This is a genomic window from Plantactinospora sp. KLBMP9567, from assembly GCF_033446045.1.
Lineage (GTDB): Bacteria > Actinomycetota > Actinomycetes > Mycobacteriales > Micromonosporaceae > Plantactinospora.
The window spans coordinates 1-57,671 of the sequence record NZ_JAWQRR010000002.1 but is presented as its reverse complement, the minus strand read 5'-3'; the positions used below and the strand labels follow the sequence as shown (position 1 = coordinate 57,671).

The 57,671-nt window shown below is 73.3% G+C and carries 46 protein-coding genes (1 of these 46 running past the window's edge); 13 read left to right on the top strand and 33 right to left on the bottom strand.

What is annotated here, in order from left to right; genetic code table 11:
• The 8 genes in view from R6Y94_RS00255 to R6Y94_RS00220 are tightly spaced (at most 23 nt apart) and all read right to left on the bottom strand, a layout consistent with a single transcriptional unit that may run on beyond the window.
• On the bottom strand, nt 1-12 hold the start of the coding sequence (locus tag R6Y94_RS00255; protein WP_318393665.1) for a condensation domain-containing protein. It extends 3,288 nt beyond the left edge of the window; only the first 12 of its 3,300 coding nucleotides appear in the window; the start codon lies at nt 10-12; its stop codon lies off the left edge, out of view.
• Between the two features lie 16 nt (nt 13-28).
• A complete protein-coding gene (locus R6Y94_RS00250) occupies nt 29-667 on the bottom strand; it encodes a class I SAM-dependent methyltransferase (RefSeq protein ID WP_318393664.1) in 639 nt (212 codons plus the stop codon).
• Nucleotides 664-1,986, bottom strand: a complete 1,323-nt coding sequence (locus R6Y94_RS00245) for an MFS transporter (RefSeq protein ID WP_318393663.1) — start codon at nt 1,984-1,986, stop codon at nt 664-666. The genes R6Y94_RS00250 and R6Y94_RS00245 overlap by 4 nt, the downstream gene beginning before the upstream one ends.
• Nucleotides 1,987-2,009: 23 nt before the next feature.
• On the bottom strand, nt 2,010-3,038 hold the full coding sequence (locus tag R6Y94_RS00240) for a hypothetical protein (protein WP_318393662.1): 1,029 nt from the start codon (nt 3,036-3,038) through the stop codon (nt 2,010-2,012).
• Nucleotides 3,035-4,345, bottom strand: coding sequence for a DegT/DnrJ/EryC1/StrS family aminotransferase (locus R6Y94_RS00235; RefSeq protein WP_318393661.1), 1,311 nt, complete (start codon nt 4,343-4,345; stop codon nt 3,035-3,037). The genes R6Y94_RS00240 and R6Y94_RS00235 overlap by 4 nt, the downstream gene beginning before the upstream one ends.
• A gap of 9 nt (nt 4,346-4,354) precedes the next feature.
• Nucleotides 4,355-5,125, bottom strand: a complete 771-nt coding sequence (locus R6Y94_RS00230) for a thioesterase II family protein (RefSeq protein ID WP_318393660.1) — start codon at nt 5,123-5,125, stop codon at nt 4,355-4,357.
• Nucleotides 5,122-5,985 carry an acyl-CoA dehydrogenase family protein gene (locus R6Y94_RS00225; protein WP_318393659.1) on the bottom strand — a complete coding sequence of 288 codons (864 nt, stop codon included), beginning with the start codon at nt 5,983-5,985 and terminating at the stop codon, nt 5,122-5,124. The genes R6Y94_RS00230 and R6Y94_RS00225 overlap by 4 nt, the downstream gene beginning before the upstream one ends.
• Entirely contained in the window at nt 5,982-7,109 is a 1,128-nt protein-coding gene (locus R6Y94_RS00220; RefSeq protein ID WP_318393658.1) for an acyl-CoA dehydrogenase family protein, read from the bottom strand. The genes R6Y94_RS00225 and R6Y94_RS00220 overlap by 4 nt, the downstream gene beginning before the upstream one ends.
• An 87-nt stretch (nt 7,110-7,196) precedes the next feature.
• Here R6Y94_RS00220 and R6Y94_RS00215 point away from each other — a divergent pair, with 87 nt between their 5' ends.
• Nucleotides 7,197-9,161 carry a non-ribosomal peptide synthetase gene (locus R6Y94_RS00215; RefSeq protein WP_318393657.1) on the top strand — a complete coding sequence of 655 codons (1,965 nt, stop codon included), beginning with the start codon at nt 7,197-7,199 and terminating at the stop codon, nt 9,159-9,161.
• 64 nt (nt 9,162-9,225) lie between these two features.
• Here R6Y94_RS00215 and R6Y94_RS00210 read toward each other — a convergent pair whose 3' ends face one another.
• From R6Y94_RS00210 to R6Y94_RS00150, 13 genes are all read right to left on the bottom strand, one after another.
• Complete coding sequence (locus R6Y94_RS00210) at nt 9,226-10,269, bottom strand: M20/M25/M40 family metallo-hydrolase (protein ID WP_318393656.1); 1,044 nt, start codon at nt 10,267-10,269, stop codon at nt 9,226-9,228.
• Complete coding sequence (locus R6Y94_RS00205) at nt 10,266-11,075, bottom strand: [LysW]-aminoadipate kinase (protein ID WP_318393655.1); 810 nt, start codon at nt 11,073-11,075, stop codon at nt 10,266-10,268. Before R6Y94_RS00205 ends, R6Y94_RS00210 begins: the two co-directional genes overlap by 4 nt.
• A gap of 9 nt (nt 11,076-11,084) precedes the next feature.
• Nucleotides 11,085-12,113 (bottom strand): N-acetyl-gamma-glutamyl-phosphate reductase, encoded by a 1,029-nt coding sequence (gene argC, locus R6Y94_RS00200; RefSeq protein WP_318393654.1) that lies wholly within the window; start codon nt 12,111-12,113, stop codon nt 11,085-11,087.
• Nucleotides 12,110-12,973, bottom strand: a complete 864-nt coding sequence (locus R6Y94_RS00195) for a RimK family alpha-L-glutamate ligase (RefSeq protein ID WP_318393653.1) — start codon at nt 12,971-12,973, stop codon at nt 12,110-12,112. The genes argC and R6Y94_RS00195 overlap by 4 nt, the downstream gene beginning before the upstream one ends.
• Nucleotides 12,970-13,137 carry a lysine biosynthesis protein LysW gene (locus R6Y94_RS00190; RefSeq protein WP_203855675.1) on the bottom strand — a complete coding sequence of 56 codons (168 nt, stop codon included), beginning with the start codon at nt 13,135-13,137 and terminating at the stop codon, nt 12,970-12,972. Before R6Y94_RS00190 ends, R6Y94_RS00195 begins: the two co-directional genes overlap by 4 nt.
• An 83-nt stretch (nt 13,138-13,220) precedes the next feature.
• Entirely contained in the window at nt 13,221-14,198 is a 978-nt protein-coding gene (locus R6Y94_RS00185) for a transketolase family protein (RefSeq protein WP_318393652.1), read from the bottom strand.
• On the bottom strand, nt 14,195-15,067 hold the full coding sequence (locus R6Y94_RS00180; protein WP_318393651.1) for a transketolase: 873 nt from the start codon (nt 15,065-15,067) through the stop codon (nt 14,195-14,197). Before R6Y94_RS00180 ends, R6Y94_RS00185 begins: the two co-directional genes overlap by 4 nt.
• Nucleotides 15,064-16,407, bottom strand: coding sequence for a DegT/DnrJ/EryC1/StrS family aminotransferase (locus tag R6Y94_RS00175; RefSeq protein ID WP_318393650.1), 1,344 nt, complete (start codon nt 16,405-16,407; stop codon nt 15,064-15,066). Before R6Y94_RS00175 ends, R6Y94_RS00180 begins: the two co-directional genes overlap by 4 nt.
• A complete protein-coding gene (locus R6Y94_RS00170; protein WP_318393649.1) occupies nt 16,404-17,411 on the bottom strand; it encodes a BtrH N-terminal domain-containing protein in 1,008 nt (335 codons plus the stop codon). Before R6Y94_RS00170 ends, R6Y94_RS00175 begins: the two co-directional genes overlap by 4 nt.
• A complete protein-coding gene (locus tag R6Y94_RS00165) occupies nt 17,408-17,980 on the bottom strand; it encodes a hypothetical protein (protein WP_318393648.1) in 573 nt (190 codons plus the stop codon). The genes R6Y94_RS00170 and R6Y94_RS00165 overlap by 4 nt, the downstream gene beginning before the upstream one ends.
• A 38-nt stretch (nt 17,981-18,018) precedes the next feature.
• Entirely contained in the window at nt 18,019-19,572 is a 1,554-nt protein-coding gene (locus R6Y94_RS00160; protein ID WP_318393647.1) for a GMC family oxidoreductase, read from the bottom strand.
• The gene (locus tag R6Y94_RS00155; protein WP_318393646.1) at nt 19,569-20,882 is read right to left on the bottom strand and encodes an aspartate aminotransferase family protein; all 1,314 of its coding nucleotides are present in this window, start codon (nt 20,880-20,882) and stop codon (nt 19,569-19,571) included. The genes R6Y94_RS00160 and R6Y94_RS00155 overlap by 4 nt, the downstream gene beginning before the upstream one ends.
• The gene (locus R6Y94_RS00150) at nt 20,872-21,615 is read right to left on the bottom strand and encodes a hypothetical protein (RefSeq protein ID WP_318393645.1); all 744 of its coding nucleotides are present in this window, start codon (nt 21,613-21,615) and stop codon (nt 20,872-20,874) included. The genes R6Y94_RS00155 and R6Y94_RS00150 overlap by 11 nt, the downstream gene beginning before the upstream one ends.
• 162 nt (nt 21,616-21,777) lie before the next feature.
• On the opposite strand from R6Y94_RS00150, the gene R6Y94_RS00145 reads away from it, so the two are divergent.
• Nucleotides 21,778-23,058 carry a helix-turn-helix transcriptional regulator gene (locus tag R6Y94_RS00145; RefSeq protein WP_318393644.1) on the top strand — a complete coding sequence of 427 codons (1,281 nt, stop codon included), beginning with the start codon at nt 21,778-21,780 and terminating at the stop codon, nt 23,056-23,058.
• A gap of 51 nt (nt 23,059-23,109) precedes the next feature.
• Here R6Y94_RS00145 and R6Y94_RS00140 read toward each other — a convergent pair whose 3' ends face one another.
• Nucleotides 23,110-24,549, bottom strand: coding sequence for a condensation domain-containing protein (locus R6Y94_RS00140; RefSeq protein WP_318393643.1), 1,440 nt, complete (start codon nt 24,547-24,549; stop codon nt 23,110-23,112).
• A gap of 398 nt (nt 24,550-24,947) precedes the next feature.
• Between R6Y94_RS00140 and R6Y94_RS00135 the strand changes: the two genes are divergently transcribed.
• The 4 genes from R6Y94_RS00135 to R6Y94_RS00120 are packed head-to-tail and all read left to right on the top strand — an operon-like array spanning nt 24,948 to nt 31,483.
• Nucleotides 24,948-25,766, top strand: a complete 819-nt coding sequence (locus R6Y94_RS00135; protein WP_318393642.1) for a hypothetical protein — start codon at nt 24,948-24,950, stop codon at nt 25,764-25,766.
• A complete protein-coding gene (locus tag R6Y94_RS00130; RefSeq protein WP_318393641.1) occupies nt 25,763-28,987 on the top strand; it encodes an amino acid adenylation domain-containing protein in 3,225 nt (1,074 codons plus the stop codon). Before R6Y94_RS00135 ends, R6Y94_RS00130 begins: the two co-directional genes overlap by 4 nt.
• Nucleotides 28,984-30,978 (top strand): AMP-binding protein, encoded by a 1,995-nt coding sequence (locus tag R6Y94_RS00125; RefSeq protein WP_318393640.1) that lies wholly within the window; start codon nt 28,984-28,986, stop codon nt 30,976-30,978. Before R6Y94_RS00130 ends, R6Y94_RS00125 begins: the two co-directional genes overlap by 4 nt.
• A complete protein-coding gene (locus R6Y94_RS00120) occupies nt 30,959-31,483 on the top strand; it encodes a phosphopantetheine-binding protein (RefSeq protein WP_318393639.1) in 525 nt (174 codons plus the stop codon). The genes R6Y94_RS00125 and R6Y94_RS00120 overlap by 20 nt, the downstream gene beginning before the upstream one ends.
• A gap of 71 nt (nt 31,484-31,554) precedes the next feature.
• Here the strand turns inward: R6Y94_RS00120 and R6Y94_RS00115 are convergent, their stop codons facing one another.
• From R6Y94_RS00115 to R6Y94_RS00105, 3 genes are read right to left on the bottom strand one after another with little or no spacing between them, the layout of a single operon-like run.
• Nucleotides 31,555-35,031, bottom strand: coding sequence for an amino acid adenylation domain-containing protein (locus R6Y94_RS00115; RefSeq protein WP_318393638.1), 3,477 nt, complete (start codon nt 35,029-35,031; stop codon nt 31,555-31,557).
• Nucleotides 35,028-35,264, bottom strand: a complete 237-nt coding sequence (locus tag R6Y94_RS00110) for a phosphopantetheine-binding protein (protein ID WP_318393637.1) — start codon at nt 35,262-35,264, stop codon at nt 35,028-35,030. The genes R6Y94_RS00115 and R6Y94_RS00110 overlap by 4 nt, the downstream gene beginning before the upstream one ends.
• Nucleotides 35,257-41,112, bottom strand: a complete 5,856-nt coding sequence (locus R6Y94_RS00105; protein ID WP_318393636.1) for a non-ribosomal peptide synthetase — start codon at nt 41,110-41,112, stop codon at nt 35,257-35,259. The genes R6Y94_RS00110 and R6Y94_RS00105 overlap by 8 nt, the downstream gene beginning before the upstream one ends.
• A 313-nt stretch (nt 41,113-41,425) precedes the next feature.
• On the opposite strand from R6Y94_RS00105, the gene R6Y94_RS00100 reads away from it, so the two are divergent.
• From R6Y94_RS00100 to R6Y94_RS00090, 3 genes are all read left to right on the top strand, one after another.
• Complete coding sequence (locus R6Y94_RS00100; protein WP_318393635.1) at nt 41,426-42,850, top strand: AMP-binding protein; 1,425 nt, start codon at nt 41,426-41,428, stop codon at nt 42,848-42,850.
• Nucleotides 42,851-43,116: 266 nt separating this feature from the next.
• Entirely contained in the window at nt 43,117-44,292 is a 1,176-nt protein-coding gene (locus R6Y94_RS00095) for an iron-containing alcohol dehydrogenase (protein WP_318393634.1), read from the top strand.
• Nucleotides 44,289-45,359: a glycosyltransferase family 2 protein gene (locus R6Y94_RS00090; RefSeq protein ID WP_318393633.1), complete on the top strand. Its 1,071-nt coding sequence runs from the start codon at nt 44,289-44,291 to the stop codon at nt 45,357-45,359. Before R6Y94_RS00095 ends, R6Y94_RS00090 begins: the two co-directional genes overlap by 4 nt.
• Before the next feature lie 165 nt (nt 45,360-45,524).
• On the opposite strand, the gene R6Y94_RS00085 is transcribed toward R6Y94_RS00090, so the two are convergent.
• Entirely contained in the window at nt 45,525-46,745 is a 1,221-nt protein-coding gene (locus R6Y94_RS00085) for an RNA polymerase sigma factor (protein WP_318393632.1), read from the bottom strand.
• Nucleotides 46,742-47,074 (bottom strand): YciI family protein, encoded by a 333-nt coding sequence (locus tag R6Y94_RS00080; RefSeq protein ID WP_318393631.1) that lies wholly within the window; start codon nt 47,072-47,074, stop codon nt 46,742-46,744. The genes R6Y94_RS00085 and R6Y94_RS00080 overlap by 4 nt, the downstream gene beginning before the upstream one ends.
• 362 nt (nt 47,075-47,436) lie before the next feature.
• On the opposite strand from R6Y94_RS00080, the gene R6Y94_RS00075 reads away from it, so the two are divergent.
• Nucleotides 47,437-47,877, top strand: coding sequence for a hypothetical protein (locus tag R6Y94_RS00075; protein WP_318393630.1), 441 nt, complete (start codon nt 47,437-47,439; stop codon nt 47,875-47,877).
• 60 nt (nt 47,878-47,937) lie between these two features.
• Here R6Y94_RS00075 and R6Y94_RS00070 read toward each other — a convergent pair whose 3' ends face one another.
• Complete coding sequence (locus R6Y94_RS00070; RefSeq protein ID WP_318393629.1) at nt 47,938-48,417, bottom strand: MarR family winged helix-turn-helix transcriptional regulator; 480 nt, start codon at nt 48,415-48,417, stop codon at nt 47,938-47,940.
• A 112-nt stretch (nt 48,418-48,529) separates the two neighbouring features.
• Between R6Y94_RS00070 and R6Y94_RS00065 the strand changes: the two genes are divergently transcribed.
• Complete coding sequence (locus R6Y94_RS00065) at nt 48,530-49,636, top strand: epoxide hydrolase (protein WP_318393628.1); 1,107 nt, start codon at nt 48,530-48,532, stop codon at nt 49,634-49,636.
• Nucleotides 49,637-49,898: 262 nt separating this feature from the next.
• On the opposite strand, the gene R6Y94_RS00060 is transcribed toward R6Y94_RS00065, so the two are convergent.
• A complete protein-coding gene (locus R6Y94_RS00060) occupies nt 49,899-50,744 on the bottom strand; it encodes an SAM-dependent methyltransferase (protein WP_412102662.1) in 846 nt (281 codons plus the stop codon).
• A gap of 250 nt (nt 50,745-50,994) precedes the next feature.
• Complete coding sequence (locus tag R6Y94_RS00055) at nt 50,995-52,458, bottom strand: fibronectin type III domain-containing protein (RefSeq protein ID WP_318393626.1); 1,464 nt, start codon at nt 52,456-52,458, stop codon at nt 50,995-50,997.
• A gap of 177 nt (nt 52,459-52,635) precedes the next feature.
• Between R6Y94_RS00055 and R6Y94_RS00050 the strand changes: the two genes are divergently transcribed.
• Nucleotides 52,636-52,833: a DUF3500 domain-containing protein gene (locus tag R6Y94_RS00050; RefSeq protein WP_318393625.1), complete on the top strand. Its 198-nt coding sequence runs from the start codon at nt 52,636-52,638 to the stop codon at nt 52,831-52,833.
• Between the two features lie 115 nt (nt 52,834-52,948).
• Here the strand turns inward: R6Y94_RS00050 and R6Y94_RS00045 are convergent, their stop codons facing one another.
• Nucleotides 52,949-53,569, bottom strand: coding sequence for a TetR/AcrR family transcriptional regulator (locus tag R6Y94_RS00045; RefSeq protein ID WP_318393624.1), 621 nt, complete (start codon nt 53,567-53,569; stop codon nt 52,949-52,951).
• A gap of 106 nt (nt 53,570-53,675) precedes the next feature.
• Between R6Y94_RS00045 and R6Y94_RS00040 the strand changes: the two genes are divergently transcribed.
• Entirely contained in the window at nt 53,676-55,889 is a 2,214-nt protein-coding gene (locus R6Y94_RS00040) for an MMPL family transporter (RefSeq protein WP_318393623.1), read from the top strand.
• 87 nt (nt 55,890-55,976) lie between these two features.
• Here the strand turns inward: R6Y94_RS00040 and R6Y94_RS00035 are convergent, their stop codons facing one another.
• Nucleotides 55,977-56,348, bottom strand: a complete 372-nt coding sequence (locus R6Y94_RS00035; RefSeq protein ID WP_318393622.1) for a hypothetical protein — start codon at nt 56,346-56,348, stop codon at nt 55,977-55,979.
• Nucleotides 56,349-56,426: 78 nt separating this feature from the next.
• Nucleotides 56,427-57,503 (bottom strand): WxL protein peptidoglycan domain-containing protein, encoded by a 1,077-nt coding sequence (locus R6Y94_RS00030; RefSeq protein ID WP_318393621.1) that lies wholly within the window; start codon nt 57,501-57,503, stop codon nt 56,427-56,429.
• Nucleotides 57,504-57,671: the final 168 nt, after the last annotated feature.

Below are 57,671 nucleotides of genomic sequence, written 5' to 3'. Positions count from 1 at the left end.
GGAGTCGAGCATCACGTCCTCCTCGTCCTCAGCGCGGCCGGGCGGCCAGGATCTTGGTGACCGAGTGCGTGTGCGGCTCCGGCACGTCCGCGTGCGACGAGATGATCGTGATGTCCTCGACCCGCAACAGTTCCCAGCCGGTGTACATGCGCAGGTACTCCTGGTGCGCGGGCAGCAGCCGGGGCGGATTGACGTGCCGGTCCAACTGCTGCGCCCGGTCGTTGAACGAGCAGAGCACGTGCACCCCGCCCGGCCGGGTCGCCGCCTGGAGGTTCCGGACGGTTCGCCGGGCCTGGTCCAGGCTGGAGTTCCAGTGCAGCACGCTGTCGCAGACCACGACGTCGTAGCCGCCGCCCGGGACGGCCAGCGAGACGTCCGCCATCCCCCAGGTGATCCGCGGCTCGTCCGGCCAGAGCTGGCGGGCGTGCTCCAGGGCCAGCTCGGAGATGTCGACCGCGTCCACGCTCGCGCCGGCACGGGCCAGGAAGGCGGTGTTGCGGCCCTCTCCGCAGCCGGCGTCCAGCGCGCGGGCGCCGTCCAGCGTGACGTGACGGTCCAACGCTTCGACGTACGGCTCGGGCTCGACGCCCCACAGGCACGGCGTCAGGGCGTACCCGTGGTCGCAGCCTCCGGCGTTGGCGGCCGGGTCGCTGATCGCGGCGGTCATCGGTTCTCCTTCGGAGTGATCTCGTCCAGGGTGCGGACCTTGGGCACGGGCGAGAAGATCAGCCACAGCAGCGCCAGCGGCGTGCCGACGGCCGACACGTACAGGGCGTTGTGCAGACCGATCCAGTCGCCGAGCAGGCCGGCGCCGACCGCGCCGATCGGGATGACGCCGATGGTGACGAACCGGAAGCTGGCATTGACCCGGCCGCGCATTCGACTCGGCGTGATGGTTTGGCGCATCGTGATGCTGGTGATCGCGGAGATCACGATGCCGAGTCCGACGATCAGGTAGACCGCGCCGAAGAGCACGGCCTGCACCGGCTTCGGCCCGCTGATGAACGGCAGGGCGACCATCGGGGCGACGGTCAGCGCGGTCGACCAGACCAGCGCCGGGCCGACCCCGATCCGGTCCACCAGCTTGCCGGTGATCAGGGCGCCGAGGGTCCCGCCGACGCTGCCGACGGCGAAGACCACCCCGATGACACCGGCGCTGAGGCCGACGTCGCGGCTGGCGTACACCAGGAACAGCACCATGACGATCTGGGAGAAGAGGTTGAACGTCGCGGCCTCGGCGGCCAGGGCGCGCAGGTGCGGGTTCCCGAACGTGGCGGCCAGGCCCTCCTTGATGTCCCGGAAGACGCCGCGGACCCCGCCGGTCTCGCCGCGGATCAGGTCGTCCTCGGACTCGCGGTGCCGCATCGCGCTGAGGCTCAGCGCGGACAGCAGGAAGCTGAGCGCGTCCACAGCGATCGCGAACGGGGCGCGCAGCGCCTGCACCAGAATGCCGCCGAGACCGGGACCGACGACGCCGGCGATCTGCTGGGTGCCCTCCAGCTTGCTGTTCGCGTTGATCAGCCGGTCGTTCTCCAGCAGGGACCCCACGAACGCCGGGTACGCCAGGTTGAACACGACCGTCAGGCAGCCAACCACGAAGGCGGCGACGTAGAGGATCGGCATCGAGAGGATGCCGCCGAGCGCCAGTAGCGGGATGATGCCGAGTGCGAGGAAACGGCCCAGGTCGGCCGCGATCATCAGGCGGCGGCGGCGCATCCGGTCGACCAGGACGCCGGCGAACAGGGTCAGCACCAGCCCGGCCAGGTCCTTCAGGCCGCTGAGGATGCCGATCTCGGTGGCCGACGCCCCCAGGAAGACCAGGGCGGTGAACGGCAGCGCGATCTCGGTGATCTCACTGCCGATCGTGGACACGCCCTGCCCGAACCAGAGCAGCCGGAAGTCACGCTTGGAGTGGTCGCGCGGCGGGGCCGGCTCGGGGGCCGGCTCGGGAGGCGGGGTGGTCGCGGGTGCGAGTTCGGTGATCATCGGTGAACCTCCTGGCGAACTGATCAGGCCGCTGCCGGGGTGGCAACGGCAGGCACGCCGGCACAGCGGCGCAGCTTGTCGAGGGCACGGCCGGGGTCGTCGGCGACGACGGTGAGCCGTGAGGTGGCGAAGACGCCGCCCGCCGGGTCGCAGAACGGGTCGCCCCGGTACGGCACCTCGGCGGCATGGCCGGTGGCGACGACGTCACCGCTGACCGTGTGGTCGTCGTACAGCGCGAAGATCGGCAGCCCGGTGGCCATCGCGGCCAGCCGCATGGTGCCGGAGACGCGCGGGTTGATCTCCAGGACCCGGGCCACGCCGTCGGCGGTGACCAGGTACTCGATCTCGATCAGGCCGACCGCGTCGGCGGAGACGGCGAGCGCCCGCGCGCCGTCACGCAGCCGGCGTTCCAGGGCCGGGTCGATCGACTCGTACGGGCACAGCCGCAACCGGCGCCAGGGCGGCACCAGCTCGGTCGAGGTCGGCCCCTTCCAGATCGGCGGCAGGGTCACCACCCGCTCGCCGTCCCGGAAGACGACCATCGAGTACTCGACGCCGTCGGCGTACAGCTCGGCGATCTCGTCCGGGGCCGGAGCGCGGTCGCTCAGCCGGGCCAGCACGGTCCCGCGGCTCTGCGTGCCGTGCCGGTCCTTGATGACGACGAGCGGGTCCCCGGCGACCCCGGGCAGCCGGTTGCCGGTCGTCCAGGGCAGGCCCGGGCAGCCGCAGGCGTCGAAGAACTCCTTCATCAACCGCTTGTCCAGCCCGATCCGGGTGGCCCGGCCGGACTGCGCGATCGGCCGGAACCCGGATCCGGCGAGTGCCTGCGCCAGGGTCCGGTCCCGGTAGAGGGTGTCGTGGCTCGAGTGCAGCACCACCCGGCGGGAGCCGATCCGGGACAGGGCGTCGCGGACCACGCCGACGTCGACGGCGGGCGCCTCGCCGAGTACCAGGGTGCGGTCCGGGCCGCCGGAGCCGAGGAAATGCGGAAACCAGACGCCGACGCTCGCCGGCATGACCAGGTGCGCGGCCGGTTCGGTGGAACGGATCATCGGACTCCTCCCGCGGCCGCACGAGATCCCGGTACCACCGCCGTGGCAGCGGCCGGGACCGGCGGGCGGGCCGACCCCAGCCGGTCGAGGGCGGCCCGGAACGCGGCCCGGTACGGCTCGACCAGCGCTCCGGCGGTGTCGTTGAAGTACGGCCCGGGCAGGCTGACCCAGCCGTCGTGCAGCGCCTCGGCGACCGGCAGATCGCCACGACGGTGCCGGAAGTGCCGGGCCAGCACGGCCGGCGGGTACGGGCGCCGGTGCCCGGGCTCGGCGCCGGTGAAGATGCTGGTCAGGTGCAGCGGCCGGGTGGCCGGCACGTCGGCCTTGACACCCTGCTGGCGCAGCACCGCCACGAGGTCGTCCCGGCTGAATCCGGCCCGCTCGGGGTCGACGGTGACGACGACGTCGTACCAGCCGCCCATCGTCACGTGCGGGGCGATCACCGGACCGGTCAGCCCGGGGTGCGCGACCAGCGGCTCCAGCAGCCGGTACACGTTGGCGCGTTTCGCGGCCACCAGCTCCTCGATCCGGTCCAGGTGGCTCTGCGCCAGCACCGCCGCGGGCGGGCTGATCCGCAGGTTGCCGCCGAGCCCGACGTCGGCCAGCCGGCGCAGCCGCGGATCGTGCACGGTGCGTTCGCTGCGCTGCTTGAAGGCGGTCAGCAGGCAGGCCAGGTCGTAGTGCCGGGAGTCGCGGGCGAGCAGCACCCCACCCATCCCGCCGGAGACGAGTTTGAGCCCGCCGATACTGAAGACGGCGAGGTCGCCGAAGGTGCCGACGGGCCGGCCCCGGTACGTGGACCCGTGCGCGTGCGAGCAGTCCTCGACGAGGGCGAGCCCGCGCCGCCGGCACATGGCGGTGATCTCGTCCATCGGCGCCGGGTGCCCGAACAGGTGGGTCACCGCCACCGCCCGGGTCCGCGGCGTGACCGCCCGCTCGATGCTCGCCGCGCTCACCGTGCCGTCCGGGCCATCGCTGTCCACGAGTACCGGCACGGCGCCGAGCAGGAACAGCGGTGAGGCGGTGGCGAGGAAGGTGAACGTCGGCACGATCACCTCGTCGCCGGGCCCGAGCCCGAGCGCGAAGTACGCGGCCAGCAGGGCGCTGGTCCCGGAGTTCAGGGTGAGTGCGTGCCGCCCGTCGTGCCGTCGGGAGAACGCCGCCTCCAGGCCGGCGATCTCCGGCCCGTGGTCGTAGTCGAAGGAGCGGCCGCGCCGGATCAGCTCGGCGGCCCGGTCGGCCGCCGCGCGGTCGTAGACCGGCCAGCGCGGCGGGTGCGGGATGACGACGGGATCGTCGGTGCCCATGACGGCCTCCTAGGCGGCGACGGCTGCCGGCGCGGCCACCGGGCGGGCCGGGACCGGGACGAGATCGGCCCGGACCCGCGCGAGCAGCCCGGCCGGGTCGGCGTGGACGAAGAAGTGACCGGCGTCGAAGGTGTCGAGGACGAAGCCGCCGCACGTCTCCACAGCCCAGGCGGCCATCCGGTCCGGTGACGCCTCCGGGTCGGTGCGCCCGGCGAAGGCGTGCACCGGGCAGGACAGCGGCGGGCCCGCCGGGCGGGCCGCGGTCTCCACCACGGCCAGGTCGGCACGGACCGCGGGCAGCACCAGCCGGCGCAGTTCGGCGCTGTCCAGCACCTCGTCCGGGGTACCGCCGAGCCGGCGCAGGTGGGCGACCAGATCGGGTTCGCTCAGGTGGTGCGCGGCCGGGCCGGGTGGCGCGGCCGGGCCGGGCGAGGCGGCGACGAACAGCCGTTCCGGCGGCCGGCCCGCTGCGGTGAGGACGTGCGCGGCGTGGTGGGCCACCCGCGCGCCCATGCTGTAGCCGAACAGCGCGTACGGCTGGGCCGGCTCGGCCCGCATCGCTCGGGTGAGCCGTTCGACCAGGGTGGACATGGCGGCCACCGGCGGCTCGCCGATCCGGTTCTCCCGTCCCGGCAACTGCACCGCGACAACCTCGGCAACGCCGGTCAGACCGGCGCCCCAGCCACGGTAGAGGGAGGCGCTGCCACCGGCGTACGGCAGGCAGTACAGCCGCATCGGTGCCTCGGGGTCTCGCTGGTGGATCCGGAACCAGGGGTTCATCGCTCGCCCTTCCCCGCGGCGGCTAGGACCGCGGTCGTGTGTTCGGTGTCGGGGCCCGCCGTCAGGCGCCGGTGTCCGGCTGCCCGCCACAGCGCGGCCGGCCGGCCCAGGCTGGTCGCCTCCGTCCCGGCCAGCCGGTAGTAGTGCTGGATCGCGGCGTCGCCGGTGAGCCCGTACGTGCCGTGCAGGTGCAGCGCCCGCCGGGTGACGCCGGTGGCCGCCTCGGCGGCGACGGCGAGGGCCTGGATCGCGGCCAGCTCCGGTTCGCCGTCGGCCGGCGGCCAGCCGCGCGGCTCGTCGGCCGCGGAGTCCGGGATGCCGGCGGTGTCCCGGTCGGCCAGCCAGGCGGCGTACGCGGTGAGCAACCGGGCCTCCTCGATGTGGACCAGGTCGGCGGCGAGGGTGAAGCCGGTGGCCTGGAAGGCGGCGATCGGTCGGCCGAACTGGCGTCGCTCACCGCTGCGCCGGACCGCCAGTTCGTGCGCGCCGGCGGCCAGACCGACGAGGTAGCCGGCCTGACGGATCCGCGCGCGGACCAGTGCGCCGCCGGCCGGGGGCGGCGCCACGGCCGGTGGACGCGCGCCCGCGGCGACCTCGGCTGCGGCGGACGGGCCGGTCTCCGCGGCCAGGCATCCGGACCGGTACGTGTCGCACGCCGCAACCCGTCCGAGCTCCTCGGCCACCACGACGCCGTAGCTCAGCCCGAGTCCGAGCCCACCGGCGGCCGGCGCGATCTCGAGGCCGTGCAGACCGAGCCGGCCGAGCAGGTCGTGCACGTCGCCGCGCGGCGGTACGTCGTGCAGCGCCCGGCGCAGCGCCGCGCGCAGCTCGTCGTGCAGGGCGTCGGGCAGTGGCCTCATCGCGCGCTCCCGGACAGGGATCCGGCGATCAGTTCGAGCATCACCTCGGAGACGCCGGCCGAGATGGTCAGGCCGGGCGCCTCCCGCCAGGCCGATTCGAGGCAGCGGGCGCGGCCGGTGGCCGGGGCGGCGGCCGCGCCGTGCAGTGCGGCGCCCCACTCGGCCACCGCGGCGGCGGACTCGCTGGTGTGCAGCTTGGCCATCGCCGCGAACACCGGGTCGAAGCGGTCCTCCTCCAGCCGGGCCAGCGCGGCCCAGGCGAGCAGCCGGGCGGCGTCGACGCGGGCGCCGTGCCGGCCCAGGTCGGCCAGGCTGTCGGCGGCGTCGCCGGGAGTCAGTGCGGCGCGGGCGGTGTCGTACCAACGGGCCGCCTTGAGCGCGTAGTCGAGCCCGGTGCGTTCCATGGCCAGCGCCGTGGTGAGCGCGGCCCAGCCGGCGCCGGGTTCACCGAGCACATCGGACTCCGGAACGAACACCGCATCCAGGTCGACCCGGTGGAAATGCTCATCGGCGAGGCTGGGTATCCGCGCCACGCGGACGCCGGGCGCGTGCAGGTCGATCAGGACGAGGGTGATGCCGTCGTAGCGGGATCCGGAGTCGCCGGTGCGCACCGCGGCGAGCGCCACGTCGCAGAGGGCGGCCTTGAGGCTGTAGATCTTCGTGCCGCTCACCAGGTACCCGCCCGGCGCCGGCTCGGCCCGGGTGGTCAGCGCGGCCAGGTCGGACCCGGCCTCCGGCTCGGTGTAGAGCACGCAGGCGAACCGCTCCCCGGCCGCGAACCGGGGCAGCCACCGTTGTTGCTGGTCCGCCGTGCCGATTGCGCGCAGCACCGACCCGACGATCTGGACGGTGTTGATGTGCAGGGTGTCCGGTACGCCGGCCCGGGACAGCTCCTCGGCGACCACCGCAAGGCTCATCGGCCCGCCGCCGAGGCCGCCGAACTCGGCCGGCCAGTCGGGAGCGAGGACGCCGGCGGCGCCGATCGCCCGGTAGAGCGGGCGTTCGTCGGGTTCGCCGGTGCCCGCCGCGAGGTCGTCGATCGCGCGGCGGACACCGGGCGTCGCCAGTACGGCGCGAACCCGGGCGCGCAGCCGGCTCTGGTGCGAGTCGAATCCGAAGTCCACGGCGCCTCCTTTCTCTAGTGAATCGGAGATTACTCCAGTAAAGTTCGCCCTGTCACTCCCGTAAACACGATTTCCTGAGGAGGAGCGGTGACTGTTGACAGCGAGCTGCTGCGCCGGCTCAGCCGCATCCCGGCCGACCGGCGGACGAGCTTCCTCACCGGACTGCGGGCGGCCACCGCGCCGCCGGCGCCGCCACCGGACGACATCGAGACCCTGATGCGCGAGTGGGCGCCCGACGAGATCCCGCGCACCCCCCGCACCCTCACCGAGGTGTTCGCCGAGACGGCCGCCCGGCATCCCGGCCGGGTCGCGGTCGTCGACGGCGCCGGACGCCGGACGTACGCCGAGCTGGCCACCGAGGTCGAGCAGCTGGCCGCCGCCCTGCGCGCCCGCGGCGTGGACGCGGAGCGCCCGGTCGCGGTCCTCACCGGACGCGGCGACGCACGGGCGGTCATCGGGATCCTGGCCGTGCTGCGGGCCGGCGGGTACTGGGTACCGATCGACCCGGGCAATCCGGCCGAGCGCATCGCCGCGGTGCTGCGCGACGCCGATCCGGTCCTGGTCCTGACCGACGCCGGCACCGAGCCGGTGCTGCCACCGGACGGTCCGCCCGTGTTCCGGCTGGACCGGCCGTGGCCCGCCGCGCCCCCGCTCGCCGCCTCTCCCGGGCACCCGCACCGGCTGGCATACGCCATCTACACCTCCGGCAGCACCGGTGTGCCCAAGGCGGTGCAGCTCGAACACGCCGGCGCGGTGCACTTCGTCGAGACCGTCCAGCGGATGTTCGGGCTCACGCCCGAGGACCGGATCATCCAGTACGCGTCGCTGGGCTTCGACGTGTCGGTGTTCGAGATCTTCGCCGCCCTGCTGACCGGCGCCGCGCTGTACCTGCCCGGCGACGACGAGCGGCTGTCGGTGACCGCCCTGTCCGCCGCGCTGCGCCGGGAACGGATCACCGTCGTGGACCTGCCACCGGCCATCCTGGACCTGCTCGACCCGGCCGGGTTCCCGGACCTGCGGGTGGCCTTCGTCGGCGGCGAGGCGTTCACCGGCGAGCTGACCACCCGGTGGGCGCGGCACTGCCGGTTCCTCAACGGGTACGGCCCGACCGAGTGCACGGTGACCGTGGTGGCCAAGGAGTGCACCGGCGAGTGGACCACGTCGCCGCCGATCGGGCGGGCGATGGACAACCACGTCGCGTACGCCCTCGACGAACGGCTGCGCCCGGTGCCGGTGGGTGAACCGGGCGAACTCTGCATCGGCGGTCCCGGCCTGGCCCGCGGGTACGCCGGCCGGCCCGGCCTTACTGCCGACCGGTTCGTCCCGGACCCCTGGGCCCGCCACCCGGGCGACCGGCTGTACCGCACCGGTGACCTGTGCCGGTGGACCGCCGACGGCGACCTGGTCTTCCTCGGCCGCAACGACCGGCAGGTACAGGTCCACGGGCACCGGGTGGAGCTGGGCGACGTCGAGTCGGCCCTGGTCCGCACCGACGGGGTACGGCAGGCCGTGGCCACCACCGAGGACGGCGGCCAGCTCGTCGCCTACATCGTGCCGGTCAGCGCGCCGGCCGACCTGGCCGCGATCCGCGCCCGGGCGGCCGAGCTGGTCCCCCGGCACATGGTTCCGGTCCTGCTCGTCGAGGTGGACGCGATCCCGCTGACGGTGAACGGCAAGACCGACCTGGCCGCGCTGCGCCGGATCCGGCCGGCCGGTGGCGACGACGGTGCGGCCGAGCTGACCCCGGCCCAGCGGCGGTTGCGCGACACCTGCCTGCTGCCGGTGCTCGGGCCCGTCGCCGCCGGCCCGGACGACGACTTCTTCGAGCTGGGCGGGGACAGCATCCAGGCGATCCGGCTGCTGTCCCGGGTACGCGAGGAGTTCGGCGCCGAGATCCCGCTGAGCGACTTCCTCCGCGCGCCGACGCTGGCCTGGCTCGCCGGCACGGTCGAAACGGCCGCGACCGCCGGACCGGGCAGCGACCTGGACGCCATCCTCGCCGGGCTGGCGGACCTCTCTGACGACGAGGTCGAGGCGATGCTCGCCGAGTGAGCGCCGGACGGTGACGGGCGGCGGATCCCGGATCGGGGTCCGCCGCCCGTCGTGCCGGGACGTCTCAGAGCGAGAGCGAGGTGAGGGCGCGCTCGACGACGGCGACGCCGCGCAGGAAGTCGTCGATACGGATGTGCTCGCCGTCGGAGTGGTCGAGCCGGCTGTCCCCCGGGCCGTACGTGGCCATCGGCACCGACCAGACCTCGCTCAGGGTGTTCATGTCCGAGGTGGCGGTCTTCACCTTGGCGCCCGGCTCCCCGCCCTCGGCCCGGATGGCACCGCTGAGCGCGCGCACCACCGGGTCGCTGCGCCGCACCCGGCAGGCGCCTACCGCGTTGAGCACCGTCACGGTGGCCCCCGGGACCCGGGCGCGCACGGCGGCGACGCAGGCGCCCACGTCGAATCCCGGCGGGGTCCGGACGCTCATCTCGGCCTCGGCGTGCTCCGGGTCGCCGCGCAGCAGGGTCAGCGTCGCCGCCGGGTCGGCGAAGTTCCGGTGCGCCGACGCCGGGTCGGCCGGGTCGGCGCCGATCTCCTCCAGCAACACCGCCCAGGCCCGGGCGGCCAGTTCCACCGCCCGCGGGTACGGGGCGCTCGGGTGTGCCCCCGGGCAGTCGGCGCGGACCCGCAGGTCGAGCTTGCCCTTGTATCCCAGCACCACATCGGACCACCCGCTCGGCTCGCCGACGATCACGGCGTCCGGGCGGGGCAGGTTGTCCCGGACCGCCATCGCGCCACGGGAGCCCGGCGTCTCCTCCTCCACCGCACCGACCACGATCAGCCGCCCCCGGAAGCCGGTGGCCCGCGCCGCCCCGCAGGTGAGCGCCGCCATCGGCCCCTTGGCGTCCACCGCGCCCCGGCCGTGCACCGCGTCGGCGGTGACCCGCAGCGGCGGCCCGCCGGGCACCGTGTCGATGTGCCCGAGCAGCAGCACGGACGGCCCGGGACCCCGGTCCAGGACGCCGACCGCGTTACCGGCCGCGTCCAGGTGCGCGGCGAACCCCAGCCGGTGCATGTGGCCGACCAGGCAGGCGGCGACCTCGTGCTCGGCGTACGACGGCGAGGGAATCGCGACCAGGTCGGTCAGCAGGTCTACGGGCGAGGTCACCGGGCACCGACCAGGGTGCCGCCGCCGGCCAGCGCCGCGCGTACCGGCTCGGAACCGGATCCGGCGGCGACCACCACCCGCGGCACTCCGCCGGCCAGCGCCTCGCGTGCGGCGACCAGCTTCAGGGCCATGCCGCCGGCCGCGTACGCCGGCAGGGTGCCTCCGACGGTCACCGCCGGGAGCACCGAGCCCGGGTCGTCCGGGTCGGTCTGCACGCCGGGCGCGCCGGTGAGCAGCACCAGCGCGCGGGCCCGGAGAGCCGCCGCGATCGCCGCCGCCGCCCGGTCGGCGTCCACATTGACCGGCGTGCCATCCTCGTCCGCAGCCGGCGGGGACACCACCGGCACCACACCGGCACCCAGCATCGCGAGCAGGACGGCCGGATCGGCGCGGTCGAGACGACCGGCGTGCTGGTCGTGGACCACCACCCGGCGCCCGCCCGACACCGCCCGGACCGCACGTTTGCGCCGGGCCCGCAGCAGACCGGCGTCCAGGCCGGTCAGCCCGGCCGCCGGCACCCCGTGCCGGGCCAGGCCGGCGACCAGCCGCGGCTTCACGATTCCGGCCAGGGCCAGCTGGACGACCTCCAGCGTCGCCGCGTCGGTGTAACGGGTGGTCACGCCGTCCGGCGAGACCAGTTCCCGGCGCGGCACGCCCAGCCGGCCGGCGAGCCGGTCGATATCCGCCGACCCGCCGTGCACCAGCACCACCGGGGTGCCCGCGAGGTGCAGGGCGGCGACGTCGGCGCAGACCGCGGCCGCGTCCACCGCGGCGTTGCCGCCGCACTTGACCACCACGACGTCCATACCCGCCTCCTAGACCGGGTGCAGTCCGGTGAAGCCGAGGCCGAGCTCCTCCGGCCAGCCCATCCGGATGTTCAGGCACTGCACTGCATTGCCGGCGCCGCCCTTGACCAGGTTGTCCAGGGCGCCGACGGCGGTGACCCACCCGTCGCCGCAGTCCACCACCGGGCCGACGTCGCAGAAGTTCGAACCGGCCAGGATCTTCGGGTCGGGCAGCCGGAACGTGCCTCGGCGCTGCGCCACGATCCGGACGAACGGCTCGGCCGCGTACGCCCGCCGGTACGCGTCACGCACCTCCCGTGGCCCGGCACCGTCGCGCAGCCGGGCCCGGCACAGCACCTGGACCCCGCGTACCGCCTCGACGCCGGTCGCGGTCATCCGGCACGGATGTCCGGTGGCCTGCGTGATCTCGGCCTGGTGCCGGTGCCGCAGCGGCGCGAACACGCGCATCGCGCCACTGCGCTCGGCGTGCGCGTCGCCCGGCCCGCCGCGGGCGCCGGAGCCGCTGGAGCCGGTCCGGGCATCCACCGCGACCTCGCCGTCGATCAGCCCCTCGGCGGCCAGCGGGTGCACGGCGAGGATCGCCGCGTTGGCCATGCAGCCGGGCACGCTGATCCAGTCGGCGCCGGTCAGCCGGTCGCGATGCAGCTCGGGGATCCCGGGCGTGAACGACTCCAGCAGATCCGGCGCGGTGTGCTCGACGCCGTAGTGCTCCCGGTACACCAGCGGGTCGCGCAGCCGGAAGTCGCCGGAGAGGTCGAGCAGCACTTTGCCCCGGTCCAGCAGGCGGGGCAGCAGGGCCATCGTCTCGGTGTGCGGCGCGGCCACGAAGAGTACATCCGCGCCGCCGGGCGCCTCCGGATCGGTGAACGTCAGCCGGGTACGGCCGCGCAGGTTGGGATGGGCCGTGTCGACCGGCCGCCCGGCCAGCCGCGCCGAGGTCACGGTGGTGAGGTCGATCTCCGGGTGGCCGAGCAGCAGCCGGACCAGTTCGCCGCCGATGTACCCGGAGCCGCCGATCACCGCCGCGGTCGTGGTCACGACGCACCTCCGACGATCCGGTCCACGATGGACGCGCCGATGTCGAGCCCGTCGTGCGCCCGTTGCAACCCGGCGAACTCGACCCGGTGGTTGACCTCGAGCACCAGCACCGTGCCGGCCCGGTCCTGCACCAGGTCGACCCCGGCGATGTCGGCGCCGGTGGCCTCGGCGGCCCGAACGGCCAGCTTCTCGGTGTCCGGGTCGAGCACGCACGGCTCGGTACGACCGCCACGGGAAACGTTGGTACGCCAGTCGTCGGCGTACCGGCGCATCGCCGCGACCACCTCGCCCCGGACCACCAGCGCGCGCAGGTCGTGGCCGGGCTTGTCCACGTACTCCTGCAGATAGACGACCTGGGCCTGTGGCGACGGCTGGACCGCGACGTGCTCCAGTACGGTGGCCGCCTCCTCGGCGTCGCGGGCCCGGGTGACGAGCCGTCCCCAGGACCCGACGAGCGGCTTGAGGACCACCGGGAAGCCCAGCTCCGCAGCCGCCTCGCGAGCCGCCGCCGGCGAGGCGGCCAGCACGGTACGCGGCGCCGGCAGACCCGCCCGGGCCAGCGCCAGGCTGGTCAGCCACTTGTCGCCACAGGTCTGCACGGCGGCGGCCGAGTTGACCACGGTCATCCCGGCCGCCTCCAGCATGGTGGCCGCGTAGCGGGCCCGGACCTGGCCGATCTCCCGGTTGAGCACGAGCCCGCCCGGGCCGGTCGGGCCGGACACCGCGTGGTGCAGCGTGTTGGTGTCCAGCACCTCCGCCGCGTGCCCGCCCCGCCGCAGGGCGGTCAGCAGGCACTTCTCGTCCGGCCCGACCCGGGAGGCCAGCATCAGCACCGGGTCGCGACCAGCGCGGGCGGTCACTCTCCCCAGTCCTCGGCGACCTCGGGCGCGAGGGCCACCAGCAGCGGCGCGGTGCTGACCACCTCGAGTTCGCCGCGACACTCGGCGCACTCGAGGATCTCGTGCAGCACCGGCTCGGCCGGCGCGGTCACGGTCTCGAAGCATTCGGGGCAGGTGGTCGTCACTTCGGTCCTCCTCAGCGGTCAGAACTTCGCGAACAGTGGCGGGGTGAGCGGTCAGAACTTCGCGAACAGTGGCGGGTCAGTGGTCAGAACTTCGCGAACAGTGGCGAGTCGAGCCCGGGCCGCAGCGCCGAGCGAGCGGCGCGGGCGATCCCGGCCGCCGTGATGCCGAGCGCGTCGAGCAGCTCCTCCTGGCTGCCGACCGCCGAGACGTATATGTCGCCGACGCCCATCCGGACCAGCCGAGGGCCCGGCTGGGAGGCCAGGAACCCGGCCACCGCCGAGCCGAGGCCGCCCTCGCGCCAGTGCTCCTCGACGGTCACGACCGCCGCGCATCCCCGGACGGCGCCCGCGATCGCCGCGTCGTCCAGCGGTTTCAGCGTGTGCACCTGGACCACGCGCGCGCTCACCCCGTCGGCCGCAGCCAGTGTCTCGGCTGCGGCCAGCACCCGGAGCGTCGGCAGCGGGCCGCAGGCCAGCAGGCATATCCCGGTCCCGTCGCGCCGCACCTGCGGTACGCCGATCCGGGGTGGTGGCGCCGGCGGGAGGTCCGGAGTCGGCTTGCGGCCGAGCCGCAGGTAGACCGGACCGTCGTGATCGTGCGCCTGGTCGAGCAGGGCGACGGCGTCGGCCGCGTCGCCGGGGACCAGAACCGTCATCGACGGCATCGTGCGCATGACGGCCAGGTCCTCCAGCGCGTGGTGGGTCGGTCCGAGATGCCCGGCAGCCAGGCCGCCGTGGGTCGCGGCGATCCGGACCGGGAGGCGGTTGTACGCGATGTCGATCTTCACCGCCTCGGCGGCGCGGCTCGCGGCGAACGCGGCCATCGTGTTCACGTACGGCAGCCACCCGTCGTGGGCCAGTCCGGCCGCCACCCCGAACAGGTTCTGCTCGGCGATACCCAGGTCCAGGTAACGGTCTGCGGCGGTACCGAAGTCGGCACCGGTGAACAGGCCGGTGTCGGAGTCCAGGCAGATCACCCGGGGGTCGTCCCGCATCCGGGCGATCAGCCAGTCGCGGTACGCGTGCCGGGTGGCGACCGGCGCCGCGACCGGGGCGGTCACGACGCCTTCCGGTGGCTGAGGTCCCGATGGGCGCGGGCGGCGACCCGGGCCGACAGGGCGGTGTAGTGGGCGCCGATCCGGTTCTCCGCGGCCGGTACGCCGTTGCCCTTCACCGTCCGGGCGATCACCACGCCGGGCCGGCCCGCGGTCCACGGCGCGGTGCCCAGCGCCGCGCGCAGCTCGTCGTGGTCGTGCCCGTCGACCTCCCGGACGTCCCAGCCGAAGCTGCGGAAGCGCTCGCCCAGCGGCTCCATCGGGCAGATCCGCTCGGTCGGCGATCCGAGTTGCAGGCCGTTGCGGTCGACCACCGCGACCAGGTGGTCCGCGCGGGTCGAGGCGGCCGCCATCACCGACTCCCAGCACGAGCCCTCCTGCAGCTCGCCGTCGCCGAGCAGGACGTAGGTGCGCCGCCGCGGCCCGAACCGGCGGCCCGCCTCGCGCAGCCGGGCGGACAGGGCCAGGCCCAGGCCGAGGGCGAGCCCGTGGCCCAGGGATCCGGTCGGCAGCTCCACGCCGGGGACCGCCCGGGTGGGATGGCCGAGCAGCCGGCTGCCCCGCCGGCCGTACCCGGCCAGCTCGGCGGGGTCCAGGAAACCGCGCTCGGCCAGGGTGGCGTACAGGGCGATGGCCGCGTGCCCCTTGCTCAACAGGAAGATGTCGCGCCCGGGGTCGTGCGGCTGATCCGGGTCGATCCGCAGGACGTCGAAGTACAGCACGCTCAATATGTCTACACAGGACAGCGAGCCGCCGAGATGGCCGCCGTCGCCACCGGCGCACATGTCGACCACGTGGTGCCGGATCCGGGCGGCGGCCGCCTCGGCCTCGGTCGCGGTGGTACGGCCGGTGGCTGGTACGGCGAGGACGGTCATCGTGCCCTCGCCATGCTCGCCACGGTCGGCAGGTTCGCCCAGACCTTCTCGAACGCGTCCGCGTACCGCTCCAGCGCCGGCCCGGCGTCCGGGTGCAGGTGCCGCTTCTGCAGGGTCAGCGAGTCGTCGATCACCGCGCTGGTGACCGGGGTGGGCAGTGCGGGCGCCGGCACGGCGTACGACCAGGGCACGCCACCGCCGAAGCCGACGCGGTCGGTGAAGACGGGCTGCTCGGGGAGCGGCCGGATCTGGTATCGCGACATGGGGACTCCCTCGGCGTGCAGCAGGCGGTGTACGGTCCGGCGCAGGGCACCGGGGGTGACGTCGGGCAGGCCGGCGGCGTCCGGGTGGAGCCGGAACCGCAGGATGTGCCAGGCGTGGGTACTGCCGGGCACGACGCTCGGCGGTGTCAGCCCGGGCAGCGACCGCAGCCGGTCGAGGAAGGCGGCCACGTGGCGCTGCCGGGCCGCCTCGTACGCCGGGAACCGATCGAGCTGGGACAGCGTGAACGCGGCCTGGACGGAGCTCATCTTGTGGTTCCAGCCGAGCCGGTGGGACAGGTAGTCCCGGTCGCGGCCGGGCTCGATCACCTCGCCGAACTGCCGGACGGTGCGGGCCCGCGCGCCCACCGCGGCGTCGGTGAAGGTGACCAGGCCACCCTCGCCGCAGGTGGGCAGGTTCTTTGTCGCCTGCAGGCTGAACGAGCCCGCGTCGCCCAACTGCCCGACCCGCCGGCCGCGCCAGGTGGCGGCGTGGGCCTGCGCGGCGTCCTCCACCACGGCGAGGCCGTGCCGGGCGGCCAGCGCGCCCAGCCGGTCCATGTCGGCCGGCTGGCCGTGCAGGTGCACCGGCAGGATCGCGGCGGTCCGCGGGGTGATCGCCGCCGCGACGGAGTCCGGGTCCAGCGTGAAGCTGACCGGGTCGATGTCGGCGAAGACCGGCACCGCGAGCTGGTGCAGCGGCGCGAGGGCGGACGCGACGAAGCTGAGCGCCGGCACCACCACCTCGTCGCCCGGCCCGATGCCGAGCGCGGCCAGGGCGAGGGACAGCGCGGTGGTGCCGTTCGACACGGCGACGCAGGCGGGCGTGCCGCAGAGCTCGGCCCAGCGGTTCTCCAGCCGGCTGACCGCAGTCTCGCCATCCGCGTTGGACACCAGGTGGTCGTCCAGCACGGCGGTGACGGCGGCCCGGTCGGCGTCGGTGATCACCGGCCAGGGCAGGTTGCGCAACGCCCTGGGCACGGCCGGGGCGCCCCCGAAGGCGGCGAGCACGTCCGCGGCACGCTGGCGGACCGGAACGGACAGGGCGGTCACGGTGGTCTCCTTCCCGGTCGTGGTCATCCGAGCTCGACGGCGGCCCGGCCGAGGGCGGCCTGTGCCTCCTGGTACGCCCGCTGCAGGCGGCCGAGGTGGTCCCGCAGCGGGCCGGCGCAGCCGGCCGGGTCGTCGCGGCCGTGCGCGGCCGTCACGCGGACCGCGGTCCAGCGGTGCGCCACCTGCTCGACCCGGCGGCCGGCCTCGGCCAGGGCGGGCCGGTCCCAGCGGGCGCCGAGGGTGCGCAGCAGCTCGCCGTGCAGGGACGCCTGGGCCTGCATGCCCCAGCCGAACGTGTACGCCTCGGCGAGCAGCTCCGGCGTGACCGCCGTGCCCGTCTGCGCGCAGTACCGGTGGAGCCCGTCGGCGCCGGTCCAGGCGTACTCGGACGGCGCGGCGAACGCGGCGGCGTTGGCCTCCAGGGCGAGTCCCAGGCAACCCGGGTCGAGGGCCGGGATCGTGGCCGGCAGGCGGACGTCGAGCCAGCGGCCACCGCTGGTGACCGGTCCGCTGAAGAAGACGTCCTGCTCGTCGTCCACCCCGGCGGCGGCGCAGCTACGCAGCAGCACCCCGGCGGGTAACGGGCCGGCGAAGTCCGGGGGCATGGCGTCGGACACCGCCACGGTGCCGGCCGTCTCGTCCACGTCGTACACCACCAGGAGGTGGGCGGCGTGCACGTCGTGGTACGCGGGCCGGAACGGCAGGTGGTAGTTGTCGACCGCGACCACCGGCAGCCGCCCCTCGGCGAGCGCGTCGCGCCACGCACCGAGCGGGTCGGCCGGGTCGATCGCCCGCCAGCGCGAGGTGATGTCGTGCAGCGGCAGCAGGCTCCCGGCCAGGTCGCCGGGGCGGCGGCAGGGCCAGTAGTACTCCTCCGGCCGCACATCGCCGGGGTGGTACCGGAACTCCCAGCTCAGCCCGAGCACCTCGAGCGGATCGTGGCCCGCTTCCAGCAGCAGGGTGGCCAGGGTGGACTGCAGGCAGCTGACCGGGTCGCGGTACCACTGGGTGACGCTCCGAACGCAGGTCATACCGCCTTCGCCTCCTCCCGGGACGGGCACAGGGTGACTGCGAAGACGTGCAGCGCGACGTTGTGCGGCAGGCGTAGCCGGCGCAGCTCGGCCCGACGGGTCACCGGCACGCGCTGGCACCAGATGTGCGCGGTGACCCCGGGCTGGACGTGCTGCGGGTAGTGCATGACCGACGTGACGACGGCCTCCTCCTCGCCGAACACCGCCGAGGCGGCCCAGAAGTCGGAGACGCGCACCGCCTCGAAGTCCACGCTGCCGTCGGCGAAGTGCAGGGCCACCTCGTCCTCGACCCGTCGCTCCCCCGCCGCGAGCAGGCAGCACCAGTCGTACCGGCCGGGCGGTACCGTCACGAGCTGCCCCTCGCAGCGCACGTTGTCGGGCCGGCCGGGCCCGGCGGCGGGGAACGCGAAGCGGACGCCGCCGGCGGTGACCGGGCGGCCCAGTGGCAGCTCCTCGCCGGGCAGCGAGTTACGCCAGACGTTGAATCGGCCGCGGCCGGTGTCGCTGGCCGGGGTGATGCCCGCGTTGTTGAGGTGTGCCGCCAGCTCGATCGGGACCTGCTCCCGCATCGGTGGTGCTCCTTTCCGCGTCGTGGCGTCCGGGACAGTCAGGCGACCAGACCCAGTGAGGGTTCCCGGGCGGCGGTGGCCGCGCCGGCCAGCCGGGCCGCGATCACCTCGGCCACCGCGACGACCGGCAGGTTGGTGTTGCCGCGCGGCGACACCGGGATGACCGAGGCGTCCGCGACGTGCACGTTGTCCAGGCCCCGGACCAGCCCGTCCGGGCCGGTCACCGACATCGGGTCGGTGTCGGGCAGCATCGCGGCGGTGCCGGTGGGGTGCCAGTAGCCGCGGACCGTGGCCTCGACGTGCTCGACCAGCTCGTCCCGGTCGGTCGCGTCCGCGCCGGGCAGCAGCTCGGCGGCGAGCAGCCCGGCCAGCTCCGGGGTCGCGGCCAGCTCGCGGGCCCGCTCCAGCCCGTCCAGGATCACCGCGAGGTCGTGGCCCTCCGGGTCGGTCAGGAACCGCGGGTCGATCTCGGGCGGCGTCTGCGGGTCGCGGCCGCGCAGCCGGACCCGGCCGCGCGAGCGCGGGGTCATGCAGAAGGCCTGCAGCTGGACGTGGTACCCGGCGCGGCCGGGACGTGCGGGGTCGTACTGCGGGATCGGCAGGATGAACTCGTCCCAGCCGCCCGGGTCGCAGTGCGGGCTGCGTGCCTTCCACAGCACCTGGCTGGGGAAGAAGTCGTGCTCGGCCGCGAACGCGCCGGTGGCCGCGATCAGGTCGTCGGAGGCGGCGAAGGTGAGCCCGGAACCGACGTGGTCGGCCAGGTTCGTGCCGACGCCGGGCAGGATCTGGACCGGCGGGATCCCGTGCCGGGCCAGCTCGTCGGTCGGTCCGACCCCGCTGCGCAGCAGGACCGCCGGAGTGCCGTACGCGCCCGCGGTCAGCACGACCCGGTCGGCCGGCACCGTAACCGGCACACCGTGACGGTGGCCGAGCACGCCGGTCGCCCGGGCACCGGTGAAGAGCAGCCGGTCGACCGGTAGATCGGCCTCGATGGTGAGACCGGGCAGCCCGCGCAGGCCGTCCAGATATGCGAAGGCCGTGTTCCAGCGCACCGACTCGTGGATGTTGACCGGCGGCAGCCCGACTCCGTCGATCGCGGCGGCGTCGTTGGCGTCGCCCAGCATCGCCACGCCGAGCCGGTCCGCGCCGGCCAGTGCGGCACGGGCCACCGGGGTGAGGACGTCCGCCCGCACCTGCTGCGGGGCCAGCACCGCCTCGGCGCGGGCGACGGCCGTCCCGACCTCGGCCGGGGTCCAGTCCCCGCCGCTGCCGGCCACCCATTCGGCGGTGTCGAGGGGGGTGGGGCGGACGCACCAGCAGCCGTTGTGCGCCGAACATCCGCCCAGCACCCGGGCCCGGGACGTGGTGATCTCCCCGTGCACGTCCCAGTCGTGCGAGGTGGGCAGGATTCGCGGGTCGAGCAGGTCGGCGGGCCACCGTCCGGCGCCGAGCGGGCCGTAGTCCGGCCCCGCCTCGACCAGGCACACCGAGGCGCCCGCCGTCACCATCCGGGCGGCGACGACCGCGCCGGCGCTGCCGCCGCCCACCACCGCCACGTCGAAGTGCCGGGGCGCCTTTCCCGCGCCGGTCACCAGCCCGCCTCCGCCCCGCTCAGGGCGCGGCTGAACCGCGTGCAGATCTCGTCGCACTCGGCCGCGGTGACGATCAGCGGCGGCATCAGGTCGACGACGTTGTTGCCGGTGTGGATCAGCAGCCCGTGCTCCTCGCAGGCGAAGCGGAGCGACTCGCACCGGGCAGCCGGCCACGGCACCCCGCCGGTGGCCAGTTCGACGCCGAGCATCAGGCCGCGACCACGGATGTCCACAATCGAGGGATGCCGGTCGCGCAGCGTCTCCAGCCGGTCCCGCAGGTACGCGCCGACGACCGCGACGTGGTCCAGCAGGCCGGCGTCGAAGACGTCGAGCACCGCCATCCCGGCCGCGGCGCCGAGCGGGTACCCGTCGCTGGTCGAGCCGTGCGGGAAGCCCTCCCGCGTGGGGCTGCCGAGCAGCCGGGCCGCCAGTGCGGAGCCGACCAGCATGGCCGACATCGGCAGGTAGCCGCCGGTGATGCCCTTGCCGAGCAGCAGCAGGTCGGCGTGCACCCCGTCGGCCAGTGAGCGGGACAGCGCCCCGGTGCGGCCGAAGCCGGTGGTGATCTCGTCCACGACGAGCAGCGCGCCCCGGCGACGGCAGAGCGCGGCCAGGTCGGCCAGGTAGCCGTCCGGTAGCGGCCGCAAGTTGGTGCCGAGAACCGGCTCAACGATCACCGCAGCGACGCGGTCCGGGCCGAGCCGGTCGAACTCCGCGGCGACGGCGGCGCATCCGACGCCGGTGTCGTCCGGGCCGGGCGGGTCGACGTGACTGACCCCGGCCATCAGCGGTCCGCAGGCGCCGTGCACATGCGGCTCGCCGGTGACCGCACCGGCCGCCACGCCGGCGCCGTGCCAGCTGCTCTTCAGCGCGATGATCCGGTCCCGGCCGGGCGTCCCCTCGATCCGGCTCACATACCGGCTGAGCAGCACCGCGCCCTCGACCGCCTGGGCGCCGGACTGGTACAGCTTCACCGTGGCGTAGTCACCGCCGACCCGGTCCAGCAGCCGCTCCGCGTAGTCCATGGTGATCTGCGGCGGCTGCTCGAAGCGGATGGTGACGCCGGCCGGGAGGGTCCGCAGTTGCGCGGTGACGGCGTCGATCACCGCGGGGTGACGGTAGCCGAGAGCCACGTTCCACATCCCGGCCCGGGCATCCAGGAACGTACGGCCGGCCCGGTCGGTCACCCAGACGCCGGCGCCGCTGACCTGCTGGGCGTCCTCGTCGAGCAGTTCGGCAGACACGGCGAGCGGAGTGATCCCGTGCCACAGACCGATACGGCCGGGCGGGGCTTCGATCTCAACGGACACTGCTGTTCCTCTCGATGGCGATCCGCCGGTCCCGCAGCCGCTGGTAGAACGGCCGGTGATGGGCGTCGAAGGCGGCGAGCACGGAATGGTTGGCCACGGTGTCCGGATATTCGGCCGGCACCGGCCGGAAGCCGTCGGTGGCGCCGGTGCGCACGTGCCACCGGCTGGTGCGCTGCCACTGCGGCAGCAGACCCGGCGACCAGGACAGCGTGTCCGGCCGGAAGTCCCAGCCGACGGCGGCGCAGACCGCCGCAACGGTGGCCGGCGGATCGGTGACGAGGTCGTCGGAGTCGACCACCAGGGCCACGCCGCCCGCGGCCGTGACCGCGTCGTGGATCTCGGCCAGTCGCTCGAACCCGACCTCGGGGCTGGTCAGCCGCGGGTTGAGGGCGAAGTGCGAGGCGATGGCGGCCGCCGGGTCACGGATCAGGAAGATGTGACTGACCCGGCGCAGGAAACCGCGGTCAGCCAGCAGGCCCGGGTAGTGGAAGTCGGTGGTGTCCTTGAAGAAGACAGGCCCGTCCGCCGCCAGCCGTTCGATCCGGGCGATCAGCTCGGCCTCGCCGCGCACGGTCTGCCCGGCCACGACGTACGCCCCGAAATCGGTGAGCTGCGAGAACGGCTCGTGCAACACCACGTGGTCGCCGCGCTCGGCGATCATGCGCAGGAAGGCGGTCGATCGTGACCGCGGCGCGCTCCACAGCGCCACCACGCCCCCGGCGCGTCCGGACATCCCCATCACCTCCTCAACTCCAGTAAAGCTATGATGACTGCAGTAATCCACTGCCGTCAACACCTAGATTTCGCCGAGTACAGGCGATTCGAGTACCTCAACAGAGCGGTGTAGCGATACAGTGGTAAACATCGGACTTAGTGACTGGAGTCGACAACACCGATGAAAGATCTCGTGGTGGGTCAACCGGAGTTTGGTAACCGTCTGCGCAGCCGCCGCATCGAGATGGGCCTGTCACAGAAGGCCCTGGCCGGCGACAACATGACGCCGAGCTACATCTCGCTGCTGGAGAACGGCAGCCGGGTGCCCAGCCTCGAGGTCGTGATCCGGCTGGCCCGGCTGCTCGACATCACCCCGCAGGAGCTGCTCGGTTACGAGGTGGAAGGACTCGGCGGCGGCCGTGGCCGGGAACCGTCCGAGCTCGTCGCCCAGGTCGAGATGCGCCGTCTCGCCGAGATGGGCGACCTCGCCGGGGCCCGCAAGCTGATCGAGGAGAAGCTCGCCGGCGCGCGCCTCACCGGCAACGACGAGGCAGGTCTGGCGTACGGCATCGAACTGCTCAAGGTCCTGACCGATGCCGGCGACCAGGAGGAACGACTCGCCCTGGTCGACGAGCTGCGCCGGATCCCCAGTGTGGACCGCTCCCCCGCCATCCAGGTCGTGCTGGCCGCGCACAACGCGTCGATCCTGCGCGAGATGGGCCGGTTGGCCAGCGCGCAGAAGGCCGCCCAGGAGGCGGTGGAGCTGGTCAGTAAGGGCGAGCTGAGCGGCAGCAGCGAGCACGTCCAACTGCTCGGCATCCTCGCCTCGATCGAGGTCGAGACCAACGCCTTCGACGCCGCCGAGCGCACGATCGAGGAGATGATCCGGCTGGCGAACGACGGCGGGTACGCGGGTGTCCTCGGCCGGACGCACTGGATCGCCAGCATGGCCTACTCCCGGATGGGCCGCCCGGCCCCGGCGCACGAGCACCTCCTGGCGGCACATCGGACCCTGGTCTTCGGCACCATGACCCTGCACGACTGGCTCCGGTTCTCCCGGTTCACCGCGTCGGTCCTGCTGGAGGGCGGGCACGACCTCGAAAAGGCCCGCGACTGGATCGACTCGGCCGAACTGAACGCGCGCCTGGCCGGGCTCGAGTCGGACCGGTTGGCGGCGCAGCGCGAGCGGGCGCACTACGAGCTCACCGCCGGCAACCCGGCCGAGGCGGCCAGGCTCTACACCGAGCTGCTCGAACGGCCGCAGCAGGTCAACGGCAGCGAGACGGTGATGGCGCTCGCCGGGCTGAGCGACGCGCTTCAACGGATCGGCCGCATCGACGAAGCCATCGAGTGGCAGCGCAAAGCGGCGGAGCGCTACGAGGCAGACGGCAACTACCGGCGGGCTGCCGAGTCCTGGCGCAAGATCGACGCTTTGCGCCAGCAGGCCGCTGCCCGGGGCTGAGAGGTAGATACACGGTCGCCCCACGCGCCGGGCCGGCCGGCCCGGCGCCGGTCAGGAGAGCTTCAGGTCTGAAATGCGCTGGTTCGGGTCACGCAGCAGTTCTTCCAGCACGACGCGGTATCCCCGGACCGCGTCGACGACCGCGTCCCGGTCGTAGCACGTCGGGTTGTAGTTCAGCTCCGCGCTCCGCCGGTCGTCGCTGACCGTCATACCCGGCTCGCCCCGCTTGGCCCACAGCGCCCGCCGGTCGGGCCCGATCTCGGCCCCGACCGGCAATCTCCCCCGCGACCGCTGTTCCCGGACCTCGTCCCCGGCCCCGGCCCGGCCGCCGGGCGCACCACCGGCCGGCGGTGCCGACTGGAACCACGAGTGGTACAGCAGCAGGAACGGCCAGGGCCGGGCCTCCGCGAAGCCCGGGTTCACCGCCTGGGCGATCTCCTTGAACGACGCCACCTGCCGCATCGCCGCGAAGGTGCTGGTCCGGACCTCGGCGACGGCGTCCGCCAGGGTGGTCCGCAACGGGATCGTGGTCGCCACGTAGATGTTGTGGGTGAACTGGCCGACCAGCTCGGTCGCCCCCGGCTCGTCCCGGCCGGAGGTGGCCGTCCCGAGCACCAGCCGGGGCCAGCCGGTCATCGCGCCGAGCAGCACCCGGTAGGCCGCGAGGGAGAGCACGAACGGCGTCATCCGGTGCTGCCGGGCGTACCCGTGCAGCCGGCGGGCCAGGTCGGCGGGGAGTCCGATCGTCACCTTCGCCGTGGCGGTCACGTCCAGCCCGGCGTACCGGCCCGCGTCAGCGCCCGGACAGTCCGTGCCGCCCGACCATCCCCCCACGCCCTCGCCGACCCCGGGAAACGGCAACGCCTCCGGCAACGGTGTCAGCTGCCGCTGCCAGAACTCCGTCCGGCGCCGCCGCTCCGCGGCGCTCCACCTCGGCACGGCCGTCGCGTCGGCGTACCGGAGGGGCAGCTCGGGCAGCGGGCCACCCTGACCGGTCCGGGCGGCCAACGCGGCGGCCAGGTCGCGCAGGAAGACTCCGGTCGACCAACCGTCCGCGATCAGGTGGAACATGCTCACCGTGACCGTGTAGTCGGTCCGGGACGAACGGACCAGCGTCACGCTCCACGATGGACCCTGGCGAAGGTCGAAGGCTCGACCGCTCTCGTAGCCGAGTACGCTGCCCCGCCGCGCGGAGACCCGACCGGCGGGCTCGCCGGAGAGGTCGACGAAGGTCACGATCGGCTCGACCTCGTCCTCGATCCGGATCAGCGGGTCGTCGGCGATCGTCTCGAAGACGATCCGCAGTGCATCGTGCCGTCGCGCCACGTCCCGCACCGCGGCCCGGAACACCGGCAGATCCACCGGCCCGGTCAGCGGCATGGTGCCGAAGACGTTGTAGCCGAGGCACCCCGGGTCGTCCGGCGCGAAGCAGCGGACGAACTCCCAGAGCGTTTCCTGACTGCGAGCCAGCGCGGTGACCGTCGGCGGCATGGGCTCAGAGCCTGCTATCCGGCATTCAGGTCTGTCAAGGACGGACGCTTCCGGCAGCCGGGCACCGGAGATCGCCGGTCCCGGTCTCCGGCCGGACCCCGACAGGGATTTCGGTGCCGGATCGGCCGGACGTCCGGCCCGGAGATCACTCCGGAAGTAATCCGGAAAACTTCTCGCTCGGCCGGTCCACGGTCGGCCAGGCCGGTCGACGGCACGGTGGCCCGAGAAACATGTTGAGCTGCTGGTCATCGTCCACGAGCAATGTTCGAACCGGCCGAAAAATATCCGGGACCTCGACGGACGTGGATGATCGCACTAGGGTGACGGCCAGCGGGCTGCCTCGACGGGGAAGGGGCCGGGCGGTAGGTCACCGCCGCCGGTTCCGGGAGGGGAAAGGTATGTCATCCGAAGGCTGGCGATTGCTGCGCCCCGGAGCCGGGCCCGGTCTACTCGCCGTCGACTTCACCCCGGCGCAGGCCCGCGCCGGGGCCGGGTTCACCGACCTGGCTCGGCTGCTGCCCGAGCCGTACCCGGTGTGGGGCACCGAGGAGACCGGCTGGCGAGACGTCGCGGCGGCGTCGGTCGACTGCCCAGCCGGTGGGGTGGACCTCTGGTTGGACCGGGACCTGCCGGTTTCGGGCGGGACGGCCGGCATCCTCGGATACTGCGCCGGCGGCACGCTCGCCCGTGCGCTGGCCCGACGGCTGGCGGACCGCGACGGGGTCACCCCGGCGGTCGTCCTCTTCGACCCGGCCGAGGTAACGGCGGAGACGCTGTACGACCAGTTCGGGACCGCGCTGGACGGTCTCGCCGCCGCGCTGCCCGCCGCCGAGGTACGGACCGCCCGGGAGGCCGCCCGGGAGGAGGTACGGGCCCAGCCCGACCTGAGCCGGCTGGCCGGGCGACTCTCCGACCGGTACGCGGCACTGGCCCGGCCGGCCTGCGCCGGGCAGGGCGTTCCGCTGTCCATCGCGGACCAGCTCTGCTCCAGGATCGACACCTACCTGCGGTACCTGCTGCTGTCGGCGGCGGCGCCACCCGACGGCCCGGGGCCGGCGCTGGTCGTCCTCTCCGCCGGCCACGAACCACCACCGATTCCCGGCGCCGACCGGCAGGTCCGGCTGGACGTGCCGGCGCCCGAGCTGCTCGCCGACCTTCGCGCCGCCGACCTCGCCGGGCGGGCGCTCGTCGCCGAGCCGCTGGCCGGCCGGTCATGACCCAGTCGACCCGGCAACGGCCGGGTGAGCACGACCGGGCCGACGAGGAGGCGCTGAACCGCAAGGAGGAGGCGCTCTGGCTCTTCCAGCGGCTGGCGCCCGCCGTCGCGGTGGACAACCTGCCGTTCGCGATCAGCACGTCCGCCCCGATCGATCCGGCGGTGCTGACCGCCGCGGTACACGAGCTGACCCGACGCCACCCGGTGCTGCGTACCGTCTTCCCGGCCCGGGACGGTGTCCCGTACCGGCGGGTGCTCGACCCCGACCTACCGCCGCCACCGGTGCGGAGCCTCCGCACCACCAGGGCCGGTCTCGCCGACACGCTCGCGGAGCTGGCCGGGCAGCCGTTCGAGCTGACCACCGAGCCGCCGCTGCGGGTGGCCCGGGTCACGTTCCGGGACGGTCCGGGCAGCCTGCTCTGCCTGGTCGTGCACCACATCGCCTTCGACGGCCGGTCCGCCGGAATCGTCCTGCCGGAACTCGCCACGATCTGCCTGGAGCTGGCCGGCGCCGGTCCGGCGCCGGACCCACCGGCCGGGGACGTCGGCGGGCCGGCCGCCGAGGTCGTCCCGCCGGCCCACACCGGCCACCGGGAGCCCACCCCCCGGCAGACCAGCCTGCGGTACTGGACCGAGCGGCTGGCCGGAATCGACCCGAGGACCTTTCCGCTGGGTCGGGCCCGGATCGAACCGCCGGAGCCCCGCTTCACCGGTGCCCGGCTCGAACGGGTGCTCTCCGCCGAGGGCCGGGCGGCGTTGGACTCGCTGCGCCGTCGGCTCCGGGTCACCGACAACATGGTGCTGCTCGCCACGTACCTGTTGCTGTTGGCCCGGCACGGCGCCGGGCCGGACCTGGTGGTCGCGGTGCCGGTCGACACCCGGGGCGGCGCGGCGGCCGGCCGGGTCGGGTACCACGTCAACACGCTGCCGCTACGGGTCACGGTGCGGCCGCGCGACAGCTTCCGGCGCCTCGTCGCGGAGGTCCGCGCGCAACTGGTGGCGGGTCTGGAGCACGCCGACGTGTCGTTCGAGGACCTGCTCGGCAGGCTGGGCCTGGACGCCATGAACTGGCGCGCGCCGCTGTTCCGGCACATGTTCAACTTCCTGCCCGCCTCGACCGTGGTGCCCCCGGGCCCGTTGCCGGACTCCGCCTGGGTCACCGTCGACTCTCGGATGAGCCGGTACGACCTGCAGTTCGTGGTACTCCGCTGGCCGGAACGGATTGCCCTGGAGGCGGTCTACAGCACGGAGATCCACGACGAATCCTATGTGCTGGCGCTGCTCAGCCGGTACGAGTTGCTGCTCCGGGCCGCTGCCGCCGACCCGGACCGACCGCTCGCCGACCTGGACATGTGGCATCCCGACGAGCGGACGACCCTGGAGCGGGTGAACGGGTCCCCGGCCCCGGTGAGCCGGTTGGTGCCGCACCTGGTCGCCGAGCGGATCCGGCAGAGCCGGGGGGAGTGCGCCCTGGTCGAGCCGGAGGGGCAGGCCCGCGACCGTGGTTGGCTGGCCGACCGGGCCGCCGTCATCCGGGCACACCTCGCGGCGGCCGGTGTCGGCCCCGGCGCCGTCGTCGGGCTCGCCCTCCCCCGCGGCGGCGACCTGGCCGCAGCCGTCCTCGCCACCTGGTCGCTGCGTGCCGGCTACCTGCCGGTGGACCCGGCCCAGCCGGTCGCCCGGCTGCGGGTACGGCTCGACGCGGCGGACGTCCGGGCAGTGCTCACCAGCGCCGGTCCACCGCCGGCCTGGGCAGCGGACCGGCATGTGCTCCGGCTCGACCACCTCGACCCGGTGAACCGGTCGGACGCCCCGGCGGTGCCGGCCGGGCTCGGCCTCGTCCGGGACGACGACCTGGCCTACGTCATCTTCACCTCCGGCTCGACCGGAACGCCCAAGGGTGTGGAGATCACCCACGGCAACCTGGCCAACCTCGTCGGATTCTTCGCCGACCATCTCGCCGTGTCCGACCGGGACCGGACGCTCTGGTTGACTCCGTTCGGCTTCGACATCTCCGCCCTCGAACTCCTGCTCGCGCTCGGCCACGGCGGTGCCGCGGTGGTGGCGCCGGACTCGGCCCAGGTCCGTCCGGACCTGCTGCTCGACCTGGTCACCCGGCACGACGTCGGGGTGGTGCAGAGCACGCCGACGATCTGGCGCCTGGTGGCGGGACGGCTGACCGACGAGTTGGCCGGGCGCCGGGTGCTGTGTGGTGGCGAGCCGCTGACCGCCGCGCTGGCACACCGGCTGCTCCGCTCGGGTTGCCGGCTGTGCAACGTGTACGGCCCGACCGAGACGACGATCTGGTCGACGGTGGCCGAGATCCACCCCGGCGTACCGGACCCGGTCGGCATCGGCGGTCCGATCTGGCACACCACCCTGCACGTGCTCGACGACGACGGACGGGAACTCCCGCCCGGGGTGGTCGGTGAACTGTGGATCGGCGGTGCCGGGGTGGCCCGGGGCTATCTGGGCCAGCCGGCGCTGACCGCCGAACGGTTCGCCGACGGACCCGGACCGGCCCGCCGTTACCGGACCGGGGACCTCGGCACCTGGCGGCCGGACGGCACGATCGAGCTGCTCGGGCGGGCCGATCGGCAGGTCAAGCTGCGCGGCCGGCGGATCGAACTGGGTGAGATCGAGTCGACGCTGGAGCGGCACCGGTCGGTCGCGGCGGCAGCCGTGGTGGTGCACGGCGACCCGCAGGGCGACGGCCGGCTGGTCGGCTACGTACAGCCGGTCGATCCGTCCACGGACGACGGGTTCCTGACCGAGCTGGCCCGGCACGCCGGGACGGTGCTGCCGCACTACCTGGTCCCCGCCGACCTGGTCCGCCTCGACGCGTTGCCGCGGACCCCGAGTGGCAAGGTCGACCACCACGCCCTACCGGAGGCCGCGCCGCCGGCCACCCGACCGGGCCCGTCCGGCTCGGCACCCGCACCGACTGCGCTCGACCCGCTGCTGCGGTCGCTGGTCGAGCTGTGGGTGGAGCTGCTCGGTCGCCCGGACGTCGACGAGCGGAGTAACTTCTTCGCCAGCGGCGGCCAGTCCCTGCTCGCGGCGGTGCTGGCCACCCGGATCGCCGACCGGACCGGCCACGAGGTGACCCTCCAGGACGTCTTCACCGCGCCGACGCCGTACGAGCTGGCCGAAATCGTCCGGGGCGGCTCCCGGCATCTTCCGGACAACTCCCGGGACGAGCTGGGTGAGCTGGCCGAATGACCAGACTGGAGGGGGCCGAGATGTCGGCGCAGACCCGCACCGAGGGCACCCGGTACGGCGACTCGGGCGCGCCCCGGGTCGTACCCGATCTGCTCCGCCGCAGCGCGCGGCTGGTACCCGAACGGCCGGCGGTCGTGGTCGACGGTCGACCGGTGCTGACCTTCGCCGAGATCGAGGCGCGGTCGAACGCGCTCGCCCGAGGGGTGCGGGACCGTGGCGTCGTCCGGGGCGACAAGCTGGCCCTGGTGTTCGCCGGTCCGGACTGGCCGGAGTTCGTGGTGGCGTACTTCGGCGCGCTGAAGGTCGGGGCCGCCGCGCTGCTGCTCGGCGAGCGCTTCACCGGCGAGGACATCCGGCGGCTGGTCGCCCGGCACCGGGTCGCCGGGATCGTCACCGCGCCCGGCACCGTCGGCGCGCCCGGGCCGGTCGGTTCCGGCCGCCGCCCGTCCGGGCCGGCGGAACCGGGCCAGGGCACGCCGGGGGCCGGCGGCACCGGCCCGGACGGGGCCGGGGCGGCGGTCGCCGGAGTCGGTTGCTGGGCCGCCGACACCGCCGACCTGACCGCCGGACAGGACGACTCGGGGGTACCGATCGAGGCCACCCCACTGGACATCGCCGACGTGGTCTTCACCTCCGGCACCACCGCCCTGCCCCGGGGTGTCGTCGCGACCCACGCGAACGTGGTCCGGGCCCAGCCCACCTGGCCCACCGGTGTCCGGGCCAACCAGCCGGGCCTGCACGCCCTGCCGCTGGGGTCGGTCGCCGGACAGATCCACCTGGTCAACAGCATCGGCGGCCAGCAGACGTTGGTGATCATGCCCGAGTTCACCGTCCCCGACTTCCGGCGGCTGACCGAGCAGTGGCAGGTCAGTTCGGTCTTCCTGGTGCCGGCGATGGGGCACTGGCTGGTCCGGGCCCGGACCAGCCAGGCACCGAAACTCTCCACCGTACGCGGCGTGCACTTCTCCGGCGCGGCCCTGCCGGTCGGCATCATGCCGGAGCTGCCGGCGGTGTTCCCGAATGCCACGTTCTACAACTTCTACAGCTCGACCGAGGCGTTTCCGGCCCGGGTGGCGACCCAGTTCGACCCCGATCGGCCGGACTCCGTCGGCCGGCCCGTCGGCGCGAACCAGGTACGCATCACCGCCGAGGACGGCAGCCTGCTGGGCGCCGGTGCGGTCGGCGTGGTCTGGCTGCGGTCCGCGGTCGCCCCATCCCGGCGGTTCCTGGACGGCGACGGATCCGACGGCCCCGGCCCGGGCGCCACCGGTACGGCCGGGACCGGCGGCTCCGGCACCGCCGCGGCCGGTGCGGCCGGGTTCCAGGACGGCTGGACCCGGACCGGAGATCTCGGATACCTGGACGCCGACGGTTACCTGTTCCTCGCCGGCCGGACCGACGACGTGGTGAACGTGGGCGGGTTCAACGTGTCGACGTACCGGGTCGAGGAGGTGCTCGGCCGGCACGAGGCGGTGGCCGAGGCGGCCGTCTTCCCCGTCGACCATCCGGTGCTCGGCGAGGTGATCGCGGCGTTCGTGGTACTGCGGGCCGAGGCCAGCACGCGGGAGATCCGTCAGCACGCGGCCCGGCAGTTGAGCCGCCGGGAGTTGCCGGCGATCATCCGGCTCGTCGAGGAGATTCCCCGGAACGCGGCCGGCAAGGTGCCGAAGCGACACCTTCCGGAGCTGCTCGACGGCACCGGCCCGGCCTCGTTCACCGCGCCCCGTACCGAGGTCGAGGAGCGGATGGCACAGGCCTGGGCGGAGTTGCTCGACGTCGGTTCGGTGGGCGTACACGACAACTTCTTCGAGATCGGCGGCGACTCGCTGCTGGCGGTCGAGGTCGCCGCGCAGCTACGGGTACGGCTCGGCGTCGAACTGGACGCCGTCACGATCTTCGAACTGGCCACCGTCGCGGAACTGGCCCGGTACGTGGCCGAGGACCGGGCAGGCGACCCAGGAGAGGAACCCGATGAGCACCCAGTCCACTGAGTCCGAGGTCGTCGAATCGCTGCTCGGTCAGCACCCAGACGTCGCCGAGTTCGCGGTCGTCCGGGCCAGGGCGCGGCGAATCGTCGCGGTCACCCCACGGCTGTACTGCACCGCGGTGGACATCCGCGACGACATCTGGGAGTCGGTGCCGGCCGAGCAGCTCCCGGACCTCGTCGTGGTGCTGCCGAAACTGCCCCGGGACGCCGAGAGCCGGGTACTGCCCGAACAGATCGCGCACGAGGCGGTCGACGAACCCGGTGCGTGTGGGTTCGATCCGCCCCGGACCCCGACCGAAGTGGAACTCGCCGGCATCTGGCGGGAGATCCTCGGCCGCCGCCGGGTCGCCGCGGACGACAACTTCCTCGACCTGGGCGGCGACTCGATGACCGCCACGCTGCTGCTGGACTCGACCAACGAGCGGTTCGGCGTCGCGCTCTCCTTCGACGAACTGCTGTCGATGCCGTCGCTGCGGGCGGTCGCCGAGGCGATCGACCAGCGCCGGTAGGGACCCGTCCCGCACCCGGTCCCACCGGAGCGAGCGCGCCCGGCCCGGCGTCGTACCCCGGGCGGGGCCGGTCAGCCGTCCGGTAACCGCGCCGCCACGTCGTCGAGGGCCAGCAGGTTCGCCACCTCGTCCTCGTCGAGTTGCTCGATCTCGGCGAGCAGCAGGTCCTCGACCGCCTCCGCCAGCTCGGCGACGGTGCTGCGCCGGAAGATCGTGTGCAGCGGTACGGCGACCCCGACGACACCCCGCAGTCGCGCCGCCATCCGGGTGGCCAGCAGCGAATGGCCGCCCAGCTCGAAGAAGTCGTCGTGGATGCCGACCCGCTCGACGCCGAGCACCTCGACCCAGACCTGCCCGACGAGACGCTCGGCGTCGGTCCGGGGCGCGACCGGCGTACCGCCGGGAGTCGGGGCCACCGAGGTCGGGGCGGGCAGGGCCTTCCGGTCGACCTTGCCGTTCGCGGTCAGTGGCAGGGCGGCCAGCACCCCGTACGCGTCCGGGTGCAGGTGCGGTGGGAGCAGTTCGGACAGGTGTGCCCGGAGCTGGGCCGGCGAGGGCGCCTCGGCGCCCGGCTCGGGGACCAGGTGGGCGACGAGTCGGGCGTCACCGTCGGCCGTGACGACCGCGTGCCGGACGTCCGGGTGGGCGACGATCGCCGCCTCCACCTCGCCCGGCTCCACCCGGTGGCCCCGCACCTTGAGCTGGTCGTCGAGGCGGCCGAGGAACTCCAGCGCACCGTCGAGCCGCCACCGAACCCGGTCACCGGTGCGGTACCGTCGCTCGCCGTCGTACTCGACGAACCGCTGCGCGGTCAGCTCCGGCCGCCCGAGGTAGCCCCGGGCCAGCCCGGCACCGCCGAGCAGCAGCTCCCCGGGCACGCCGACCGGCACCGGAGCACCGCCGGGCCGGTGCACGTGCGCGGTGGTGCCGGCGAGCGGGCGTCCGATCGGCGGTCGGCCGGTGGCGTCGGCCGGGGTCAACCGGGCCGCCGTCGCGATGATCGTCGCCTCGGTCGGCCCGTACGTGTTGAACACCTCGACCCGGTCGCCGAACGCCTCGAACCAGCGGCCGAGCGCGTCGGGCCGGACCTGCTCGCCGCCGAGGATCAGCAGCCGCAACCGAGCCGGCCAGGCGATCCCGGCCAGATCCGCGACCAGTTCGTGCCAGTACGACGTCGGCAGGTCGAGTACGGTCAGCTCCTGCCCGGCCGGGGTGGCCAGGAAGTCGGGCAGTTCGGCCCGGGCCGGCGGCACGACCAGCGTGGCACCGCCGACCAGGGTGGGGTACACCTCCTCGCCGAAGGTGTCGAAGCTGGCCGAGGAGAACTGCAACACCCGGTCCGCCGGGCCGATCCGGTACGCGTCGACCATCCACCGCACCCGGGCGGCGAGCGCCGACCGAGGCACACCCACCGCCTTCGGCTGCCCGGTCGACCCGGACGTGTAGATGGCGTACGCCAACGGGTCCGACTCGGAATCAGGCCGCTCACGGCCGGACAGTTCGGCATCCGGCCGCTCCCGGCCGGACGGCTCGGCATCAGGCCGCTCGTCGTCGGACGGCTCCGGATCAGACCGCTCGGCCGGCTCGGTCGACGGCTCGTCGGCCCAGCGCATCCGGTCCAGCTCGACGACCTCGCACCCGGCCTGACCCAGGCGATCCCGGAGCCCGCCCGTGGTGACCAGGAGTCCCGCCCCGCCGTCGGCGAGCAGGTACCCCAGCCGGCGGCGCGGATGGCCCGGATCCAGCGGAAGGTACGCCGCCCCGGCGGTGAGCACGGCGAGCAGTGCGACGACGAGATCCGGGCCCGGTTCCAGGCAGACCGCGACGAGGTGGTCCCGCCGGGCGCCGTGCCGACGCAGCAACCGGGCCAGCCGACCGGCGCGGTGGTGCAGCTCGGCGTAGCTCAGCGCGCCGTCGACGCCGCTGACCGCGATGGTGTTCGGGTACGCCGTCGCGGCGGCGGCGAGCAGCTCCACCAGGCCGGCCGGGGGCGGCGGCTCGACGCCGCCGCGCTCGCCGGGCATCGGTCCGGCGGGGCGCGGCACGAGGCCGGAGTCGACACCGTCCCCCGCCGTCGGGTCGGGCTCGTCACCGGCCAACCGCGCGTACAGTGTGGACAGCGGCTTGTCCGGGGCCTGCGCCGCGTGCCGCAGCAGCCCCTCGAAGCGGCGCAGCAGCAGCGTGACGGTGGTCGGCTCGAACAGCTCAGGGCGGTAGTTGGCCTGCAGCCGCCAGCCGTCGTCCCCGGTGTGCACCTCGACCAGCAGGTCGAACTTGGCCTGCTGGTGTCCCGGATCGAACGCTCCGGCGACCAGGCCGGACAGCCGCAACTCACCGGCCTGGGTACCGTGCACCATGAACATGGTGTCGAAGAGCGGATTGCGGTCCGGATCCCGGCGGAGCGCCAGGTGGGAGATCAGCTCCTCGAACGGCGTGTCGAGGTGGCCGTACGCGCCGACGGCCGTCGTCTTGACCCGGGCCAGCAGCTCCCGGAACGACGGGTCGCCGGAAAGGTCGCCGCGCAGCACCACGGTGGTCAGGAAGAACCCGATCAGCGGTTCCAGCTCGGCCCGGTCCCGGCTGCTGACCGGTGAGCCGACCCGGATCTGCGACCGGCCGGTGTAGAGCCCGAGCAGCGCGAGGTACCCGGCGAGCATCGTCATGAACGGTGTCGTCCGGCCGACCCGGCACAATCCGCGCACGTCCTCGGCCACGCCCGGCGGCAGCCGGTGCCCGACGAAGGCTCCGGCCGTCGTCATGCTCGGCGGGCGCGGCGCGTCGGTGACCAGATCGAGCGGTTCGGCACCGGCCAACTCGGCGCTCCAGTACCGCCAGCTCTCTTCCCGGCCCGCCGCGAGGCGCCGCTGCTCGGCGCGGGCATGGTCGAGGTACTGCATCGGCAACGGGGGCAGCTCGGCGGGCAGCCCGGCCAGCCGGGCGGCATAGCCGGCCGACAGTTCCCGGAACAGCACGCCGAGCGACCAGTCGTCGGCGAGCAGGTGGTGCAGCACGATGCAGAGGACGTGGTCGTCCGGCCCGAGTCGCAGCACGCTGGCCCGTACCGGTGGGGCCACCGTGATCTCGAACGGCGTGTTGACCCGGTCGGCCACCACCGCCGAGGCGTACCCCAGCCGCGCCGGCTCGTCGAGGTCGGCGCTTTCGGCGGCGGCCGGCGCGGTCTCGACGGCACCGTCCAGTTCGGCCAGCTCAACCAGCTCGGCGGCACCGTCAAGCTCGTCCAACTCGACCAGCTCGACGGGCAACCGCCAGCCGTCGAGCACCTCCTGCACCGGCTCGCCGTCGGCGTCCACCGGAAACCGGGTACGCAGGATGCCGTGCCGGCGTACGACGTCGTGCAGGGCGCCGGTCAGCGCGGCCACGTCCAGCGGTCCGCGCAGCCGGGTCACCTGCGGCATGTGGTATTCGCTGGACCCCGGGTTGAGCTGGGTCAGAAACCACAGGCGTCGCTGCCCCAGGGTGAGCGGCCCCCGGGTGGTCCCCGGGGCCGGGTCGTCGTCGGCCCGCCGGCCGGTCGCCGCGCCGGTCATCGCGGACGGGCTGCGGCCACGACCGCCACCAGATCGGCGACGGTCGCCGCGTCGAAGTACGCCGACAGCGGCAGTTCGGCGTCGAGACGCTCCCGGACCCGGGCGGCGGTCTTCACGATCGCCAGGGAGGTGAACCCGAGCGCGAACAGGTCGTCCTCGGGTCGTACCGGGTCGACGTCGAGCACCTCCCGGACGATCTCCAGCACCTCGGTTTCGGTCTCGCCGTCAGTCACCGGTACCCCCGTTCGTGGTCTGTGCGGCGACCAGCGCCCGCTGCCGCTCCTCGCGGGCCCGTACCCCGAACAGGTCGTCCGGGGGCGCCTGCGGTACCGCCCTGTCGAACCGGGCCAGGATGCCCACCCGCAGGCAGGTCAGGGCGAGCGCCACCATGGCGAGCCCGCAGAGCAGGTACATCAGGCCGATCCCCCTGCCGGGTCCGACCCCGATCACCTGGCCCACCGTGCCGGCGAGCGCGCCGCCTTCGGCCAGCAGCGGGTCGAACAGGCGCGGGCCGAACGGGACGATCACCGCGAAGCCGAACGGCAGGGTCGACCAGGCCACGATCGTGTTCAGCGCGAAGACCCGGCCGTGGAACCGCTGCGGCACGGTCACCTGCACGATGGTCGCGTAGATCGCGTTGACCAGGGTCAGCGTGAACATCATCCCGAACACACCGGCCGCGACCGGTGCGGTGGCCGGCCGCACGCCGACGACCAGGGCACAGAGCGCCAGCACGGCCGTACCGAGCAGCATGCCGCGCATCCGACGCCGGCCCGGCCCACCCCAGACGGTCATGGTCAGCCCGCCGAGCACCACCCCGAGGGCGCCGCCGAACGCCACCTGACCGACCTGCGGCAGCTCGGCGAAGGAGAGGACCAGCGGCGAGACCAGCAGGATGAGCGGACCGAGGAAGATGTTGAGCGCGGCGAAGAAGAGCAGCATCGCGCGGATCCCACGGTGGTTGAGGGTGTACGCCAGACCGCCCCTGATCTCGGCGAGCAACGACTCGCGCCGCTGGTACGCCATGGTGGCCGGGAACCGGAGCACCAGCAGCATGCCGATCACCACGGTGTAGCTGAGCACGTCGATCGCGAGGATCCCGCCGAGCCCGATGCTCGCCATCAGCCCGACCGCGACCAGCGGTACGACGAACTGGGCGATCCCGGCGGCCGTCTGGGCGAACCCGTTGGCGTGCCCGAGGTAGCGCTTGGGCACCAACTGCGGCACCGCCGAGGTGAAGGCGAGCCGTTGGAAGGTCAGCGCGCAGGAGAGCGCGGCGAGCAGCGGATAGACGTGCCAGACGTGCAGGTTGTCGGTCCAGAGCAGGAGCCCGAACAGCAGTTGTACGCTCCCGGCCGCGATGTCGCCGCCGAGCATCACCCGGCGCCGGTCGTACCGGTCGACGATGGCCCCGGCCAGTGGCGCGATCAGCATGCCGGGGACCAGCCCCACCACGAAGAAGATGGCGAACCTGGCCAGCGAGCCGGTCTCCATGTAGATCCAGATCGGCACCGCGAACTCGGTCAGCGCCGAGCCGGTCATCGAGGCCAGTTGCCCGACGACGACCGCGAGGAACCGACCCATGCTGGGCGCGGGCGCGGCTCGTACCGCAGCGGCCCGCCCGACCCCGGTGGCCCACCGGTCGCCCGTCCTCGGATCGGCGGCGCCGGACGGTGCCGCCGGCTCGCCCCGATCGTCGCGCTCCGGGTAGCGGTCCAGCCACCAGCCGGGGGCCGGACCTCGGGCCTCGGCGGTCAGCGACCGGGCCCCGGCCGGGCCGGCGGCCAGCGCGGTGTGTGTGCCGGTGACGATCTCCGCCAGCTCGTCCGCCCGGTACTTCAGGAAGTAGTGTCCGGCCTCGTCGATCACCACCAGCGCGGTGTCGGCGCCGAGGAAATCCCACTCCCGGTAGCGCTCCTGTGCGTAGTCGGTACTCGGGTCGCGGTCGCCGACCACCGAGATGACCGGGGCGCGGAGCCGGGGTACGCCGCTGTCGAGCAGGCCGGTGAAGTACTCCTCGGCCGCCCGGAAGTCGTGCCGCATGTTCTGCACGATCCGCCTGGCCTGTTCGGGGCCCAGCTCGTCGACGTCCACGCCCATCGACTTCAACCAGTTCACCTGGTGCCGGTAGCTGGCCAGGCGGTCCTGCCGGAGCAGCGGGCCGAGCCGACCGAGTACCTTGCCGGTCGGCTTCGCGAACGGGAACACCGCGCCGATGTAGACGGCCTCCAGGTCCCGCCCGGCCGCGTCCAGCCGGCGGGCGATCTCCACGGTCAGCGCACTGCCGAGTCCGCAGTGGCCGTAGAGCACCAGTGGGCCCGGTATCCGCTCCTGGATCTCAGCGACGCACCGCCCGGCGACCTCGGCCAGCGGCAGCGAGTCCTCGGTCAGCCCGAGATCGTGGCCGGGCACCGAGACCGAGTAGAGCGAGTGGCCGGCCGGCAACGCGTCCGCCAGCGGCTGGTACACCACCGCGCTGCCGCCGCCGTACGGGACGCAGACCAGGGCGCGGACCCGCTGGCCGGCCGGGACGGCGGGGGTCAGTTCGTGCAGCAGTCGCCGGGGCCCGCGCCGGTCCGCCGGGGTGTCCAGCAGTTCGGCCAGTCCGGCGACGGTGGGGTGGGTGAACAGGTCCATCACGCTGACCGGTGCGCCACCGGCCGGTACCACCGTACGCAGCCGGGTGACCACCTGGACCCCGAGCAACGAATGTCCACCCAGGTCGAAGAAGTCGTCCAGTACGCCGACCCTGGGCAGCCCGAGCACGGTACGCCAGACCGCCGCGACCGCCTCCTCGGTGGGCGTCCGGGGCGCGACGAAGTCGGTGTCCACGGCGCGGTCCTGCTGCGGGGCCGGCAACGCGGCCCGGTCCAGTTTGCCGTTCGGGCTCACCGGCAGCGCGTCGAGGACCACGAACGCCGACGGGACCATGTAGTCGGGCAGCGACTCCTTGAGCGCTGTGCGCAACCGCGCCGGTTGCGGCCCGGCACCGTCACCCGGCCCCGCGCCGGCAGCGCGGGCGGGCACCAGGTAGGCGACCAGCCGCTGGTCGCCCGGCACGTCCTCCCGGGCCACGACCGCCACCTCCGCCACCCCGGCCTGGTCGCGCAGCGCCACCTCGATCTCGCCCAGCTCGATCCGCAACCCGCGCAGTTTCACCTGGTTGTCGATCCGGCCGAGGAACTCGATCGCACCGTCGGCGCGCCGCCGCACCAGGTCACCGGTGGCGTACATCCGGTCCCCCGGCGGCCCGTACGGGTTCGGCCGGAACCGGTCGGCGGTCAGGCCCGGCCGCCCGAGGTAGCCTCGGGCCAGCCCGACCCCGGCGATGTACAGCTCACCGGGCGCGCCGACCGGGACCAGGTTGAGGTGCCGGTCCAGCACATGCAGCCGGATGTTCTGGATCGGGTGGCCGATCGGCACCGGTGATCGGCCGTCGAGGGTCTCGGGGCGGCAGTGCCAGGAGCTGACGTCGATCGCCGCCTCGGTCGGCCCGTACAGGTTGTGCAGTTCCGCCCCGGGCAGCGCCCGGACCGCATCGGCGGCCAGCCCCGGGCCCAGTGCCTCGCCGCTACAGATCACCCGACGCAGCGACTGGCAGGCGCCGAGGTCCTCGGCCAGGAACACCGACAGCATCGACGGGACGAAGTGGGTGGTGGTCACCGACTCGGCGACGATCAGGTCACGCAGGTACGCCGCGTCCTTCTGCCCGCCCGGCCGGGCCAGCACCAACCGCGCCCCGGTGGCCAGCGGCCAGAAGAACTCCCAGACCGAGACGTCGAAGCCGGCCGGTGTCTTCTGCAACACCACGTCGTCGGCGCCGAGCCGGTACGCCCGCTGCATCCAGTCCAGCCGGTTGACCACCGCCCGGTGGGTGACGAGCACGCCCTTGGGCCGCCCGGTCGACCCGGAGGTGTAGATGACGTACGCCAGGTCGTCCGGTCCGGCCAGCGGCGGCGGGTCCTGCCGGGACTGCTCCGCCCAGGTCGCAGGGTCGTCCAGCAGCAGCGTGCGGACCGCCGGGTCGGCCGGCGGCACCGGCGGTGAACCTTCTTCCACCTCCTCCTGCGGTTCGTGCTGGCCGGAGGTGGAGGTCGAGGCGCCCGCGCCGCGCGGGTCAGGCTGAAAAGGGTTCAGTCGCCGCTGCCGCAGCAGCACCCGGGCGGCGCTGTCGGCGAGCATGAACGACAGCCGCCTGGCGGGATAGTCCGGGTCCAGCGGCAGATAGGCGGCGCCGGCCTTGAGGATGCCGAGCAGCGCCACCACCAGCTCGACGGAGCGCTCGGCGCAGACCGCTACCACGTCGGCGCGGCCCACCCCGGCGGCCCGGAGCCGGTGCGCCACCTGGTTGGCCCGGGCGTTCAGCTCCGCGTAGTCGCACCGCTCGCCCTCGAAGCGCACCGCCACGGCGTCCGGGGCGGCCCGGACCTGTGCCTCGACCAGCTCCACCAGGGTGGCCGGTCCGGTGACCGGCACGGCGGTGTCGTTCCAGCGCCGCAGCGCGTCCCGCTCGTCCGAGGTCAGCGGGTCCAGTCCGGAGAGCCGGCGGTCCGGTGCCTCGACCACGTCCCGCAGCAGCCGCTGCCATCCGGCGATCAGCCGGGCACAGGTCCCCGGGTCGAACAGGTCCCGGTGGTAGACGAAGGTGCAGTGCAGCCCACCGCCGGCGGCGTCCGGCGCGACGTACAGCTCCAGGTCGAAGCGGGTGGCCGGGTGGGCGAAGCCGAACGCCTCGATCCGGGGCCCGGCGAGCTGGTCCGCGGCCGGCTGCACCGCCTCGGTGCGGACGCGCCGGCCGCCGTAACTCTGCAACGCGAAGAGCACCTGGAACAGCGGCGGCCGGCGTACGTCCCGGACCAGCTTGAGCCGGCTGACCAGCCGCTCGAACGGCAGCTCCTGATGGGCGTACGCGTCCAGCGCCGCGTCCCTGGTCCGGCCGAGCAGCTCGGCGAAGGTGGGATCGCCGCCCAGTTCGGCGCGCATGGTCAGCATGTTCAGGAACAGCCCGACCATCGGGTCGAGTTCGGGCAGTGGACGCCCGGCCACCGGCGAGCCCACCGCGAAGTCCCGCTGCCCGGAATACCGGGCGAGCAGCACCTGGAACGCGGCCAGCAGCGTCATGTAGAGCGTGGCGTTGTGCCGGCGCCCCAGCGCCACCAGCCGCTCGGCCAGCTCGGGCTCGACCGTGCAGGTCCGGGTCGCGCCGACGTACGTCTGACGGTCCGGGCGGGGCCGGTCGGTCGGCAGCTCCAGTGGCGGCAGTCCGGCCAGCCGGGGCAGCCAGTAGTCCAGGTCGGCGGAGTAGCCGCCCGAGTCGGCCCTGCCGCGCTGCCACGCCGCGTAGTCCGCGTACCGGACCGGCAGGTCGGGCAGGACCGGCGGGAGCCCGCGCGCCTCGGCGGCCAACTGCTCGCGGATCTCCCCGACCAGTACCTCGGCCGACCAACCGTCGCAGACGATGTGGTGGATGGCGAGCAGCAGGACGTGGTCCGCGGCACCGAGCCGGAACAGCGTGGCCCGCAGCAGTGGCGGCGCCGCCAGGTCGAACGGCCGGGCCAGCTCGGCGGCGATCAGCTCCCGGGCCGCCTCCTCCACCGGGGATGTTCCGGACCCGTCGGCGTCGGCGACCTCGGCGGTGCCGTCCGCCGACCCCGGCTTGACGGGTACGGCCCGGTCGACGGGTACCTCGGCGAGCGGCACCGGGGCGGGGTCGACGACGTACGTGTTGGCGGTGCCGTCCGGGCCGGCGGCGAAGCCGGTACGCAGGCTGTCGTGTCGGGCGACGCAGCGGTCGAGTGCCCGGCGTACGGCCGCCGGGTCCACCGGGCCGCGCAGCCGCAGGACGACCGGGACCACGTACGCGGCGGTGCCGGGGGCGAACTGCTCCATGAACCACAGCCGCTCCTGGGCCCAGGAGAGTTCCGGGTCGGCCGCCTCGGGCCGGCGCGGCACGGTGACCGCCGGGCCGGTGCCGGCGGCGCCGAGCCGGCGGGCCAACATCGCCCGCTTGGCGTCCGACAGCCGGGCGACCCGCTCGACCCGGCTCTCCGGCGTGGTGCGGTCGCGGTCCAGTGTGGACAAGGCGACTCCCCGTTCGGCTGCTGACCGGCCGGGCCGGCGGCCATCGTCGGAGCCATGTTCCGAAGATGTTCCGGAAGCCGGTGAGGATGATCAGCGTCGATCACAACATAGCAGCCGACTTCGATATCGAACATGGGCAACCGCCGCCGGATGGCTCGCTACCGCAGCTCCACCCCGAACCGACCGGCCCGCAGGCCACAACCGGCGGTGGGCCCCGCCGGCCGGAAGCGGCCGGTCCCAGGGGTGGACGGTCCTCGGTCGAGGACGCAGGCGGGTCTGGTCACGCCCGAAAGTACCGGGTACTTTTCGGTCGATGATCCCGCTGCCGGCGCCGGGCGCGCGGCTGATCGACGCGGCCACCGGTGAGACGCTGACCGGAACCCGACTCGACGCCGCACTCGACGCCGTGCTGCGGGCCCTCGATCCGATTCCGCCGGGCGTCGTGGTCTGTGTGCTGCCGAACGAACTCCGCCCGGTGCTGTGCTATCTGGGCGCATTGCGGGCCCACCGGCCGGTCGTCGCCTGGGGGGCGGGCATCGGCGCCGGCTCGGTACGGGACCTGGTCGACCGGTTCGCCCCTGCCGCCGTACTCGGATTGGACGCGCTGGCGGCACCCGGCGTACCCGGACCGGCCGGCGCCGACCCGCCACCGGATTACCGGGCCGTGGAGCCGGCCGGCCTCGGGCTGAGCTGGGTCCGGCGGGGCGGACCGGAGGTCCCGCCACACGACCGACTCGGCCTGCTGCTCGGCACGTCGGGATCGACCGGCCGGCCTCGGCTGGTCCGGCTGTCGACGGCCGGGGTACTGGCCAACACCCGGTCGATCGGCACCGCCCTCGGGATCGGCCCGGACGACGTCGCCGTCACCACCCTGCCGTTGTTCTACTCCTACGGGCTCAGCGTGCTGCACAGCCACCTGCTCGCCGGCGCGACGGTCGTGCTGGACCGACGCGGTGTACTCGACCAGGGGTTCTGGCAGGACGTCGACCGCTACGGCGTCACCTCGCTGGCCGGTGTGCCGCACACCTACGAACTGCTGGCCCGCAAGCCGTGGAGCCCGGAGCGCAACCCGAGCGTCCGGGTGCTCAGCGCCGCCGGCGGTCGGCTCTCCGCCGAACTGGTCACCCGGTTCTCCACCGCGATGGCCGCACACGGCGGCCGGCTGTACGTGATGTACGGCCAGACCGAGGCCGGGCCCCGGATCTGCGTACTGCCACCGGAGCGGTTGCCGGCCAAGCTCGGTTCGGTCGGCCCGCCGCTGTCGGGGACCCGGCTGTCGATCGAGCCGGATCCCGCCGGGCCGGGTGATCCGGGCAGCGGCGAGGTGCTGGTGCACGGGCCGGGCGTGATGCTCGGGTACGCCGAGACCGCCGCGGATCTCGGCCGGGGCGACGACCTGGGTGGCACACTGCGCACCGGCGACACCGGTCGACTCGACGACGACGGCTACCTGTGGCTCTCCGGTCGGCTGGGGCGGATCGGCAAGGCGTTCGGGGTCCGGGTGAACCTCGACGCCGTCGAGCACCTGGTCGCGCAGATCGTCCCCGCCGCCGCCGTACCGGCCGGGGACCGGATCCAGATCTTCTGCGAGGAGGCCGACCGGGGCCGGCTGGCGGCGGTGGTCAGCACGGTGACCGGACGACTCGGGCTGCATCGGCTGGGTGTGGTGGCCACCGCGATCGACCGGCTGCCACGACGCCCGAACGGGAAGATCGACTATCGGTCACTGGTCGAATGACCGCCGATCCCGAAAACCCTCGCCGGTCGTTGCGAATACTTTCCGGAAGGCTTGCTGATCGATCTTAGCTGATCTAATCTGACGCCGACGGTCCTGAGGCCACCCCTTCCGGCTGGTTGTGGTGGCGTTTCATCCGGGGAGGGCCCGACCTTGACCTTGTCCAACCAGATCGCGAGAGACACCCTCCGGCCGATACGAGGACAGCTACCGGCCGGCCATCTTTCCGAAAATTCTCGGTCACCGAGCGTCGAGAAGACCGGTGCTCGATGGCACTGACCGCGCGCGATCTGGTCTTCGGCGACATCCGGGTCCCCTACCGGTACGGCGTCGACTGCCTACCGGAACTGGTCGACACGGTGGCAGCTCGGCTCGCCGGCGCCGACGCGGTGCTGGTGGTCGCCGACCGGCAGGTCAAGGACCACGCGGGCCGGCTGACCGCCCCGCTCGCCCGGCATCTGCGGGTCGAGACCTTCACCCTGGACGCGGTCGAGGCAGACAAGACGCTCTTCTCGGTGCAGGCCATTCTGGAGTACGCCACCGAGCGGAAGCTCACCCGGCGCTCGGCGATCCTGGCGATGGGCGGCGGGACCGTCGGCAACGTCGCCGGACTCGCCGCCGCGCTGCTCTACCGGGGCACCCGGCTGGTGCACGCCCCGACCACCCCGGTCGCGGCGTTCGACGCGGTGATCTCGCTCAAGCAGGGGGTCAACCTGCCGGCCGGCAAGAACCTCTGCGGTGCCTACTTCCCGCCCTCGCTGATCGTCTGCGACCTGCGCTGGCTGTGCACCGTGCCGCAGGGCAACCTGCACACCGGCCTCGCCGAGATGGCGAAGAACATCCTGGTCGCGGTGCCCGATCAGGGAGAGCGGTTCGTCCGGGCCATGGCCGACCTGCGGCACCGGCCGACGGCTGCACTGCGCGACCTGCTGGAGATCGGGATCGAGGCCAAGCAGCCGTACCTGACCGGCGATCCGCACGAGCGGGGCCCGGCCGTGGTCTTCGAGTACGGCCACACCGTCGGGCACGCCGTCGAGTTCGCCTCGGCCGGCGCGATCGGGCACGGCGAGGCGGTCGCCTGGGGCATGCTGGTCGCGGCCGAACTGGGCCGCCGGTTCCACGGGCTGGACCGGGACACCGTGCAGGCGCACCACCGGCTGACGGCACTGCTCGGGCTGCCGGAGGCCGGCGACCGGTTCCGCCGGCTCGACCGGGCGGCCGTGCTGCGCGCGCTGACCGCCGACAACAAACGCGGGTACGCCGACTGCGCGCCGGACGAGGTGCTGATGGTGCTGCTCGACGGTCCGGGCCGACCGGTCCGGGGCGAGGACGGGCGCCCGCTGGTGCCCGTACCCGTGGCAGAGGTGCTGGACGCCCTGGAGACGGTGATCCGGAGCACGGAGGCCGGGGCGGCCTCCGGCCAGCGAAGTGGGGTGCCGAGGTGACGGAACGCGGTCTGTCGGTCGTCGTACCGGTCAAGGGGCGGGTCCAGGAGACCCGGGCACTGCTGGCGAGCCTGCGCGACGCCATCGCGTACTGCCCGGAGCCGGTGCAGGTCCTGCTGGTGGACGACTCGACCCCCGCCGACGCCCGACTGCACCGGGCACACTGCACGGAACACGGTGCGACGTACGTCCTCGGGCCCCGGTACGTCGGCGCGAAGCGCAACCTGGGGGTGCGGCTGGCAAGGTACGACCTGGTGCTCTTCATCGACTCGGACTGCCTGGCCACCCCGGACCTGTTGCAGCGGCACCTGAAGACCCTGCGGGCCGCCCCGCCGGAAGTCGGCGCGGTCGCCGGGCCGACCTACCTGCAGGGGGCGGACACCACCGTCTTCCGGGTGATGCGCCGCTCCCGGCTGCTCAACGCCGCGTTCGAGTGGCCCGGACAGTGCCGTCGGGTCGCCTGGGCCACGACCTGCAACCTGGCGGTCCGCAAGAGCGCGTTCCAGTCCGTCGGCGGCTTCGCCGAACGCCCGTTGACCGTCGTCGGCGGCGAGGACGTCGACCTCGGAATCCGACTCACCGAGGCGGGCTGGACGATCACCTGCGACCCGGCGGCGGTGGTCGTACACGACAAGGGCAGCACCGACTCGCTCGGCACGGTGAGCCGGCGGCTGGTCACCTACGGGCGGTCCGGGCAGTGGTTGCTCGACGTCCACCCGAAGCGGGGGCGGCCCAAGCTGAACCGGACCGGGGTGCTGGTGCTGGCCGCGGTGGCGGCGCTGCCCGGACTGCGGCACTCCCGGGGGCGTACCGCGCTGCTGGTGCCGCTGGCTGCCGCCGCGCTGCTCGTCCGGGACACCCGGGAGCGGCTCGCCCCGACCGACGAGTCGCTGACCTCGGTCGCCGAGGCCGCCGCCTGCGCTCTGCTCGACTGGTCGTTCGACCTCGGCGAGTTCATCGGCGCGCTGCAACTGGGGCGGCCGGACCGGATCTTCACCGGGTTCGGCTGGACCGATGACGAGGCGTTCGAGTGGGACAGGACGCCGGACCGGCCGTACGGCGGATGACGCCGGTCGGACCGGCTCAAGCGGAACGGGGTGGCCGACCGACGGCAGCCTACCGACGGCGGCCGGCTCAGCGGATCGGCAGGCGGTCCCAGCCGGGGCAGGGTCGGCACGGGTAAGCCGGGGCGCCGGGGTGTGCGACCGGGGCAGTGATCGGGGTGGTGCGGCTCAGGGGCTGGCCAACTGGTCGCGGCGACGGATGAGGTACGCCGTCTCGGCGGTGTTGCCGGCCAGCGCGATGGCCTGGTCGTACGCCGTCCGCGACTCGCCGCTGCGGCCCAGCCGGCGCAGCAGGTTGGCGCGGGTGGCGTGGAAGGCGTGGTAGCCCTCCAGCGGCAGACCGTCAACCTCGGCCAGCGCGACCTCCGGGCCGTCGAGTTCGGCGACCGCGATCGCCCGGTTGAGCCGTACGATCGGCGAGGGTTCCAGGCGGACCAACTGGTCGTAGAGCGCGACGATCTGCGACCAGTCGGTGTCGCGGACGTCGCGGACGTCGGTGTGGACGGCGTTGATCGCGGCCAGGATCTGGTAGCGCCCCGGCGCTTCGCCGGAGGCGAGGCGCGCGCGGACCAGGGCGTGGCCCTCGGCGATCAGCTCGCGGTCCCAGGCGCCACGGTCCTGCTCGTCGAGGGTGACGAGCTCACCGCCCGCCGACACCCGCGCGGCCCGGCGAGCCTCGGTCAGGAGCATCAGCGCCAGGAGCCCGGCGACCTCGCCGTCCGGCGGCATCAGCTCACGGACCAGCCGGGTCAGCCGGATCGCCTCGGCGGTCAGGTCGGCGCGGACCGCCTCCTTCTCGGGGTCCGAGGCCAGGTAGCCCTCGTTGAAGATCAGATAGAGGACGGCGAGCACCCCGGTGATCCGGGCCGGGAGGTCCGCACGTGACGGCACGCGATAGGGGACCTTCGCTGCCTTGATCTTCGCCTTCGCACGGGTGATCCGCTGGCCCATGGCGGTCTCCTGGACCAGGAAAGCGCGGGCGATCTCGGGCACGGTGAGCCCGCCGACCATCCGCAGGGTCAGCGCGACCCGTACCTCCATGGCGAGCGCGGGGTGGCAGCAGGTGAAGACGAGACGGAGCCGGTCGTCGTCGATGGCGCCGATCGGCTCGGGGGTGTCGGACAGCATCACCGCCTCCTTGTGCTTTTCCTCGCGCCTGGCCTCACGTCGGATCCGGTCGATGGCCTTGCGGTGGGCGGTGGTGGTGAGCCACCCGCCGGGATTCGGCGGGACGCCGTCGACCGGCCAGCGCTCGACGGCGGTCGCGAACGCCTCGGCGGCCATCTCCTCGGCGATGTCGAGGTCCCCGAACCGCCTGGCCAGGGTCGCGACCACCCGGGCCCACTCCTCGCGGTGGACCCGGGCGATCACCTCGTCGACGTCGGTCACGCGCCCAGGAACGGCCGGAGCTCGACCCTCCGGTTGCAGTGCTTCGACCCCAGGGCGGCGATCCGGAGCGCCACGTCGAGGTCGGGGGCCTCGATGATCCAGAAGCCGCCGATGAACTCCTTCGACTCCAGGTAGGGCCCGTCGGTGAACACCGCCTCCCCGTCCCGGCCGTCGACCACGGTGGCCGTGCTGGGCGACGCGAGGCCGCCGGCGAAGACCCAGTGGCCATCGGCCCGAATCTGCTCGTTGAAGGCTTTGATCGCGACCATCTCCTCCGCAGTGGCGGAGTTGGTCGTGTCGTCGAGCACGGAAATCAGGTACTGCGCCATCGGAGTCATCTCCTGTCGTCGGGTGGCCGTCCCTCGGGCCGCCGCTCACCCCTGCTACGAACGCCGCCGCCTCGATCCGACACGTTCCGCCGGAATTTCTTCCAGGGTTTTCGTGCGGCGGGCGATCGGACGCGTTGGCGGGAAGTGTTCGCGCTGGTAGGCGGCCTCGATGCTATCGGTGTCGAGCGGCCAGGAGCCGGCGCCGGTGGTCCTGGGCGAGGTCCTCGTCGCCGGTGGTTGCCACCCCCTCGTGCCGAGCGGCGCTGTCACCGCAGCACAGACCCGGCCTGCCGGGCGCCGCGCCTTGTGGGAGCGGTAGGGGTGCGGCAGAGTGATCCCAGCGTGACTCCTCGGGAGGGCTCGTGACGGTGGAGATCCCCACACCGGTGCCGGTGGCGGACCTGATCGCCCGGCGGCGTCGCGGTCGCTACTACGCCACCGACGGCTATCTCAGCGCCGAGGAGGTCGCGCTCGCCTGGCCGGTCGTCTGGCGCTACGACGCGGTGGTCCGGGCCAACGGGGTTGGCACCACCCAGGCACAGGCGACCGGCACGTACGGCACGACGACCTGGACCGAGTACCGCGCCGAGGACGTGCGGCGGGTCGCCGACGCGATTGCCGAGGGTACGGCGGTACTCGAACCCGACTGGCGCCGCGACACCGAACAGGGCCGGGAGTCACAGCACCGGATGTGGCAGGAGGAGCGGGGACGGCGCGCGCGGACGAGAGCGATCCAGGGCGCGGCGATCCTGCTGGTGGTACTGGCGTGTCTCGGCTTGGTGGTGCTCAGCGCGACCCGCTGACCGGCCGGCGGCGAGCCGGCGGAGACCGGGTCAAGGCCGGAATTCTCGGGGCGTACCCGGTCAGTGCCGCGACTCTTCGGCGATGCCGGTTCGCCGGTCATGGTGGTCCAACAGTCTGGACAGCAGCTCGGTCAACCGCTGTCGCTCCTCGGGTGACAGCGGAGCCAGCAATTCGTCCTGGCATTCGGCGAGCCGCTTCTCCAGTCGCCGTAGCTGCCGCTTGCCTGCCGCGGTCAGCGAGATGATGTTGCGCCGCCGATCGGAGGGGTCCGGGGCGCGCTCGACCAGGTTGAGCCCGGCGAGCTCGTTGATCGTCCCGACCATGTCGCTGAGGTGGATGCCGCTACGGCGACCCAGCGCGGCCTGGCTGGCAGGGCCGAACTCCTCCAACGTCGCCAACAGGCGGTAGTGGTAGCCGCGGGCGCCGACGGACGAGAATCCCTCGGCCACCAGCCGGTGCGCGTGGTTGCCCGTCTGGGTGAGTAACCAGCTGGGCAGACTCTCCCACCTGGCGGGCGCCTCCTCGGACGGGTTCTGCATGTGACGAGTCTAACGAACCGTTCGGAGCACTAATGACAGTGATACCGTTAGGGCACCAAACGTTGGCCACCTAAACGTTTATCCGCCGAACGAAGCCCTAGGAGCTGAGACCATGATCGAGCCGTTCCGCATCGACATCCCCCAAGCCGACCTCGACGACCTGACCGACCGGCTCTCCCGCACCCGTTGGCCGAACGAGGTCGCCGACGCCGGGTGGGACTACGGCTTCCCGTTGGCGCGGCTCAAGGAACTGGTCGAATACTGGCGCACCGGCTACGACTGGCGCGAGCACGAGGCCAGACTCAACGAGCTTCCGCACTTCACCACAGAGATCGACGGCCAGAACATCCACTTCGTCCACGTCCGGTCCGCGAAACCGGACGCGCTCGCGCTGATCCTCACCCACGGCTGGCCCGGTTCGTTCCTGGAGTTCCTCGACGTGATCGAGCCGCTGTCACGCGACTTCCACCTGGTGATTCCATCCATCCCGGGTTACGGATTTTCCGGCCCGACCCAGGAGCGTGGCTGGGACGTCGCCCGGATCGCACGCGCCTGGGCCGAACTCATGCACCGTCTCGGATACCAACGCTATGGTGCGCAGGGCGGCGACTTCGGCTCGGGCATCTCGACGGCGCTCGGCGCGGTGGCACCCGAGCAGGTCGTCGGGGTGCACGTCAACTACCTGCCGACCCGGCCGGTACCGGACGCCGACGTCGAACTGTCCGAGACGGATGAGGCGCGGCTGGACAAGGTCAGGAAGCTGATGGCGAACCGCCCGCCGTACCAGGCTCTGCAGGCCAGCACCCCACAGACCATCGGCTACGCGCTGACCGACTCGCCGGTTGGCCAGCTCGCCTGGATCGCCGAGCGCTTCGCACAGTGGACCGATCCCCGTTCGCAGATCAGTGACGAGCGGATGCTCACCAACATCTCGCTGTACTGGCTGACCGCCACCGCGGCCTCCTCGGCGCGGTTGCACCGCGACACCCCGCGGCGAACCGCGCCGTGCCCGGTACCGGTTGGCGTGGCGGTGTTCGCGTACGACATCACGCTGTCGGTGCGACCACTGGCCGAGCGACTGTACGACATCAGGCACTGGTCGGAATTCGAGCACGGCGGCCACTTCGCCGCGATGGAGGTACCGGAGTTGCTCGCCGGGGACATTCGGGACTTCTTCCTGAACCACATCGAGTCCCACTACCAGGTCGCCACCGGCTAGTACGGTGTCCAGTGACGTTCGCCGGGGTTTCATGGTCGGTGGCGACACCCAGGCGGGCGGCCTCGCTGGATCCGTTAACGGGTTACCTGATGGCGCACTTCACCGGTAGCGGAGCGGTGGGCCGACAGATTTCTGTCGCGCACCGCAAGGACGGCCTGCACCCCGCGTGCCACCCGCACCCGCCCTTTGCCGGCGCGGTCATCGCGGCTGGGACGTGAGCCGGAACGTGCTGTCCAGCAAGCTGGACCACCGGTGTCATCGGTCAGGGCTTGCGCCCGACCACCCCGTACTGCGGCACCCGCACCGGCTGTCCGCCGTTCTCGTCGGCGGCGGCCCGCCACAGGGAGCACGACACCAGGCCAGGCTCGACCAGCTCCAACCGGTGAACAAGGCGGGCGATCTCCGCGCCGCTGCGGGCACAGATTTTGGGGGTGGCGTGCTGGTTGTAGTACGCCATCGCCTCCACGTTTCCCTCACCGCCGAGTTCGGTGGTCGGGTGTGTGAGTGCCAGGTAGCTGCCGGAAGGGACCGCGTCCAGGAGCCGGTCCACGATGGCCTGGACCTGGCCGGTGTCCTGGACGAAGTTGAGGACACCGAGCAGCATGACCGCGATCGGCTCGTCGAAGTTCAAGGCCTGCGCCGCTTGGGTCAGGATCGTGTCCGGATCGCGTACGTCGGCCTCGATGTAGTCGGTGACTCCGTCGGGGCTGCTGTTCAGCAGCGCCCGGGCGTGCACCAGCACCAGTGGATCGTTGTCGACGTAGACGATGCGGGACTCCGGAGCGATCGCCTGCGCGACCTGGTGTGTGTTGTCCGCTGTCGGAAGCCCGGTTCCGATGTCGAGGAACTGGCGGATGCCCACCTGACCGGCCAGGTAGCGCACGGCCCTGGACAGGAACCGGCGGTCCGCCCGGGCCACCGCATCGATGTGCGGCACCATTTCGCGGATCCGCTCGCCCACCTCGCGGTCGACCTGGTAGTTGTCCTTACCGCCGAGCCAGTAATCCCAGATCCTCGCGTTGTGCGCAACGGCGGTGTTGATCCGCGGCGCGGGCTGACCAGGATCTCCGACACTGTGGTCAACAGACACGAGGGGCTCCTGGGACAGCGGTCAGGGCAGGAATCTTGTGCGGCAGCCTACCGGCACCATGCTGGGCGCGTGCGGCGAAGGTAATGCACGATCTGCGTACGCTTCGAGGCGCGGCGATCGGACTGGTGGCCGTTCAACGCCCACCCCCTCCACCGGCGGACGGGGTCCGTCGGGGTGACCCGGCGGACCTGCGCGGTCCGTACCCACACAGCGAGCGGGTACCCAGCCACAGCCGCAACGCCAACCCGGTCGGGCCGGGCGGCCCGGGCTACGGCGGGGGCAGGTACGGCACGCGGACCGTCAGGTCGGCGCTGCGGGCGGACTCCATCCCCTGCCCGTCGACGGCGACGACCGCGAGCACGTGGGTCGTCGCCTGCGGGAGGGAGAGCGTGACCGGTGCGGCCGTTGCCTCCGCGAGGATCTCGGCACCGCGGTACACCCGGTACCCGACAGCGGGTTCGTCCCCTGCCGGTTGGGTCCAGGTAAGTGTCATCGCTCCGGTCATCGGGTTGGCCGACGCCACCCGGAAGTCGGTGGGTCGGGCGGGTCGGTTGGCGGGGCCGGCTGGGGTGGTGACGGCCACGGCCGGGCTGGCCGGGCTTTGGCCGCACGTGTCAGGCAGTGTGGCGACGACCCGCAGCCGCTGTGTCGTGGCGGAGGGTAGTCCACTGAGAACGGTCGTCGTGCCGGCGCTTGTGCCGACCGCCACGTCGCCGGTGTAGATCGTGTAGCCGTTGGCCCAGGCGTCGTACTCCCAGGAGAGCCGGACCGACGACGCGGACAGCACGGTGGCCGTGAGGGCGGCCGGGCGCGGCGGACGGGTCTGGCACGCGGCGGTGTTTCCGGCGACCACGACGGCGGGTGACTCGTTGCCACGGGCGTCGAATGCCGTGACCTGGAAGGCGTATCCGGCGGCGTGGTAGAGACCGCGCACCCTCGCCGACGTGCCGGTGGAAGTCGCCACATGGCGCCCGGACTCGTAGACGGCGTAGCGGGTGGCGACGGTGGACGGCGGCTGCCACCCGAGGGTGAGCGTGGTGTCGGTGCTCCCGGTGACGGCCGGGTCGGCGGGTGGAGCCGGTGTGCTCGCCGCGCCGGCCACGGTCACCACGGCCACGCGCGTGGCCGGCCCGGCCGGGCCGGAGCAGTGGGGGTGGTGGCTGACCTCGAAGGTGTACGGCGTGCCAGGGCTGAGGCCGCCGACGCGGATTCCGGATTGGGTGGTCGTGAGCGGGCCGGCAGGGGCGCCGGTGACCACGGTCGTGCCGGGGTCGCCGTCGACGGTCCAGCTCAGCGTGACGGCCGAGGCGCTGACAGCGGTAGCGGCCAGGTCGCTGAGGGTGGCTGGCACGCACGTCGGTGGCATGCCGGAGATGCCGAGGTGGCGACTGATCGGGGCGGAGTGCGCCGACTCGCGACCCTGGTCGTCAACGGCGGTGACGGTGTAGGTGCGGGTGCGCGCGAAGCCGAGGTTGGTGAGCGGCGCGCGGGTCGTCGTGTTGCGGGCGATCTCGACTCCGCCTTCGTAGACGCGGAAGGCGCGGGCCCGCCCGGCCGGCGGCTGCCGCCACGAGAGCATCCCCGACTCACCGCCCCCGCTGACCGCCAGGTCGATCGGTGCCGCCAGCCGGCCGGCCGCCTTCGTGGCGGGCGTGCCGCCAGCGGGAACCGCCGTGGCGGCCGCGCTGCCGAAGGCCAGGAGCGCCGCAGTCACCACTGCCGCATGTCGCACGGAGCCTCCCACACTCAAAATGACATCGAAGGATGTAGATGCACGGGTTGTCAAGGGCCAGGGTGGCCTCTTCAACCACTCCCATAGCATCAGACCTGCCGCCACTCCTCCGGGCGGACCTGCGACGGTAGTCTGATCGACCCGAGGCGCCCCGGGGGTGACCGCTACTGGCTACGGGTGCTCGGCGACCCGGACGGCGCCGAGCCATGGTGCTGGCGGATCAATGGTCACCACCTCGCCGTACACGTCGTCGTAACGCCCGGGGGCACCACGTTCACCCCTCACTACGCACGGCTCCACAACGCAGATGACCAGGAGTCGCAGAGCTACGGCCTGCCTCAGCACCGACCGACGCGGCCGCGACGACCGCGATAGGACGGAAGGCAGCCGCACCTTCCGGCGTGCCAGGCAGGCCAGCGTCGGCGCCCCGTACCGGCTGGGGCGCGGGCCGGTGCCTCACTGCGGGCGACCGGGGCGGGCGGGCCGGGCGTCAGCTACCGGCCGAATCCAGCGGGGCGATGTAGCCGTACAGTGCCTTCTTCAGTTCGGCGGTCAGCGCGCGGCGCTCGGCGCCTTCGACGGCGACGATAGGCGGCATCATGGCCGCGACGATGCGGACCGAGACCATGGCGGCGAGGTCGCGTTCGGCGGCCGGCAGAGTGGGGATCCGGGCCTGGATGACGGCGGCGACCCGGTCGACCACCGCCTCGTGCAGCGGGCGGGTGGCCCCGTGCGTGCCGGCCGGCATGTCGGTGTTCGCCAGCAGCGCCTTGGCCCCCGGATGGCTCGCGTTGAACGTGACCAGCGGGTCGACCATCCGGTCGATCAGCTCGTGCAGGGTGAGGTCGGTGACCCGGGAGAGGTCGAACGCCGAGGAGTGGGCGGCCCGCATCTGCTCCACCAGGTGGGTGGAGAGCGCCGCGGCGATGGCCTCCTTGTTGGGAAAGAACTGGTACAGCGAGCCGGGCGACATGCCGGCGCGGGCGGCGATCGCGTTGGTGCTGGTCCGCTCGTAGCCGTTCTCGGCGAACAGGGCCAGCGCGGCGTCGAGGATGTCGGCGATCCGCTGCCGACCCCGCGCCTGCCGTTTGACCGCTCGCGGCTGGGTCACCGGCGTCCCCTTCCGACCACGAAGCCACCTTGACGAATACGAGTGGCCGCTCGTATGGTGGCGAACACGGGCGACCGCTCGTATTTGAGCCTAGCAGGGGACCGTCATGCCTGTGCTGCACCGCCTCGGCACGCTCGTCGCTCGGCGCCACCGCCTCACGCTGGTCGTGGGCCTGATCACGACCCTGGTCTTCGCCGCCGTCGGGACGGGCGCGATGGGCGCCATGGTGCTCAGCCGGTGGGAAGCTCCGGGCACCGAGTCGGTGCACGCCCAGCGAATGCTGCGGCAGCAGTTCCACACCGGCAACGCCAACCTGATCCTGCTGGTCACCGCCCGCACCGACACCGTGGACAGTGCGCCGGTCCGCGAGGCCGGGCAGCGCATCGCCGCGGACCTTACCGGCCGGCCGCTGGTCCGGGACGTGTGGTCGTACTGGTCGGAGGGGAACGACCCGACGCTGCGTGGCACGGACGGCCGTCAGGCGCTGATCCTGGCCCACGTGGAGGGTGACGCCACCACCGCACGGCAGGAGATCAGGGAACGCCTGCTGCCCGCGTTCACCCTCGTCGACCAGGCGATCGAGGTGCGGGTAGCCGGCGCGGAGGCGGTGTCCGCGCAGATCAGCGAAGAGGCGGCGGCGGACTTCGTCCGGGCCGAACTGCTCGTCGTGCCGCTGATGTTCCTGCTGCTGTACGCCCTGTACCGTCGGGCCCGGCTGGCGCTGCTCACCCTCGGCGTCGGGCTGTTCTCCGTGCTCGGCACGCTCGCCGGGCTACGCCTGCTGGCGAACCTGACCGAGGTGTCGTCGTTCGCGGCCAACATCACGCTGGTGATGGGAATCGGTCTCGGCGTCGACTACTGCCTCTTCGTCATCGCACGCTTCCGCGAGGAACTCGCCGCCGGTACACCGGTGCCCCATGCGGTCGCCACGACGGTGCGTACCGCCGGTCGCACCGTCATCTTCAGCGGGCTGACCGTGGCCGCCTCCCTGTCGGTGCTGCTGGTGTTCCCGTACTCGTTCCTGCGCTCGTTCGCCTACGCCGGCGTTCTGGTCGTCGCCATGGCGGTAGTCGGCTCACTGACCCTGCTGCCCGCGGCGTTGGCGGCGCTCGGCCCCCGCGCGGTCCGGCGCGGATCGGCGCCCGGTGCACCCGGACGGCGCTGGCACCGCTTCGGGGCGCGCGTCATGCGCCGGCCGCTGCCGTTCGCCGTCGCCGGTTTGCTCCTGGTCGGCGCGCTCGGCGCACCGGCGTTGGGGCTGCGGATCGGACTGCCCGACGACCGGGTGCTGCCACCGTCGGCGTCCACCCGGCAGGCGTACGACCAACTGCGCGCCAACTTCGCCCAGGAGCCGAACGACGCCATCCACGTCATCGCCCCCGACGGACGCCCCGACGCCGCCGCGGGGTACGCCGCCGAACTGTCGCGGATCGACGGCGTCGTCCAGGTCAACTCGGCCGTCGGCATCTTCGCCGACGGAGCACTGGTGCGCGCCGCACCGCGCCCGGAGCGGCTGACCAGCCCGGACGGCACCCGGCTGGAGGCCATCCCGACCCGTGACGTCCTCGCCGGCACCGAGGTCCCCGCCCTGGTCGAGCGGATCCGCGCCATCCCGACGCCGTACGACCGGGTGGTGGTCGGTGGATACCCCGCCGAGCTGACCGACTTCCGATCCACCCTGATGCAACGGGTCCCGCTGGTAGTCGTGCTGATCCTGACGATCACGTTCGTGCTGCTGTTCCTGATGTCCGGCAGCCTGCTCATCCCGGTCAAGGCGACCGTGCTGAACCTGCTCAGTCTGTCGGTGATGTTCGGTGCGCTGGTGTTCGTCTTCCAGGAGGGAGCCTTCTCCTCGCTGCTGGGCTTCACTCCGATCGGCACCCTCGATCCCGCGTTCCCGATCCTGATGTTCTGCGTCGCGTACGGGCTGTCGATGGACTACGAGGTGTTCATGCTGTCCCGGATCAAGGAGCGGTACGAGGTCACCGGCGACAACACCCGTGCGGTCCTCGAAGGACTCCAGCGCAGCGGACCACTGATCACGGCCGCCGCCGTCATCCTGGCGGCGTCGTTCTCCCTCTACGCCACCGGCCGGGTCATGTACCTCCAGATGATCGGCGTCGGTGTCGCGGTCGCGATCCTGGTCGACGCCACCGTCATCCGCGCGGTGCTCGTGCCCGCGTTCATGCGCCTGGCCGGTCGGGCCAACTGGTGGGCACCGGCACCGCTCCGCCGGCTCCATCGCCGGATCGACCCGCACGGTTCGACTCCCCCGGCCCAACCCGTTCCGGAACCCGACGCGACGCTTCCGGTGGGATGACCCTCGGGCCGGTGATCCGCCGGAACCACCGTTCCCGCCCGGTCAGCCCCGATCTGGAGATCGTCGTGATTGCGGTCGCCAGGTTGCCTACCGCATCGCGACAGGTTGACCGGCCGCGACCGGTGGCCGGATGCCGCCGGTCAGCACGCCGCCGATCAGTAGTCCGAGCCCGACGGCCTGGCAGAGGTTCAGCACCAGGGCTACAGCCGCACTGATGACGCCGAACTCCGCCGCGGACTGGCCGGCGCGCAGCAACGTGGGGATCGATGCCAGCCACGCCACGTTTGCCAGGACTCCGATCAGCAGCACGCCGCAGCCCGCGACGGCGAGGCCCCTGGCCAGCCGGGAAAGCCGGTCGCGACGGGCTGCCACCAGGATGAGACCCGCCACCAGCACCAGCAGGACGGGTACCTGTACGACACCCTGCACGAGCACGACCTGGACCTGGTCCCCGGACACATCGCCTCCGATCCTTGGCACGACGACGGACACGCTATCCCGCACGGGCAAGCAGGTCCTCCGGTGGGCCATACCCCGTCAGCATCGGGTACCGAGCGGCGTGCCGACAGCCTCGTACGCCGGATCGGTGTCCGGTCCGCCGACCCCGGCAGGCTCGACGGGCTCACCCGCCGGCTCGAATCCGGTACCGGCCGCGCCCCGCCGACGGCGACGCCACCAGAGCAGGGCCAGCACCGCGCCGACCACCACGAGCAGGTAGAGCAACGTCCACGGAACCGTCCAGGCCGTCCCGCTGCGGGTCACGGTGGGCAGTGCTCCCTCGCTGCTCGTGGCGTCGATGCGGACCGTGGCGGTGACCATGCCGGCCGGTAGCACGCCGTCGACCCGGTGGACCAGGGTCACCCGCGCGCCCGGCAGCAGCTCCGGCAGGGTGACGTCCTGGCCACCGGAGAGCGGTACGCCGAACAGGCCGGTGGTCCGCAGCCGGGCGGCGCCGCCGACCCGGACGTTGCCGGGGTTGCGAAGCCGGTAGGTGATCGTCGCCGGGCCGCGGGCGAACGGCACAGCGGGATTGGCGTACGAGACCTGTACCGACTCGACGTCGACCATCGGCGCCAGCGGCCCGTTGACCCGCAGGTAGATCCGTGCGCCGACCCTTCGCTCCACGCTGACCCGCTGCCCCTCGGCATCGGTGCGCTGTTCGGCGACCGAGGCGACGATCCCGGCAGCGTGGTCGCCAGGGGTCGCATTCCGTGGCACGGTCACCCGGAACGGCAGGACGATCCGCTCACCGGGGCGCAGGGTCCGGGTCTGGCGGCCGAGGTCGACCCAGGCGCCGACGTCGTGGGCCGGCTGGCTGGCCGGCGGGAGGGCGAACGCCCCGTCCGTCGAGGTGGAGGCGTCCGTGGCGTACACGGTGAAGGTGAGCGCCCGGGCCGACCGGTTGGTCACCACCACCCGGTCGTCGTGCTGCTGGCCAGGGCCGAGGTCGTAGCGGAACTGGCCGCGTGGGCTGGTCCCGGCCACGGCGGCGGGCTCCACGGTCCAGCGGAACTCGTCGCCGGGGGCGGCACCGGCCGGACCGGAGACCGCCGTCGACAGGGTGATGGCGACGGTCAGCGCGGCGACGACGCGGCGGGGTCGGGATGCGGTCATGGTGGCTCCTCGCTCGTCCTTGCGACGACCTGGTCGACCGGACGGCCGACGTCCTCGTGGCGTTCGGTCTCCCGGGCACTGCTCCGGGACGGTGTGGCGACGGATGGGCGGCGGGGGGTGCCACGGCGGGGGGCCCCGGGGTCCCCCCCCCCCCGGGGGGGGGGGGCC

Coding starts and splice junctions, on each gene's coding strand:
- R6Y94_RS00250 (WP_318393664.1), bottom strand. CDS start 667: ATGACCGCCGCGATCAGCGACCCGGCCGCCAACGCCGGAGGCTGCGAC.
- R6Y94_RS00245 (WP_318393663.1), bottom strand. CDS start 1,986: ATGATCACCGAACTCGCACCCGCGACCACCCCGCCTCCCGAGCCGGCC.
- R6Y94_RS00240 (WP_318393662.1), bottom strand. CDS start 3,038: ATGATCCGTTCCACCGAACCGGCCGCGCACCTGGTCATGCCGGCGAGC.
- R6Y94_RS00235 (WP_318393661.1), bottom strand. CDS start 4,345: ATGGGCACCGACGATCCCGTCGTCATCCCGCACCCGCCGCGCTGGCCG.
- R6Y94_RS00230 (WP_318393660.1), bottom strand. CDS start 5,125: ATGAACCCCTGGTTCCGGATCCACCAGCGAGACCCCGAGGCACCGATG.
- R6Y94_RS00225 (WP_318393659.1), bottom strand. CDS start 5,985: ATGAGGCCACTGCCCGACGCCCTGCACGACGAGCTGCGCGCGGCGCTG.
- R6Y94_RS00205 (WP_318393655.1), bottom strand. CDS start 11,075: ATGGACGTCGTGGTGGTCAAGTGCGGCGGCAACGCCGCGGTGGACGCG.
- R6Y94_RS00180 (WP_318393651.1), bottom strand. CDS start 15,067: ATGACCGTCCTCGCCGTACCAGCCACCGGCCGTACCACCGCGACCGAG.
- R6Y94_RS00175 (WP_318393650.1), bottom strand. CDS start 16,407: ATGACCACGACCGGGAAGGAGACCACCGTGACCGCCCTGTCCGTTCCG.
- R6Y94_RS00170 (WP_318393649.1), bottom strand. CDS start 17,411: ATGACCTGCGTTCGGAGCGTCACCCAGTGGTACCGCGACCCGGTCAGC.
- R6Y94_RS00165 (WP_318393648.1), bottom strand. CDS start 17,980: ATGCGGGAGCAGGTCCCGATCGAGCTGGCGGCACACCTCAACAACGCG.
- R6Y94_RS00150 (WP_318393645.1), bottom strand. CDS start 21,615: ATGTCCGGACGCGCCGGGGGCGTGGTGGCGCTGTGGAGCGCGCCGCGG.
- R6Y94_RS00145 (WP_318393644.1), top strand. CDS start 21,778: ATGAAAGATCTCGTGGTGGGTCAACCGGAGTTTGGTAACCGTCTGCGC.
- R6Y94_RS00140 (WP_318393643.1), bottom strand. CDS start 24,549: ATGCCGCCGACGGTCACCGCGCTGGCTCGCAGTCAGGAAACGCTCTGG.
- R6Y94_RS00135 (WP_318393642.1), top strand. CDS start 24,948: ATGTCATCCGAAGGCTGGCGATTGCTGCGCCCCGGAGCCGGGCCCGGT.
- R6Y94_RS00130 (WP_318393641.1), top strand. CDS start 25,763: ATGACCCAGTCGACCCGGCAACGGCCGGGTGAGCACGACCGGGCCGAC.
- R6Y94_RS00125 (WP_318393640.1), top strand. CDS start 28,984: ATGACCAGACTGGAGGGGGCCGAGATGTCGGCGCAGACCCGCACCGAG.
- R6Y94_RS00120 (WP_318393639.1), top strand. CDS start 30,959: ATGAGCACCCAGTCCACTGAGTCCGAGGTCGTCGAATCGCTGCTCGGT.
- R6Y94_RS00115 (WP_318393638.1), bottom strand. CDS start 35,031: ATGACCGGCGCGGCGACCGGCCGGCGGGCCGACGACGACCCGGCCCCG.
- R6Y94_RS00100 (WP_318393635.1), top strand. CDS start 41,426: ATGATCCCGCTGCCGGCGCCGGGCGCGCGGCTGATCGACGCGGCCACC.
- R6Y94_RS00095 (WP_318393634.1), top strand. CDS start 43,117: ATGGCACTGACCGCGCGCGATCTGGTCTTCGGCGACATCCGGGTCCCC.
- R6Y94_RS00080 (WP_318393631.1), bottom strand. CDS start 47,074: ATGGCGCAGTACCTGATTTCCGTGCTCGACGACACGACCAACTCCGCC.
- R6Y94_RS00070 (WP_318393629.1), bottom strand. CDS start 48,417: ATGCAGAACCCGTCCGAGGAGGCGCCCGCCAGGTGGGAGAGTCTGCCC.
- R6Y94_RS00065 (WP_318393628.1), top strand. CDS start 48,530: ATGATCGAGCCGTTCCGCATCGACATCCCCCAAGCCGACCTCGACGAC.
- R6Y94_RS00040 (WP_318393623.1), top strand. CDS start 53,676: ATGCCTGTGCTGCACCGCCTCGGCACGCTCGTCGCTCGGCGCCACCGC.
- R6Y94_RS00030 (WP_318393621.1), bottom strand. CDS start 57,503: ATGACCGCATCCCGACCCCGCCGCGTCGTCGCCGCGCTGACCGTCGCC.